This is a genomic window from Streptomyces sp. NPDC000983 (genome assembly GCF_040299205.1).
Lineage (GTDB): Bacteria > Actinomycetota > Actinomycetes > Streptomycetales > Streptomycetaceae > Streptomyces.
In genome coordinates, this window is record NZ_JBEPBM010000007.1 from 1 (window position 1) to 57,671 (window position 57,671).

Genomic DNA, 57,671 nt, shown 5'->3' on the forward strand with positions numbered 1-57,671 from the left:
GGCAGCCGCCGCGCCGCCGTCCGGAACGTCCCGTGCGGCACCTCCGCGGTGCCCTCCGAACGCGGGAAGAACTCGTACCACGCCCCGTAGAGCGCCCGCTCCCGCTCCACCAGCAGCGGCAACGGGTCGGAGGACGTGACGAACTCCCGCAGCGGGTAACGGCCCAGCACCGCCGCCACCTCGGGGGAGAGCGCCGCCGCGAGCCGGGCGGTCGGCGCGGCGCTGTCGTCCCGGAGCCGGTCGACGGCGGTGAGCAGGATCTGGCGCCGGGCGGCGGGGACCTCGGTGGCCGCCCGCTCGTACAGCCGGGCGCCCTCCTCCAGCACCAGCTCCGTGTCGATGCCGGCCGGGATCTTGATCGAGGCGTGGTGGCGCCAGGTGGCGACCGGGTCGCCCCACGCCTCCACGGTGTACGTCCACAGGCCCGGGCCGTCCGGGGTGACCTCGGCGCCCCAGCGGTCGGTGCCGGGTGCCAGTTCGCGCATCGGCGTCCACGGGCCCGGACGCCCGTCGGGATCGCGCAGTACGGCGTTGGCGGCCACGGCGTCGTGCCCCTCGCGGAACACGGTGGCGGAGATCTGGAACGTCTCGCCGGTCACGGCCTTGGCGGGCCGGCGGCCCCCCTGGACGACCGGACGGACGTCGAGCACGGGGATACGTCCGACAACGGGAGCGCCGGGGGCCGGGGGTGGCCCGGCCGCGGGCGGTCCGGCGGCTGCCGGGGGGTGAACGGGGGATGGTCCGGGCTTGCGCGTCGGGGGTGCTGACGAGTGGTGCTTGGCGGGCATGACCGCTCCTGTCCGCGTCAACGTGGGTGGGCGGATGGCTGTGGGGAGGTGGGTCCTGCGGAATGCTGCTGTGGTGTGCCTGTGGGGCGTACCGGAGGAGCCTTCCCACCCTATTCGGGTGAGCAATCCGGCGCTTTGTTAACTACTCACGCGTACATCGGCGCACAAGACCGGCCCCGTCCACGGTGGACGGGGCCGATCGTTCCGCGCCACGGGCGCCCGGCCGACAACACGCCACTAGGAACCCGGCACCTGGAGCAGTCTGTCCGGCGAACCGGGCCCCCGCCCGGAGACCTTGCCGTTCGCCGCCCCCGACCGCAGCGCCCTGGCCACCTGAGCGGGCGTCGCCGTGCGATGGTCGGCCAGATACAGCGCCGCCGCGCCCGCCGCGTGCGGCGCCGCCATCGACGTACCGGAGTAGGTCGCGCGGGCGGTGTCGCTCGCGTACGACGCCGAGGTGATGTCCACCCCGGGGGCGAACAGGTCCAGTGCCGAACCGTAGTTCGAGAAGCCGGCCCGGGCGTCCCGCCGGTCGGTGGCGCCGACCGTGACGGCCCGGCCGACGCTCGCCGGCGAGTAGAGACCGGCGGGCAGTGACCCGTTGCCCGCCGCCACCGTGTAGGTGACCCCGGAGGCGATGGAGTTACGGACGGCCGCGTTGAGCTGGGCGTGGTAGCCGCCGCCCAGGCTGATGTTGGCGACCGCCGGCTTCCTGGCGTTCCTGGTGACCCAGTCGATACCCGCGATGACCTGGGCGGTCGTGCCCGCGCCCGTGTTGTCCAGGACGCGGACCGATACCACCTTGGCCTTCTTCGCGACGCCGTACCCGGACCCGGCGACGGTGCCCGCCACATGGGTGCCGTGGCCGTTGCCGTCGCCCGCGGAACCGTCGCCGCCGACGAAGTCCCAGCCGTGCCGCGCCCGGCCCCCGAAGTCCCGGTGCGAGACCCGGACACCGGTGTCGATCACATAGACGGTCACCCCGGCGCCCGCCGAGTCCGGCGCGGTGTACCGGCCGTTCAGCGGCAGACTCCGCTGGTCGACGCGGTCCAGGCCCCAGGACGGCGGATTTTGCTGGGTGCGGTCCACACGCACCGCGGTGTCCTGGACGACCGAGGCGACCCGCGGGTCCGCCGCGAGCCGCTCGGCCTGTCTCTCGCTCGCCCTGATGGCGTAACCGTTGAGAACAGTTCCGTAGGTATGGCTGATTCTCGCCCCGTACCCCTCGGCGACGGCCGTGCCGGCCGCCGACGGAGCCCTTGTTCCCCCCTCGAGTGTCACCAGGTAGCTGCCGCTGACGGAGCCGGGTTCACCGGCGCCGAGTATCCGCCCCTGTGGCGCGCCGTGCGCGGGCGGGCCGATGGCCGAAAGTGCCGCGGCGCACATCACCGCGGTCAGGCCTCCCGCCCAGCGCAGACGCCGAGTTCGCGTCCGTGCCATGGTCCGAGTCCCCTCCTCGACTCGGCGTCCGGCCGCCTTCGACCGCCGGGTGCACCCGGCGCGGGCCGGAACGCCAGTCAGCAGCCTCTCGTGGGGGCGAAGTCGCCACAAGGACGCCTACAGGGGCGGAATCGGCCATATCGGCGAGGGCGGGTCCCGGAAGGTTGCGGCGCTTTCCGGACGGAGTGCGCCGTTGCTCCGACCGGAGTGCGCCCCCGGCTCGGGCGGAGCCCCCGGGAAAGGCGCCGTGGTTACGGAGCGCTTGCACCGATACGGTGCAGATGATGACAGGACGCACACCGCCGTGCGTCTTCTTCCGCACGCCTGCCGAGGTGGAATGTGAAGGCGATCCGTCGATTCACCGTCCGTCCCGTTCTCCCCGAACCCCTCCGGCCGCTCAGCGACCTAGCGCGCAATCTGCGCTGGTCCTGGCATGCGGAGACCCGCGACCTCTTCCAGTCCGTCGACCCCGAACGCTGGGCCGCCTCCAACGGTGACCCCGTGCGTCTGCTGGGCAGCGTGTCGCCGGAGCGGCTCGCCGAGCTGGCCGAGGACCGCCGCTTCCTGCGCCGGCTCACCGCGGCCGTCGACGACCTGAACGACTACGTCCGCGGTGACCGCTGGTACCAGGCCCAGTCCGCCGAGCTTCCGGCGGCCATCGCCTATTTCTCCCCCGAGTTCGGCATCACCGCCGCCCTGCCGCAGTACTCCGGCGGCCTCGGCATCCTCGCCGGGGACCACCTGAAGTCGGCCAGCGACCTCGGGGTGCCGCTGATCGGGGTGGGGCTCCTCTACCGCCACGGCTACTTCCGGCAGTCCCTGTCCCGGGACGGCTGGCAGCAGGAGACCTACCCGGTCCTCGACCCCAACGAGCTTCCCGTGGGACTGCTCAGGGAGACCGACGGCACCCCCGCCCAGGTCTCCCTCGCCCTGCCGGGCGGCCGCTCCCTGCACGCCCGGGTCTGGCTGGCCCAGGTCGGCAGGGTCCCGCTGCTGCTCCTCGACTCCGACGTGGAGGAGAACGACCTCGGCGAGCGCGGGGTGACCGACCGGCTCTACGGCGGCGGCAGCGAACACCGGCTCCTGCAGGAGATGCTCCTCGGCATAGGAGGGGTGCGGGCGGTCCGGACGTACTGCCGTCTGACCGGCCATTCCGACCCCGAGGTCTTCCACACCAACGAGGGGCACGCGGGCTTCCTCGGCCTGGAGCGGATCGCCGAACTGTGCGACCGGGGGCTGGACTTCGACTCCGGCCTGGAGGCGGTGCGGGCCGGCACCGTCTTCACCACCCACACGCCCGTCCCGGCGGGCATCGACCGCTTCGACCGTGAGCTGGTCGCCCGCCACTTCGGACCCGACGCCGAACTCCCGCGCATCGACGTCGAACGCATCCTCCGGCTCGGCATGGAGACCTACGCCGGCGGCGAGCCGAACCTGTTCAACATGGCCGTGATGGGGCTGCGCCTGGGACAACGGGCCAACGGGGTCTCGCTGCTGCACGGCAACGTCAGCCGCGGGATGTTCTCCGGGCTCTGGCCGGGCTTCGACGCCGACGAGGTGCCGATCACCTCGGTCACCAACGGGGTCCACGCCCCGACCTGGGTCGCCCCCGAGGTCTTCCGCCTCGGCGCCCGGCAGATCGGCGTCCAGCGCACCGAGGACGCCTTCACCGTCGGCGGCTCGGAACGCTGGGACGCGGTGGCCACCATCCCCGACCAGGACATCTGGGAGCTGCGCCGGGTGCTGCGCGAGCAGCTGGTGGTGGAGGTGCGGGAGCGGCTGCGCGCCTCGTGGCGGCAGCGCGGCGCGGGCAGCGCCGAACTGGGCTGGATCGACGGGGTGCTCGATCCCGACGTGCTGACCATCGGCTTCGCCCGCCGGGTGCCGTCGTACAAGCGGCTGACGCTGATGCTGCGGGACCGGGACCGGCTGCTGGATCTGCTGCTCCACCCCGAGCGGCCGGTCCAGATCGTGGTGGCGGGCAAGGCGCACCCGGCGGACGACGGCGGCAAGCGGCTGATCCAGGAGCTGGTGCGGTTCGCCGACGACCCGCGGGTCCGCCACCGGATCGTCTTCCTGCCGGACTACGGCATGGCCATGGCCCAGAAGCTGTACCCGGGCTGCGACATCTGGCTGAACAATCCGCTCCGGCCGCTGGAGGCGTGCGGCACCTCCGGCATGAAGGCGGCCCTGAACGGCTGTCTCAACCTGTCGGTGCTGGACGGCTGGTGGGACGAGTGGTTCCAGCCGGACTTCGGCTGGGCGATCCCCACCGCCGACGGCGCGGCGACCGACCCGGACCGGCGCGACGACATAGAGGCGGCGGCGCTGTACGACCTGATGGAGCAGCGGGTCACCCCGCGCTTCTACGAGCGTGGCCAGAGCGGACTGCCCGACCGCTGGATCGAGATGGTCCGCCAGACCCTCACCCTGCTCGGCCCGAAGGTGCTGGCCGGCCGGATGGTCCGCGAGTACGTGGAGCGCCTCTACGCCCCGGCCGCGCTCGCCCACCGCGCGATGGACGCGGAGTCGGCGCGTGAACTGGCGGCGTGGAAGGCGCGGGTGCGGGGCGCCTGGCACGGGGTGTCCGTCGACCACGTGGAGACCTCGGTCGCCACCACCACGGCGGAACTGGGCACCACGCTGACCCTGCGGGTCCGGGTCGGCCTCGGCGACCTCGGTCCCGACGACGTGGAGGTGCAGGCGGTCTCCGGCCGGGTGGACTCCGAGGACCGCATCACCGACGCGACCACGGTCCCGCTGAAGTCGACCGGCGGTGCCGACCTGGACGGCCGCTGGGTCTACGAGGGTCCGCTCTCCCTGGACCGCACCGGCCCGTACGGCTACACGGTCCGCATCCTGCCGGCGCACCGGCTGCTGGCGTCGGGCGCGGAACTCGGGCTGGTCACCTCGCCCTCCGAGGACGTGGTGGAGGGGGCCGGGCTGCTCATGCGCTGACCCCGGGCGGCGGGGACGTCAGTCGGCGTCGGCGTCCCCGCACATCCGGCGCAGCACCACCCCGCACCGCCGCGCGTAGGCGTTCTGCAGTCCGCGGGTCGCCGGGCCGCCCGCCCGGGCGTACCACTTCGCCGCCCGGCTGAAGGCGTTCACCGTGAGCCACACCGTGCCGTCGCCGGTGCGGTCCACGACGAAGGACTCCTCGCCGCACTCCGGGTGACCGGGCAGCGTGCCGTAGGCCCAGCCCGCGCGGCGGTGCTCCTCCACCGTCCACACCACCCGGCACGGCGCCCTGATGACGCCGGCCAGGGTGACGGTGACATCCACCCCGGGGGCCGCCCGGTCCGCGGAGGTGTCGATGCCGACGCCCAGCGCCCGGTGCAGGTCCCAGGTCAGCACGGACTCGGCCGCGCGGCGGAAGACCTCGTGGCCCTCTCCTATGCGGGTGCGCACCTGAAGGGGATGGAAGCCGGGCGGGCAGAAACCGGGCTCCCGCGTGCCGCCGACGTCGTCGTAACTGAAGGACATGGGGCCCAAGGGTAAGGCGGCACCCGGGGCCGCCTCGGGCCCGGGTGCCGCCAGTCCGGTGCGGGGGTCGGTCAGGTGACGTTGACCGCCGTCCAGGCCGCCGCCACCGCGCTGTACTCGGTGCTGGAGGAGCCGTACAGGGCCGACGCCGCGCTGAGCGTGGCGGTGCGGGCGCCCTTGTAGTTGGTGGTGGACGTCATGTACTCGGTGAGCGCCTTGTACCAGATCTTCACGGCCTTGTCCCGGCCGATGCCGGTGAGCGTGGAGCCGTTGTACGTGGGCGAGTTGTAGCTGACGCCGTTGACCGTCCGCGCGCCGCTGCCCTCCGACAGCAGGAAGAAGAAGTGGTTGGCGGGGCCGGAGGAGTAGTGCACGTCCAGGCCCGCCAGCGACGAGGACCAGTAGTTGGCGGAGGCGCCGTCCTTGCTCGGCTGGTCCATGTAGCGCAGCGGGGTGCCGTCGCCGTTGATGTCGATCTTCTCGCCGATGAGGTAGTCGCCGGCGTCCTTGGAGTTGGCGGCGTAGAACTCCACCGCGGTGCCGAAGATGTCGGAGGTCGCCTCGTTCAGGCCGCCCGACTCGCCGGAGTAGTTGAGCCCGGCGGTGTTGGAGGTGACGCCGTGCGTCATCTCGTGGCCGGCGACGTCCAGCGAGGTCAGCGGCTTGACGTTGCCGGAGCCGTCGCCGTAGGTCATGCAGAAGCAGCTGTCCGACCAGAAGGCGTTGACGTAGGCGTTGCCGTAGTGGACCCGCGAGTAGGCGGCGACGCCGTTGTTCTTGATGCCGTTGCGGCCGAGGACGTTCTTGTAGAAGTCCCAGGTGACCTGGGCGCCGTAGTGGGCGTCCACGGCCGCGGTCTGCGAGGTGGAGGAGCTGGAGGCGGCCCCGGTGCCCCAGACGTCGTCCGCGTCGGTGAAGAGCGTGCCCGCCGAGGATGAGGTGGAGCGCGCCTTGTTGTACGTCTTGTGGGCGCCGCGCGAGGCGTCGTTGAGCTGGTACGTGGAACCGGACAGCGAGGTGCCGATCGTCACCGAGCCGCTGTACTGGCCGTTGCCGCTGCCGGTCCGGATCGCCTCCCACTCGTGGAGCTTCTCGCCCGTGGTGGCGTCGGTGATGACGTGCAGTTCCTGCGGGGTGCCGTCGTGCTGGAAGCCGCCGACGACCGTCTCGTAGGCGAGTCTCGGGGTGCCGCTCGCGGCCCAGACGACCTTGCGCGGGGCCCGGTCGGCCGCGGACTCGGTGGAGCCCTCCGCCTTCGCGGCCTTCAGGGCCTGCTTCTCGGCGGCCGACCTCGTGACGTCCGCGGTGAGGTCGGCGACCTTCACGGCGGCCTTGGTGGCCCTGGTGACGCCCTCGGCCGCGCCAGCCGCGCTCTCGTGGACGATCAGATCGCCGCCGAGGACCGGGAGTCCGGCGTAGGTGCGCTCGTAGCGGGTGTGGGTGGTGCCGTCGGCGTCCTGGACGACGTCCTTGACGACGAGTTCCTCCCGGGCGCCGAGACCTATCTCCTCGGCCGTGGCGGGGGCTTCGGCGGTCGCCCGCTCGATCAGCGCGGTGCGGGCGGCGGCGGTGAGCCGGACCGGGGTGGCGTCGGCGGCCGGGTCGGTCTTCGCGGCGGCACCGGTGCTGGTCAGTCCGGTGGTGAGGAGGGCTCCGGCCGCGATCGCGGTGGCGATGGCCAGGGTGGTGCGCTTGTGACGCGCGTAGCGGGGGGTCACACAAGCTCCTTCTGTGGGGGAGGAACGGGAAGTTGTGCGGCGGGTGGGGGAAGAGTGACACCAGCGACGCGTACATGTCAGGACCCTCCAGCGATGTTGACCGAAATCCGACTGTCCGGTGAACGTTTCACAAAGGTAAAGGGCACCCCAAGGGCGGGTATGCGAACGGGCGCCGTCCCGGGGAGTTGAACCACCGGGACGACGCCCTGTCACAGAGCGGAAGCGGCACGTCCTACGGGAACGTCAGCTTCCAGCTGTTGATGTAGCCGGTGTCGATGGCCGCGTTGTCCTGAACCCGCAGCTGCCAGGTCCCGTTGGCCACCTCGGAGGAGGCGTTCACCGTGTAGGTGGTGCTGATGTTGTCCGAACTGCCGCCGGTGCCGTACGCCTTCAGCGTGTACGCCGTGCCGTCGGGGGCGACGAGCTGGACCTGGAGGTCACCGATGTAGGTGTGCACGATCTCCACGCCGACCTGGAGGTTGGAGGGCGCGTTGCCGGTCCGCCCGGAGACGGTGACGGAGGAGGTGACCGCGGCCCCGCGGTCCGGGATCGCCACGTCGGCGGTGTTCTCGAAGCTGGTGCCGCCACCGCCGCCGTCACCGGGGCGCGAGCCGACCGCCACGCCCGCCCAGGCGTGCTGCACCGCCGCGTACTCGGCGCTGGTGGTGCCGTACAGCTCACCGGCGGCCGCGAGGGTGCCGGTGCGGGCGCCCGCGTAGTTGGTGTTGGAGGTGAACTTGGTGGTCAGCGCCCGGAACCAGATCTTCTCCGCCTTGTCGCGGCCGATGCCGGTGACCGCGAGGCCGTCCGCGGTGGGCGAGTTGTAGGTGACACCGTTGATCGTCTTGGTGCCGCTGCCCTCGCTCAGCAGGTAGAAGAAGTGGTTGGCGGGGCCCGACGAGTAGTGCACGTCGATCGAGCCGATGCCCGAGTACCAGCTGTCCTTGGACGAGCCGTCCTTGCTCGGCTTGTCCATGTAGCGCAACGGGGTGCCGTCGCCGTTGATGTTGATCTCCTCGCCGATGAGGTAGTCACCGACGTCGGAGGAGTTGTTGGCGAAGAACTCGACGGTCGAGCCGAAGATGTCCGAGGTCGCCTCGTTCAGACCGCCGGACTCGCCGCTGTAGACCAGGCCCGCGGTGTTGGAGGTGAGCCCGTGGGTCATCTCGTGCGCGGCCACGTCGATCGACGTCAGCGGGTTGGCGTTGCCGGAGCCGTCGCCGTAGGTCATGCAGAAGCAGCTGTCCGACCAGAACGCGTTGACGTAGTTGTTGCCGTAGTGGACCCGGGAGTAGGCGCCCACGCCGTCACCGCGGATGCCCGAACGGCCGTGCACGTTCTTGTAGTAGTCCCAGGTCAGCGCGGCGCCGTAGTGGGCGTCGGCGGCGGCCGACTCCAGGTTCGACGGGCTGCCGTTGCCCCACACGTCGTCCGAGCCGGAGAAGAGCGTGCCGGTGCCGGAGGTGCCGCGGTTGAGGTTGTACGTCTTGTGCCCGCCGCGCGCGCCGTCGGTGAGGTTGTACGTCGAGCCGGACTGGGTCGTGCCCAGCGTCACCGTGCCGCTGTAGACGGTGTTGCCGGTGCCGGTCTCGATGGCCTCCCACTCGTAGAGCTTCTCGCCCGTGGTGGCGTCCGTGATGACGTGCAGTTCCTGCGGGGTGCCGTCGTGCTGGAAGCCGCCGACGACCGTCTCGAACGCCACCTTGGGGGTGCCGCTCGCCGCCCAGACCACCTTGCGCGGCGCCCGGTCGACGTCCGGGCTCTCGGCGTGCTCCGCCTTCGCCGCGGCCAGCGCCTGCCGCTCCGCCTTCGCGGCCGGTACGGCGGCGGCGGTGGTGGCCGGGGCGATGGCCCGCTTGGTGGCCTTCACCACCGACGCGGTGGCGTCGGTCCTGGTGCTCTTGACGACGAGGTCGCCGCCGAGCACCGGCAGGCCGTCGTAGGTGCGCTCGTAGCGCGTGTGGACCGTGCCGTTGCCGTCCTTGAGCACGTCACGGACGATCAGCTTCTCCTTGGCGCCCAGGCCCAGTTCGCGGGCGGTGTCCGCCCGGTCGGCGGTGGCGGCGCGGATCAGCTCGGCGCGCTGGGCGGGGGTGAGCTTCACCGACTCCGCGCCCGGCAGGACCTTGCCGGCGGCGGCCGCCGGGGCCCGCTCGGGGGCGGCGGTGGCGGCACCCGACTGGACGGCCGCGGCGATGAGGGCGGAGACGCCGACCAGGGCGACCGCGGCGGCCCGTCGGGTGGTGGATCTGTGGGGGGTGCGTCGCTCTGAGGAACTGCTGCTCAAAACTGACTCCTTCTGCGCGGCCGCGGATCGCGCGGCCAGGGGAGACCGTCCGGCGGGTGGGCCGGCCGGCAGAACGGGGTGGTGCGCAGAACCACGTGCGGGAGCTCCGGCCGTGCCACAGCGGAGGCGCAGCTATGGGGTTGCTGTGAAGCGGCCGTGGGAAGAGTGGCAGGAGATCGCCACTCCTGTCAGGGTCGCGTCAGAAACTTGGCCGGAAATCGTTCGTTGTCCGGGAGTTCATGTTCGTTATACGAACCCTTCGGAAAGGCCCGCCATCAGCGGGCCCTACGCCAGGCTGTCCCGCCACGCCCGGTGCAGATCCGCGAACCGGCCCGTCCCCGCGACCAGTTCGGCGGGCGAGCCGTCCTCGACGATCCGCCCGTGCTCCATCACCAGCACCCGGTCCGCGATCTCCACCGTGGACAGCCGGTGCGCGATCACCACCGCCGTCCGCCCCTGAAGCACCGTCGCCATCGCGCGCTGCACCGCCCGCTCGCCCGGGATGTCCAGCGAGCTGGTCGCCTCGTCGAGGATCAGCACCGCCGGATCGGCCAGCAACGCCCTTGCGAACGCGACCAGTTGGCGCTGACCGGCGGAGATGCGGCCGCCCCGCTTGCGGACGTCGGTGTCGTAGCCGTCCGGCAGCGCGCTGATGAACTCGTGCGCGCCGATCGCCTTCGCGGCCCGCTCGATCTCCTCCCGGGAGGCGTCCGGCCGCCCGATGGCGATGTTCTCCGCGACCGTCCCGGAGAACAGGAACGCCTCCTGCGTCACCATCACCACCCCGCGCCGCAGCTCGGGCACCGCCAGCTCCCGCAGATCGACCCCGTCCAGCAGCACCCGGCCCTCGGAGGGGTCGTAGAACCGGGCCAGCAGCTTCGCCAGCGTCGACTTGCCGGCGCCGGTCGAGCCGACCACCGCGACCGTCTGCCCGGCCGGCAGGGTGAGATCGAAGACCGGCAGCACCTCGCCGCCCGTGCGGTACGCGAACCGCACCGAGTCGAAGACGACCTCGCGGCCGGGGTGCGCGGAGGCGGGCGCCGGGAGCTCCCGGGGCGCCGCAGGCTCGGGCACGGACGGCGTCTGCGCCAGCAGCCCCGCGATCTTCTCCAGCGAGGCCGCCGCCGACTGGTAGGAGTTCAGGAACATCGCCAGCCGGTCGATCGGGTCGTACAGCCGCCGCAGGTACAGCACCGCCGCCGCCAGCACACCGAGCGCCAGGGTCTCCCCGGCCACCCGGTGCGCGCCCCACAGCACGATCAGCGCGACGGCCGTGTTCGCGACCACCCGGGACCCCACGACATAGCGCGCCATCTCCAGCAGCGCGTCGCCGTTGGTGCGCTCGTGGTGCCGGTTCAGCACGGCGAAGTCGGCGTCGTTGACGGCCTCCCGGCGGAACGCCCGCACCGGCCGGATGCCGTTCATCGTCTCCACGAACTTCACGATCACCGCGGCGATCGCGGTGGACCGCACCCGGTACACCCGCCCCGCCCGCCGCCGGTAGCCCCGCATCAGCAGGTACAGCGGCACGAAGGAGGCCACCGCGACCGCGCCGAGCCCCAGGTCCAGCCAGAGCAGCAGCACCGAGATGTACACGAACGACAGCACGACCGTGACGAGTTCCTGGAGCCCCTCATTGAGCAGCTCCCGCAGCGACTCCACGTCCGTGGTGGACCGGGAGATGAGCCGCCCGCTCGTGTACCGCTCGTGGAAGTCGACGCTCAGCGCCTGCGCGTGCCGGAAGATCCGCCCGCGCAGATCCAGCAGCACGTCCTGGTTGACCCGGGCGGCGGCGATGACGAACGCGTACTGCAGGGCGCCGGAGACCACCGCGCACAGCAGATAGCCCACGGCCACCGCGATCAGCGGACCGTGGTCCTCGCGCCGGAACGCCGGCACGGCCGTGTCGATGGCGTACGCCACCAGCAGCGGGCCCGCCTGCACGGCCGCCTGCTGGACGAGCAGCAGCAGTGTGGTCAGCGCCACCCGCGCCCGCATCGGGGCGAGCAGGGAGCGCAGCAGCGCGCCGGTGGCGCCCGGGGGAGTGGGCAGGACGTCCCGGTCGAAGGGGTCGCCGGCGGCCCGGTCGCGCGGGTCGTCGTCGCGGGCCGGCGCCTTCGTGGTGGTGGGCGCGGTCATCGGTGGGCCTCCTGGTCGGCTCCCGACATCGGACGGGCCTGCTGGTCCGCTTCGGGCATCGGACGGGTCTCCCGGTCCGCTCCCGACATCAGATGGGCGTACTCGGCGTTGGTGCGCAGCAGTTCGTGATGGGTGCCGACCGCGGTGATCCGCCCGTCGGACAGCAGCGCGACCCGGTCGGCGAGCAGCACGGTGGAGGGGCGGTGCGCCACGATCAGCGCGGTGGTCTCCGCGAGCACCTCCCGCAGCGCCGCCTCCACCGCGGCCTCGGTGTGCACGTCCAGCGCGGACAGCGGATCGTCCAGGACGAGGAACCTCGGCCGTCCCACCACCGCCCGGGCCAGCGCCAGCCGCTGCCGCTGCCCGCCGGAGAGACTGAGCCCCTGCTCGCCGACCTGGGTCCCGGTGCCCTCGGGCAGGGAGTGCGCGAAGTCGGCCTGGGCGACCGACAGCGCCCGGTCCAGTTCGGCGCCCGCGGCGGTGTCGTCGGCGCCCATCAGGACGTTCTCCCCGACGGAGGCCGAGAACAGGGTGGGCTCCTCGAAGGCGACGGCCACCCGGGAGCGCAGCTCCTGACGGGGCATCGCCATGATGTCCTCGCCGTCCAGGGTGATCCTGCCGGACGTCGCCTCGTGCAGCCTGGGGACCAGCGCGGTGAGCGTGGTCTTCCCGCTGCCGGTGGCCCCCACCAGCGCCATCGACTCGCCCGGCCGGATGTGCAGGTCGACCCCGTCGAGGACCGGCGGGGAGTCCTCGGCCGCGTCGGGGTAGCGGAACCGCACGGCGTCGAAGCGGAGCCCGCGGTCACCCGGGTCCGCGGCGCCGGACCCGGCCGAGCCCTCCTCCGGCCGCTCGTCCATCACCTCGAAGTACCGCTCGGTCGCCGTCGCCGCCTCCTGGCTCATCGCCAGCAGGAAGCCGATCGACTCCACCGGCCATCTCAGGGCGAGCGCCGTGGACAGGAACGCCACCAGCGTGCCCGCCGACAGCGCGCCGTCGGCGACCTGCACCGCCCCCACCACCAGCGCCGCCCCGACGGCCACCTCGGGCAGGGTCACGATGACCGCCCAGATGACCGCCAGCAGCCGCGCCTTGTGCAGTTCGGTCCCGCGCAGCGTCCCGGACAGGTCCCGGAAGGCGCGGGCCTGGCTGCGGTGCCGGCCGAAACCCTTGATGATCCGGATGCCGAGCACACTCTCCTCGACCACCGTCGTCAGATCGCCGACCTGGTCCTGCGCCCGCCGCGCCACCAGCGCGTACCGCTTCTCGAAGAGCACGCACATCACGACGACCGGCACCGCCGGCCCCAGCACCACCAGCCCCAGTGTCCAGTCCTGAAGCAGCATGATGACCACGCCGACGAGAATGGTGACACCGTTGACCAGCAGGAACGTCAGCGGGAACGCCAGGAACATCCGCACCAGCATCAGATCGGTGGTCGCCCGGGACAGCAGCTGCCCCGAGGCCCACCGGTCGTGGAAGGCCACCGGCAGCCGCTGGAGATGCCGGTAGAGCCCCGCCCGCATCTCCGCCTCGACATGGGACAGCGGCCGGGCCACCAGCCACCGCCGCAGCCCGAACAGCCCCGCCTCCGCGAGCCCGAGCAGCAGCAGGAGCAGCGCCCCGATCCACACCCCGGCCCGGTCCCGCTCCGCGACCGGCCCGTCCACCATCCACTTCAGGACGAGCGGGATCACCAGCCCCACGCAGGAGGCGAGGATCGCCACCCCGGCGGCGGTGAACAGCCGCGCCCGGACCGGTCTGACGTAGGGCCACAGGCGCAGCAGGGTGCGGACGGCGGAGCGTTCCTCGGTGGTTGCACGTGTCGAAGGCATCAGCAGCGAGCCTACGGATCGCCACTGACAACGCCAGCGAGTTTTCCTGTCGTTCCGGATCAGCCCGCGGGGTACGGCAGCAGCCCCGCGGCGATCCCCTCCCACGCCCGCCTCAGCTCGCCCAGCAGCTCCGCCTCGTCGCCGGCCCGGTCGGCCTGTTCCCGCTGGTCGGCGCCGAGGTCGTACAGGTGGTCGGCGCCGGAGGCGTCCCGGTGGTACTTCCAGTCCCCGCGGCGCAGCGCCCGCTGGGACCGCACCCGCCAGAACAGGTCCCGCTCCGGCAGTTCCCGCCCGCGCAGCAGATAGCCGGCCAGGCTCGTGCCGTCCAGCGGGTACGCCGGGTCCGGCCGGGCGCCGCCGAACTCCAGCAGGGTCGCCGTCCAGTCCGGGGAGAAGTTCGGCTCGTGGCTGACCTGGCGGCCGTCGATCCGGGCCGGCCAGCGCAGGATCGTCGGCACCCGGATGCCGCCCTCCAGCAGCCCGGACTTGGCGCCGCTGAGCGGCCAGTTGTAGGAGAAGCGCTCGCCGCCGTTGTCGCTGGCGAACAGCACCACCGTGTTCTCCTCCTGCCCGGAGCGGCGCAGGGCGTCGAGGACCTCGCCGACGGCGGCGTCCAGGTCCTGGACCATCTCGACGTACTTGGCGACCGAGCCGCCGTCGTAGTGGAACAGCGCCTTGCTGACCTCGGCCTGTGAGGTGGCGGCCCGGATCTTCGCCGCGATCGCGGCGCCGGCCTCCTCGTCGCCCTTCGCCAGCCAGGGCCAGTGCGGGGTGGTGAAGTTGAGGTTCAGCAGCCAGGGGGAGCGGTGGTCGCGGCCGACGTACTCCACCGCGCGCTCGGTCAGGACGGTCGTGTAGTAGCGCAGGTCCCGGTACTCGGCGTCGCCCTCGTAGAGGTCGTGGGTGCCGAGCTGGCCGAGCTTGGAGAAGTACTCCAGCACGCCGCCGAAGTTGCCGAAGAACTCGTCCCAGCCCGACTTGGTGGGGCTGTGGTCCGGCAGCCAGCCGCAGTGCCACTTGCCGATCAGGGCGGTGGAGTAGCCCGCCTTCTTCAGCAGGGAGGCCAGCGTGGGGTGGGTGGGGTCCAGCCCCTGCGACCGGTTGGCGATCGGCTCGGCGAGCCCGCCCGGCGTACGGCCCGGATAGCGGCCGGTGTAGAGGCTGAACCGGGTCGGGGAGCAGGTCGCCGAGCCGGAGTAGGCGTCGGTGAAGCGCACGCCCTGCCGGGCCAGCCGGTCCAGGTGGGGGGTGCGGATGTGCGGGGCGCCGTACGACGACAGATCGGCCCAGCCCAGGTCGTCGCCGAGGACGACCAGGATGTTGGGGCGCCGGCCGGAGGCGGCCGGGCGGGCCTCGAAGGGGCGTTCGGCGGCGGTTGCTTCGGCTGCTTCGGCCGTGGCGGTCGTCGCGGCGACGGCGGACACGGCGCCGCCGCCGACGAGACCACCGAAGGCGCGGCGGGATATCTCGGGCATGCGCCTCAGTCGATCAGCAGGCCGGACACCGGGGCCAGGAATCCGGCGGGGAGTTCACGGGCTTGCAACGTTGCCGCGGTCAACCACTTCGGCCGGACCTCGGCCCGCGAACCTCACCCCGCCCCCTTCACCTCGCCCCCCTCACCCCACCACCCGCAGCAGCAGCACCGACCGCGCCGGCACCGTGATCGCCGTGCCCGCCCGGTGCACCACCCCCGGCGCCCCCAGCTGCTCCTCCCGCGAGGTGTCGACGACCACCTCGTACTCCTCCGCCCACGGCGGGGCCGGCAGCGTGAAGTTCTCCGGGCGGTGCCCGGCGTGCAGCACCGCGAGGAAGCTGTCGTCCACGATCGTCGCGCCCCGCTCGTCGCGCCCGGGGATGTCCCGCCCGGAGAGGTACATGCCCAGCGTCGCGGCGGGCGCGTACCAGTCCCCCTCCGTCATCTCGGTGCCCCGCGCGGTGAACCAGGCCAGGTCCCGCAGCCCGTCCGCCGAGTGCGCGCGCCCCGAGAAGAACGCCCGGCGGCGCAGCACCGGATGCCGGTGGCGCAGCGCGATCAGCCGCGAGGTCAGCTCGAACAGGGCCTTCCACTCCGGGTCGTCCAGCAGCCCCCAGTCCAGCCAGCCGATCTCGTTGTCCTGGCAGTAGGCGTTGTTGTTGCCGTGCTGGGTCCGCCCCATCTCGTCGCCCGCGACCAGCATCGGCACCCCCGTCGACAGCAGCAGGGTGGTGAGCATGTTCCGCAGCTGCCGCCGCCGCAGCGCCCGTACCCGCTCGTCGTCCGTCTCGCCCTCGGCGCCGCAGTTCCACGCCCGGTTGTCGTCCGTGCCGTCCCGGTTGCCCTCGCCGTTCGCCTCGTTGTGCTTGCGCTCGTAGGACACCAGGTCGCGCAGGGTGAAACCGTCGTGCGCCGTCACGAAGTTCACCGAGGCGTACGGCCTGCGCCCGCCCCACGCGTACAGGTCGCTCGACCCCGACAGCCGGTAGCCGAGGTCCCGCACGTCCGGCAGCGCGCCCCGCCAGAAGTCCCGCACGGCGTTGCGGTAGCGGTCGTTCCACTCGGTCCACAGCGGCGGGAACGCGCCGACCTGGTAGCCGCCGGACCCCACGTCCCACGGCTCGGCGATCAGCTTCACCCGGCTCAGCAGCGGGTCCTGGGCGATCACGGCGAGGAACGGCGAGAGCATGTCGACGTCGTGCATGGACCGGGCCAGCGCCGCGGCGAGGTCGAAACGGAACCCGTCGACCCCCATCTCCGTCACCCAGTAGCGCAGCGAGTCGGTGATCAGCCGCAGCACATGGGGCTGCACCACATGGAGCGTGTTGCCGCAGCCCGTGTAGTCCGCGTACCGGCGCGCGTCCGACTGGAGCCGGTAGTAGCCGCGGTTGTCGATGCCCTTCATCGACAGCGTCGGGCCCAGCTCGCCCGCCTCCGCGGTGTGGTTGTAGACCACGTCGAGGATGACCTCGATCCCCGCCTCGTGCAGCGCGCGCACCATCCGCTTGAACTCGCCGACCTGCCGCCCCCCGGTCCCGGAGGCCGCGTACCCGGCGTGCGGGGCGAAGTAGCCGATGGAGTTGTAGCCCCAGTAGTTCCGCAGGCCCCGGCGCAGCAGATGGTCCTCGTGCGCGAACTGATGGACCGGCAGCAGCTCCACCGCCGTCACCCCCAGCCCGACCAGGTGCTCGATCGCCGCCGGGTGGGCGAGCCCCGCGTAGGTCCCGCGCAGCTCCTCGGGGATGCCCGGGTGCAGCTTGGTGAACCCCCGTACGTGCAGCTCGTAGATGACCGAGTCCGCCCACGGCGTCTTCGGCCGCCGGTCGTCCGTCCAGTCGTCGTCGTCATGGACCACGACACCCTTGGGCACGTACGGCGCCGAGTCCCGGTCGTCCCGGACGGTGTCCGCGACCTGCTGCTGCGGCCAGTCCCGGACATGGCCGTACACCTCGGGCGGCAGGACGAAGTCGCCGTCCACCGCGCGGGCGTAGGGGTCCAGCAGCAGCTTCGCCGGGTTCCAGCGGGCGCCGGTCCACGGGTCCCAGCGGCCGTGCACCCGGTAGCCGTACCGCTGGCCCGGCATCACCCCCGGTACGAAGCCGTGCCAGATCTCGTGCGTCAGCTCGGTCAGCCGGGCCCGGGTCTCCTTGCCCGACCCGTCGAACAGGCACAGCTCCACCGCCTCCGCCCCGCCCGCCCACAGCGCGAAGTTGGTACCGGCCGCCCCGTCGGGGCCGACCCGGAAGCGGGCGCCCAGCGGGGTCGGCGCACCGGGCCACACGGCCATGCCCGGTGTCCGGCGCGGAGTTCCGTTCCGTACCGCTCCCGGACGCTCGGTGGCCCGGTCCGGGGCCACCGCCTCCCGCTCGGCTGCGCTGCTCGACACCTTCGGCCTCCCACGGCTCGCGGACCGACGTGGACGGGCATACCGGATCCCGGCAGCGGCTCCCCGTCGTGTCGTCCTCCCCACTGTTCTGCCCAGCGCTTGGCTCGCACTCACGTTTCCCCGGAGCGTGCCCGCTCGTTGGGCTCCCCGTGAGGCATGCACAAGGGCGCGCGCGGCGCGCGAGGGCCACGCTGGCCGCCGTACTGCTAGGGGTGGGACTGCTGGCGGGAGCCGCCGGCTGCACCGCGGACGGCACCGGCGCAACCGGACTGGGCGGACTGGGCAGACCGGCCGCCGAGGACGTCATCCGCATCTCCCCGGACGACGGCAGCCGCGGGGTGGGACCCGAGGAGAGACTGCGGATCGGGGTGCCCGGCGGGAGGCTGGAGTCCGTGAAGGTGGTCAGGTCCCAGGACGCGCAGGACACGCCCGTCCCCGGGCAGATCTCCGCCGACGGACTGCGCTGGGAACCCGACGACCGGCGGCTGGCGCTGGCCGCCCGGTACACCGTCGACGTGGTCGCCCTCGACGGACACGGCCGCCGCTCCGCGCGCCACACCACCTTCACCACCCACGTCCCCGAGGAGCGGTTCATCGGCTACGTCTCCCCGGAGAACCGCTCCACGGTCGGCACCGGGATGATCGTCTCCCTGGAGTTCAACCGGGAGATCGCCGACCGCGCCGCCGTGGAGCGCGCCGTCCAGGTCACCGCCCGCCCGCCGGTGGAGATCCGCCCGCACTGGTTCGGCGACGGCCGCCTGGACTTCCGCCCCGAGACGTACTGGAAACCCGGCACCCAGGTCACGGTCTCCCTCAAGTTCCGCGACGTCGAGGGCGCGCCCGGCGTCTACGGACTCCAGCACAAGACGTTCTCCTTCACCGTCGGCCGCCACCAGGTCTCCACCGTCGACGCGGCGGCGCACACCATGGACGTCCGGCGCGACGGCGAACTGCTCGCCACCGTGCCGATCACGGCCGGCGCCCCGAAGACCACCACCTACAACGGGAAGATGGTGGTCACCGAGATGCTGGAGGTGACCCGGATGAACGGCGCGACCGTCGGCTTCAAGGACGCCGACGGCAAGGGCGAGTACGACATCCCCGACGTCCCGCACGCCATGCGGCTCACCGACTCCGGCACCTTCCTGCACGGCAACTACTGGGCCGAGGGCGTCTTCGGCAACGCCAACGTCAGCCACGGCTGCGTCGGTCTGCGGGACGTCAAGGGCGGTGGCTCGGACACTCCGGCGGGCTGGTTCTTCGACCGCACCCTGGTCGGGGACGTCGTCGAGGTGGTGCGCAGCAAGGACAAGCGGGTCGCCCCGGACAACGGCCTCGGCGGCTGGAACATGGGCTGGAAGGCGTGGAAGGCCGGGAGCGCGCTGAAGTAGCCCGGACGGGCGGACCGCTCGGCGCGCTCCCTTGCCGCGGTCCGCCCGTAAACCCCTCGGTGAACTCGGTACGGAACGGTGACAAACGCAGGGCGCCGTGCCGGATGACCTTGTGGTTAATATGCGCCGAGTGCGCGCATCTGACGCGCGGGGGCGGGGCCCGGCCAGGCCCGGCGAGGGGAGAAGAAGGACTTGAACGTGCGACCGATATCGGGGGCGTCGGTTGACGCACGCGCGGGGGTGCGCGGGCGGCGCAGGCTGATGGCGGTACTGGCCGGCGGAGTACTGCTGGCCACCGCTGCGTGCGGTGGCGGCTCGGACTCGGGCTCCGGCTCCGAGGACCCCAAGGGCGGGGCCGCAAAGGGCTCCGCCAAGCCCGGGAGCACGCGGTCCGAGGCCGTGGTCTCCATAGCCCCGAAGGACGGCGCGAAGTCCGTCAGCACCAGTGGCGCCCTGAAGATCGGCGCCGAGAAGGGCAAGCTGTCCGAGGTCGTCGTCAAGGACGGCAAGGGCCGCGAGATACCCGGGAAGATCACCGACGGGGGCGCGTCCTGGACGCCGTCCACCCATCTGTCCGCCTCCACCGAGTACACGGTGCGCGCGGTCGCCAAGGACTCCGAGGGGCGCGCGGCCACCGAGGACTCCAGCTTCACCACCCTGACGCCGCAGAACTTCTTCACCGGGCACTTCACCCCCGAGGACGGTTCGAAGGTCGGCGTCGGAATGCCCTTCTCGCTCCGCTTCGACCGCGGCATCACCAACCCGGACGACGTCGAGAAGGCCGTCACGATCAAGACCGAGCCCGCCGTCGACGTCGAGGGCCACTGGTTCGGCAACGACCGCCTGGACTTCCGCCCCGAGGAGTACTGGAAGGAGGGCACCGAGGTCACCGTCGAGCTCAACCTCGACGGCGTCGAGGGCCGCGACGGCGTCTACGGCGAGCAGAAGAAGACCGTCTCCTTCACCATCGGCCGCGACCAGGTCTCCGTCGTCGACGTGAAGACCAAGAAGATGAAGATCATGCAGGACGGCAAGGTCGTCAAGACCCTCCCGGTCACCACCGGCAAGCCCGGGTACGACACCTGGAACGGCCAGATGGTCATCACCGAGAAGTTCGTCCAGACCCGGATGAACGGCGACACGGTCGGCTACGACGGCGAGTACGACATCGACGACGTCCCGCACGCCATGCGCCTGACCCAGTCCGGCACCTTCATCCACGGCAACTACTGGGGCGGCGACGCCTTCGGCAACTACAACGCCAGCCACGGCTGCGTGGGCCTGCGCGACGTCAAGGGCGCCTGGGACGGCTCCACCCCGGCCGCCTGGTTCTTCAAGAACTCCATGATCGGCGACGTGGTGGTCGTGAAGAACTCCGCCGACAAGCAGGTCGCCCCGGACAACGGCCTGAACGGCTGGAACATGTCCTGGGCGGAGTGGACCAAGTAGCGGGGGCCGCCCTTCTGCGAGGGCGTTAGCCGGCGTTAACCTGCGGGGCATGACCGTGAATCTCGAAGTCGCCGAGGGCGTGGGCACGCTCCGCCTGGACCGCCCCCCGATGAACGCGCTGGACATCGCCACCCAGGACCGCCTCAAGGAACTCGCCGAGGAGGCCACCCGCCGCGACGACGTGCGCGCCGTGGTGATCTACGGCGGCGAGAAGGTGTTCGCGGCCGGCGCGGACATCAAGGAGATGCAGGCCATGGACCACGCGGCCATGGTCGTGCGCTCCCGCGCCCTGCAGGACTCCTTCACCGCCGTGGCCCGGATTCCCAAGCCCGTGGTCGCGGCGGTGACCGGCTACGCCCTCGGCGGCGGCTGCGAGCTGGCGCTGTGCGCGGACTTCCGGATCGCCGCGGAGAACGCCAAGCTGGGCCAGCCGGAGATCCTGCTCGGTCTGATCCCGGGCGCAGGCGGCACCCAGCGGCTGTCCCGGCTGGTCGGGCCGTCCCGGGCCAAGGACCTGATCTTCACCGGCCGGATGGTCAGGGCGGACGAGGCGCTGACGCTGGGCCTGGTGGACCGGGTGGTCCCGGCCGACGAGGTGTACACCGCCGCGCACGCCTGGGCCGCGAAGCTCGCGCAGGGTCCGGCCCTCGCGCTGCGCGCCGCGAAGGAGTCGGTCGACGCCGGTCTGGAGACGGACATCGACACCGGCCTCGCCATCGAACGGAACTGGTTCGCCGGTCTGTTCGCCACGGCGGACCGCGAGACCGGGATGCGCAGCTTCGTCGAGGAGGGTCCGGGCAAGGCGAAGTTCCTCTGATTCGCCGCCCCGAATCGCCCCGAGCCTCTTGCAATTGACGCGATGTCTGATCCGGGTCCCTCGATGGGACGGTTTATGGCAGCCTTAACGCAGCCTTAAGCCTGTCTTGTCGAGGAGGCCCGTCGCTTGCCCTCAATAGAGCCTCCATCGCAGGTAGGACGGGCTGCGCCGAGCTCCGAACTGCCTGCGGCATATGCCGATCGACGCTCGCGGAATGATGGATTCCGGGGGGCGTATTCCACCGGAACGGCCCCGGAGCGCGCGGTGGACGGCCATGATGGGGGCATGGCGGGGCTGGAAGGCATCGAACAGCCGCGGGGACACAGCCGTGCGGCCGCGGCGCGCTGGTCGCCGGCGGTCGAGGACGAACACGCGCTGAGAGCACTGGAGTTGTTCGGCAATCCCACGGAGAACGAGGTCCCGCTCCCGTCCCGCCCCGAGTCCGCCGCCACGGCCCGACGACTGGCCCAGGTGGTGATCCTGCGCCAGTGGGGACTGAGCCCGAAACTGACCGAGGACGCGGTCTTACTCGTCTCCGAACTCGTCGGCAACGCCGTGCGCCACACCGGCGCCAGGGTCTTCGGTCTGCGGATGCGCCGCCGCCGGGGCTGGATCCGCGTCGAGGTCCGCGACCCGTCCAGGGGCCTGCCGTGTCTGATGCCGGTCCAGGAGACGGACGTCAGCGGCCGGGGCCTGTTCCTGGTGGACAAACTGGCCGACCGCTGGGGCGTCGACCTGCTGCCCCGGGGCAAGACCACCTGGTTCGAGATGAGGGTCGCGGACCGCTGAGCGCCGTGACACCCCGCCGACCGCTCAGCGTCTGAGCAGCAACTCCGAGCCCACCGCCCGGTATCCGGCCGCCTCGAACGCCCGCAGACTGCGCGCGTTGCCCGGAGAGACCTGCGCCCATACCGGCTCGCCCCCCGACAACCGCCGCGCCGCGCGCAGCAGTTCCCGGCCCAGCCCCCGCTGCCGTACCTCCTCGGGCACCTCGACCGCGACCTCCAGCCGCCCGGCGACCCCGCGTCCCAGCACCAGCACGGCGCCGTCCACGGTCCACACCCGCACCTCGTCGCGCCGGGCCCGCGAACTCACCACCCGCGGATGCGCCGGGTCGTGGATCTCCCGCAGGTCCGGCCCCGGACCACCGGGGAGCGGGGCGCCGGTCAGCATCACGTCGACGGTGTCGCAGCGTCGGCCCGTGCGGTCCATCAGCGCCGTCAGGAAGCGGGGGTTCATGGGGGCGGCGAGGGCGTCGCACCCGGTCGCGGCCAGAGCGGCGCGCACCCACTCGGGATCCTCGTCGAGGGCGATCACGGAGTGCGCGGTGAACGCGAAGACCCCGGCGTCCCGGGCGGCGGGCTGTCCCACAACCGTGGTGCCGCCGTCGGGGCGCGGGAAGGCGCCCCGCCCGGCCGCGTCCAGAATGTCCCGCAAGGTCTCCACCGCGTCACTCCTCGGGATTTCGTCATTTCGTCCACCCGGCACCGGCGAGGGTGGTCGCCGCACCGGCTGCTCGGACGGCCGGTTAATCTGACCTGCGACAGTACGACCAGTGGTGTGAGAAAAGGGGCGGATCGGTGGCCGACATCGACGAGGCACGCAAGCAGTTCGAGCGGATCGACACGGACGGCGACGGGTACATCACCGCCGCCGAGTTCAAGACGGCGCTCGCCCAGGGCGGCGACTGGAACGTCACCGAGACGGTCGCCGAGGCCATCATCAAGTCCCGTGACCTCAACGGCGACAAGGTGCTGTCCTTCGACGAGTTCTGGGCCCACCTGGGCAAGTGACGCCCGCGCGAGAGGGGCGCCCGTCCACCGCGGACGGGCGCCCCTCTCGCTGTTGCCGGGGCCGGTCAGTCCTTGCGCGCCCAGGCGCGCAGGGCGGCCCTGCTCCCGAAGTCGGCGACGTTGCGGTCCAGCGGGTCGTCGGTGTACTGGTGGAAGCGCCACTTCGCCCGGATACGGGGCTCGCCCGCCGGGACGTAGTCGGCGATCCACAGGCCGTCGCCGGCGTAGGACGTGGTGTCGACGTTGAGCCAGTAGTCGCGGTTGCAGTAGAGGACGACCCGGTGGTTCGGCCGCAGCTCCTTCACCTTGCGGATGAAGCGGTCCTTCTCGGCGTTGCTCGCGTGGGTGCCCTCGCTCGTCGACTCCCAGTCGACCGCGAGGATGTCGCCCGCCTTCTCGGGCGCGTGCCGGACGAAATACTCCGCCTGGGCGGTGAGATTGCCCGGCCACAGGAAGTGGTAGAAGCCGACGACCAGGTGGGCCTCGCGGGCCCGTGCGGTCTGTGCGGAGAGCTTGGGGTTGACGTACGAACGGCCCTCCGTCGCCTTGACGAAGACGAAGGAGAGACCGTCGGTCTCGTACGCCGAGGGCTGGTAGGCGCTCACGTCAATGCCGCGCAGCATCGTGGGGGACTCCCTGATCCGTGTGTGGGGGGACGGGAGTTGTTCATTACCCGGTGCCGCGCGGCCGATACGTCAGCACTCGATGATGTTGACCGCCAGCCCGCCCCGCGCGGTCTCCTTGTACTTGACGCTCATGTCGGCGCCGGTCTCCTTCATCGTCTTGATGACCTTGTCCAGGGAGACCATGTGCGAGCCGTCGCCGCGCATCGACATCTTCGCCGCGGTGACCGCCTTCACCGCGGCCATGCCGTTGCGCTCGATGCACGGGATCTGGACGAGGCCGCCGACCGGGTCGCAGGTCAGGCCGAGGTTGTGCTCCATGCCGATCTCGGCCGCGTTCTCCACCTGTTCCGGCGAGCCGCCGAGCACCTCCGCCAGTGCGCCCGCCGCCATCGAGCACGCCGAGCCCACCTCGCCCTGGCAGCCGACCTCGGCGCCGGAGATGGAGGCGTTCTCCTTGAAGAGCATGCCGATCGCGCCCGCGGCGAGGAGGAAGCGGACCACACCGTCCTCGTCGGCGCCCGGCACGAAGTCGATGTAGTAGTGCAGCACCGCCGGGATGATGCCCGCCGCGCCGTTCGTCGGCGCGGTCACCACGCGGCCGCCCGCCGCGTTCTCCTCGTTGACCGCCATCGCGTAGAGCGTGATCCACTCCATGGCGTGCGCGAGCGGATCGCCCTCGGCCCGCAGCTGGCGCGCCGACATCGCGGCCCTGCGCCGCACCCGCAGCCCGCCCGGCAGGATGCCCTCGCGGGACATGCCGCGCGAGACGCAGGCCCGCATGACCTGCCAGATCTCCAGCAGACCGGCCCGGATCTCCTCCTCGGTCCGCCAGGCCCGCTCGTTCTCCAGCATCAGGGACGAGATCGAAAGACCCGTCTCCTTCGTCAGCCGAAGCAGCTCGTCACCGGTGCGGAAGGGGTACTTCAGCACCGTGTCGTCGAGCTTGATGCGGTCCGCGCCGACCGCGTCCTCGTCCACGACGAACCCGCCGCCGACGGAGTAGTACGTCTTCGACAGGAGCTCGGCCCCCGAGGCGTCGAACGCCCATATCGTCATGCCGTTGGCGTGGTACGGCAGCGTCTCGCGCCGGTGCAGGACCAGATCGTCGTCGAAGGAGAACGGGATCTCGTGCTCGCCCAGCAGCACGAGCCTGCCGGACGACCTGATCGACTCGACCCGCTCGTCCGCCGTCTCCACGTCCACCGTGCGCGGTGAGGAGCCCTCCAGGCCCAGCAGCACCGCCTTCGGTGTGCCGTGGCCGTGTCCGGTCGCGCCCAGCGAGCCGTACAGCTCGGAGCGGACCGAGGCGACGGAGGGCAGCAGACCCTCGTTGCGCAGTCGGCGGGCGAACATACGGGCCGCACGCATCGGGCCGACCGTGTGGGAGCTCGACGGGCCGATGCCGATCGAGAACAGGTCGAAGACCGAGATGGCCACGGGAACTCCTCAAAAAAGGGTGGGGGCACACATCCTTGGGCGCCCCCACCAGGGAACTACTACTTGCCCAGACCGGGGTACAGCGGGTGCTTGTCGGCCAGGGCCTTGACCCGGGCCTTCAGGGACGCCACGTCGTACGACGGCTTCAGCGCCTCGGCGATCACGTCCGCGACCTCGGCGAAGTCCTCGGCCTGGAAGCCTCGGGTGGCCAGGGCGGGCGTGCCGATCCGCAGACCGGACGTCACCATCGGCGGACGCGGGTCGTTCGGGACGGCGTTGCGGTTGACCGTGATACCGACCTCGTGGAGGCGGTCCTCGGCCTGCTGGCCGTCCAGCTCCGACTCGCGCAGGTCGACGAGGAGCAGGTGGACGTCCGTGCCGCCGGACAGGACGTTCACCCCGGCCTCGCGGGCGTCGTCCGCCGTCAGCCGCTCGGCGAGGATGCGCGCACCGTCCACGGTACGCCGCTGGCGCTCCTTGAACTCCTCCGAGGCGGCGACCTTGAAGGAGACCGCCTTGGCCGCGATCACGTGCTCCAGGGGACCGCCCTGGAAGCCCGGGAAGACCGAGGAGTTCAGCTTCTTCGCGAACTCCTGCTTGGCGAGGATGATGCCGCCGCGCGGGCCGCCGAGGGTCTTGTGGGTGGTGGAGGTGACCACGTCGGCGTAGGGCACCGGGTTCGGGTGCAGCCCCGCCGCGACCAGACCGGCGAAGTGGGCCATGTCGACCCACAGGTACGCCTCGACCTCGTCGGCGATCCGGCGGAACTCCGCGAAGTCCAGCTGCCGCGGGTACGCCGACCAGCCGGCGATGATCACCTTCGGGCGGTGCTCCTTGGCGAGGCGCTCGACCTCGGCCATGTCGACCAGACCGGCCTCGTCGACGTGGTAGGCGACCACGTCGAACTGCTTGCCGGAGAAGTTCAGGCGCATCCCGTGGGTCAGGTGACCGCCGTGCGCCAGGTCCAGGCCGAGGATCGTGTCGCCCGGCTTGGCCAGCGCGAAGAGCGCGGCCTGGTTGGCGGAGGCACCCGAGTGCGGCTGGACGTTGGCGTACTCGGCGCCGAACAGCTCCTTGACCCGGTCGATGGCGATCTGCTCGGCGACGTCGACGTGCTCGCAGCCGCCGTAGTAGCGGCGGCCGGGGTAGCCCTCGGCGTACTTGTTGGTGAGGACCGAGCCCTGCGCCTCCATGACCGCGACCGGGGCGAAGTTCTCGGAGGCGATCATCTCCAGCGTGGACTGCTGGCGGTGCAGCTCGGCGTCGACCGCGGCGGCGACGTCCGGGTCGAGCTCGTGCAGGGACGTGTTCAGGACGGACATGCGTCTACGACTCCTCAGCCGGCGGAAAAAGCGGTGTACTCGTCGGCGGAGAGCAGGTCGGCCGGCTCCTCCGCGACGCGGACCTTGAACAGCCAGCCGCCCTCGAAGGGCTCCGAGTTCACCAGCGACGGGTCGTTCACCACGTCCTCGTTGATCTCGGTGACCTCGCCCGAGACCGGGGAGTACAGGTCGCTGACCGACTTGGTGGACTCCAGTTCGCCGCAGGACTCGCCCGCGATCACCGTGGAGCCGGCCTCGGGGAGCTGGGCGTAGACGACGTCACCGAGCGCGTTGGCCGCGAACTCCGTGATGCCGATCGTCGAGACGCCGTCCTCGGCGACCGACAGCCACTCGTGCTCCTTGCTGTACCGCAGCTGCTGGGGGTTGCTCATGGCCTGAATTCTCCTGTACGCGGGGAGGTGCTGATGAAGGGGGGACCGCCGTGGGCGTGCGTGAGCAGCGGTGATGTGCTCAGCATCACCTACGGCTACTACTTCTTGCGCTTGTAGAACGGCAGCGCCACGACTTCGTACGGCTCGTGGCTGCCCCGGATGTCCACGCCGACCCCGGCGGTGCCCGGCGCGGCGTGCGCGGCGTCGACGTAGGCCATGGCGATCGGCCTGCCCAGGGTGGGGGAGGGGGCGCCGGAGGTGATCTCGCCGACGACCCGGCCGTCGGCGACGACCTGGTACCCGGCGCGCGGGACCCGGCGGCCCTCGGCGATCAGCCCGACCAGGACCCGCGGCGGGTTCTGCTCGGCCTTCGCGGCGGCCTCGGTGAGCGCCTCGCGCCCGACGAAGTCGCCCTCCTTCTCGAACTTGACCACCCGGCCGAGCCCGGCGTCGAACGGCGTCAGCGAGGTCGTCAGCTCGTGCCCGTACAGCGGCATGCCCGCCTCCAGGCGCAGCGTGTCCCGGCAGGACAGGCCGCAGGGGACCAGGCCGGCGCCCGCGCCCGCCTCGGTCAGCGCCTGCCACAGCTCGACGGCGTGCTCGGGCTTCACGAACAGCTCGAAGCCGTCCTCGCCGGTGTAGCCGGTGCGGGCGATCAGCGCCGGGACGCCCGCGACCTCGCCGGGGAGCCCGGCGTAGTACTTCAGGCCGTCGAGGTCGGCGTCGGTGAGCGACTTCAGGATGCCGGGGGACTCGGGGCCCTGGACGGCGAGCAGCGCGTAGGCGTCCCGGTCGTCGCGGACCTCGGCGTCGAAACCGGCGGCACGGTCCACCAGCGCGTCCAGGACGACCTGGGCGTTGGAGGCGTTGGCGACGACCATGTAGGTGGGGGAACCGGCCTCGGTCCCGGCCAGCCGGTAGACGATCAGGTCGTCCAGGATGCCGCCGTCGGCCTGGCAGATCATGGTGTAGCGGGCGCGGCCGGTGCCGATGGTGGCGATGTTGCCGACCAGCGCGAAGTTCAGCAGTTCGGCGGCCTGCGGGCCGGTCACGGTGATCTCACCCATGTGGGAGAGGTCGAACAGGCCGGCCCGCGTGCGCACGGCGTTGTGCTCGTCGCGCTCGGAGCCGTAGCGCAGCGGCATGTCCCAGCCGGCGAAGTCGGTCATCGTCGCGCCGAGCGAGCGGTGCAGGGCGTCGAGGGCGGTACGGCGGGGTTCGGTACTGCTCATCGGTCGGTCGTCTCCCAGGGCATGACAGGCGAGGGCGAGGTCTTTCCTCCCCATCTGTCATCGGAACCTGAGAGGTTCGCCATGACCGTCTGGACATGGCTTGCACCTTGGGTGGGGCCACCGCTTGAGGGGCCCGCTTTTCAGATGTGCCTCGCCCGCGCGGTAAGGGGGCCTGAGAGATTCAAGGGAGGGACTTGCTCCTTCGGCGTCCCAGCAGAAGGCTGGGAACTCTCCCGCGCGGATTCGAACGGCCGGTATGCAGTTGGCGCGGACATCATTGCATGGCCGAGGGGTATCGGGGCAGGCCGCATCTGTAACCGGCTTGTGGCGGTACGCACACGAAATCGCTGAAGATCGCCCATTACCTTCTCTTTACGTTCGATGGGAAGGGGGCTCCCGACCCCGGAGGAGGACGATGACGGTGAACAGGACCACGGCCTGTGCGACGACCTCGGGCATCGCACTGCCCGAGCAGACCGCGGCCCCGTCCGCCGAGGCCCGCGGCGCGGTCCCCGCCCGCGTCGTCCGCGACCTGCGGGAGCGGGCGGGCCGCAGCCCGCACGCCCTGCTCTTCGGCCCCAAGGACCTCGTGGTGATCACCGGCCTGCCCGGCAGCGGCAAGTCCACCCTGATGCGGCGCACCGTGAAGGGCCCGCGGATCGACTCCCAGGACACCCGCGACCGCTGGGACGCCCGGATGCCCGCCCGCCTGCCCTACGCCGTCTACCGCCCCCTCGTCCGCCTCGCCCACTACGCCGGCCTCTGGCGCGCCCTGCGCTCCGGCGAGGGCGTCGTCGTGCACGACTGCGGCACCCAGGCCTGGGTGCGCGGCTGGCTCGCCCGCGAGGCCCGGCGCCGCGGCGGCACCCTGCACCTGCTGCTCCTCGACGTCACCCCCGACCAGGCGCTCCAGGGCCAGCGCGAGCGCGGACGCGGCGTCTCGCGGTACGCCTTCCTGCGGCACCGCTCGGCGGCGGGGCGGATGCTGCGCGCGGTGGAGGAGGGCGAACTGCCCCCGGGGTGCGGGTCGGCGGTGCTGGTCGACCGGGAGGCGGCGAGCGCGCTGCGGCGGATCGCGTTCACGGGCTGATCCGGGGGCGCCCGGCAGGCGCTAGCCTTTTGAGCCACAACAGCGGTTCACGGCAGGCGGTCGAAGAGATGGACTTCCCGGCGGATCTCCCCGCGGACTTCCCGGCACAGGCGCACCCCCATCCGCACGGCGGATGGCCCGGCAACGAGCTGGAGGAGGTGCTCTCCGCCTCCCTCGGCGTGCCCTCGGCGGGCGGCCGGATCATCGAGGTCCTCGGGCGCAGCTACCTCTGGGTCCCGCTGCCCTCGGGGGGCGGGCCGGACAGCGGCCCGCTGGACCTGCCCACACTGGAGATCCAGGGCCAGGCGTTCGTGCCGGTCTTCAGCTCCGAGCAGCAGTTCCGCCAGGTCGTCGGCTCCCACATGTCGTTCACGATCGCCCCGGCGGTGGAGTTCGCGCGGGGCCTGCCCCCGCAGGTGGGCATCGCCCTCAATCCGGACGGCGTGGTCGGCATCCCCCTGCCGCCCCCGGCGGTGGCGGAGCTGTGCCGGGTGGGCCGTACGCCCCTGGACGGTCCCGCGAGCGGCGGGCGGGTCAAGCTCTACGAACCGGACTGGCAGGACGATCCCGTCGACTTCCTCGCCGCGGCCTCGGCGGAGTTCTCGGCGACCGGTGTGGTCACCACCGCCCGCCGCTGCCTCGCCGCCGTCGAGACGGCGGATCCGGTGATGTTCGTGGGCGTGGAACTCTCCGACTGGGAGGGCGACCTGCGCACGGCCCCCATGGACGCCCTCGGTCGAGCCCTGGGCAGGGTCCCCACGAACTGGCAGGTCAACCTCATCCTGCTGGACATGGCGGCCCAGGACCCGGTGTCGATCTGGATGCGCGAGAACGTCCGCCCCTTCTACACACGGGGCTAGCGGAGCCGCCCTGGAAGGGGCGCGGGGCCGCGTCGATGTGCGGCTGTGCCGCGCGGGCGCGAAGCCGCGGACGCGGCACCGGAGCAACTCCCACCCCCGTAGGCGGGCTTAAGCTAGGCCAACGGCTCGGTCGGAGAAAAATGAAGGGGCGGTACAGGTGAGCGCCAGCGGCATCGCGGCCGGGCAGGTCGAGCACATGCTGCGCCAGGTCACGCCCGGGCGGTACGACGCCTACGAGGCGCTCCTGCGCGCGCTCGCGACCCCTCACTCCGGTCAGATCTGGATGCTGCTCTGGCACGGCCAGTCCGGCTCCCCCGACGCCCAGTACGGGAACATGGAGGTCGACGGCCACGGCTACGCCCCCTGTGTCACCTCCGCGCAGGAGCTGTCGGCCAGTGGCTGGAACCGCAGTTACGAGGTCGTCGACGGACTCGACGTCGCCCGCACCCTCTACCCCGACCACTTCGGCCTCTGGCTGAACCCGCACGCCCAAGGCGGCGGCGTCGGCATCCCGTGGCTGGATCTGCGCCGGATCGCCACCGGCCTCGACCGCCAGCCCGCCGGCCCGCTCCGCCTCTCGGAGCCCGGCATCGAGATCCCGCACTTCTACGCCCTGCTCGCGCAGAACGCCCACCGCACCCCCGCCGTGCGCGCCCTGCGCCGCGCCTGGGTGCAGCCGGCGCTCGGGGCGCCGTATCTCGCCATCGGCCTGGAGGTGTACGACACCAGCCCGCAGGCCGTGGACTCGGTACGCGCGATGATGCAGCAGTCCATCGGCGCCGTCCCGGACGGGCTGCCGGTGTCGACCGTGGCCATGTCCGACGAGTTCGACCCGGTCGCCCTGTGGATGCGGGCGAGCGCCCGGCCGTTCTACGACCGTGAGGCACACGCGGCCCAGGCGCCCGCCGCTGGCTACGGCTACCCACCCGTGCACGGCGGTTACTGACGGTGTGAAACCAGCCGTCGGCGGTGAAGCGAACACCTTGAGGTCTCCACGCACCCCGCACATTTCTGCGCGCGTAGATGACGGTGAAAATCGGCAAATGTCCGAAATCTCATAACTCCCCCACGTCCGCCCATCGTTGTCTGCCGTTCGGATAACGGAATCCCACTTTAAGCATCACGGTTGCGCATACTTTCGCCGTCAGATCTGGCGGGTGATCGCAATGACGCTGAAGACTCCCGATTCGTACATAGGATTAGTGATCCTGTGATCGACGCGAGTCGAACTGCAGCCGGGCCAGCGGGGCGCATCATCTGCGACCGCCGCCCGGCCCACTGAATGAAACAAAGCCGCTGACAGCGGCAGGCGTAGGCCGGTCACCACCGGCGAGAGGGGTCGGGTCACTGTGACCGCACCGATCGAGACCACCGGGACAGCCGAGGCGCAGCCGGAGGCTGTGCTCGTCGGCGCCGACAAGGCGAAGATCGAGGGCCGTTCCCTTGGACAGATCGCCTGGACCCGGTTCAAGAAGGACAAGGCCGCCGTGGTCGGCGGCGTCATCGTGGTCCTCCTGGTGCTCCTCGCGGTGCTGTCCCGACCCATCCAGGCGATGTTCGGTCTGGACCCCAACGCCTTCAACCAGGACCTGATCGACCCCAACACCTCCCTGCCGACGGGTGACTTCGGCGGGATGAGCATGGACCACCCGCTGGGCGTCGAGCCCAAGTTCGGGCGCGACATCGCCACCCGCATCCTGGAAGGCTCCTGGGTCTCCCTGGTCGTGGCGTTCGGGGCGACCATCCTGTCGAACACCATCGGCACCGTCCTCGGTGTGATCGCCGGCTACTACGGCGGACGCGTGGACGCGATCATCAGCCGGCTGATGGACACCTTCCTCGCCTTCCCGCTGCTGCTGTTCGCCATCTCCATCTCGGCGACGCTGCAGGGCGGTGCGTTCGGCCTGGAGGGCCTGCCGCTCCACATCACCGTGCTGATCTTCATCATCGGCTTCTTCAACTGGCCGTACCTGGGCCGCATCGTCCGCGGCCAGACCATGGCACTCAGGGAGCGCGAGTTCGTCGACGCCTCCCGCGGCATGGGCGCCAAGGGGCCGTACATCCTCTTCCGGGAACTGCTGCCGAACCTGGTCGGCCCGATCATCGTCTACTCGACGCTGCTCATCCCGACGAACATTCTCTTCGAGGCCAGCCTGAGCTTCCTCGGCGTCGGCATCCAGCCCCCGCAGGCGTCGTGGGGCGGCATGCTCAACGAGGCGGTCGACTTCTACGAGGTCGACCCGCAGTTCATGATCGTGCCCGGCCTCGCCATCTTCGTCACCGTCCTGGCCTTCAACCTGCTCGGCGACGGACTCCGTGACGCTCTCGACCCGCGCAGCCGCTGACGTGCGGCCGCGTCAAGAGCCCATCAAGTTTCCAACTATGGAGGGGAAGCAGACCATCATGCGAAGGTCAGCGCTGGCCGCCATCGCGGCCATCGGCACCGTGAGCCTGGTTCTTTCAGGCTGCAGCAAGGCCGATGACAACAAGGACAACGGCGACGGCAGCAACAAGTCGGCCGGCGCCGACGCGGCTACCAAGGGTGTCGTCAACGCCTCCACCGCGAAGGGGGGCACCGTCACGTACGAGTACTCGGACGTGCCGGACTCCTTCGACCCGGGCAACACCTACTACGGCTACATGTTCAACCTCAGCCGTCTGTACGCCCGTCCGCTGATGACGTTCAAGCCCGCCGCCGGCGACGCCGGCAACGAGCTCGTCCCCGACCTGGCCGCCAGCCCCGGCGAGCCCAGCGACGGCGGCAAGACCTGGACGTACAAGCTGCGCGAGGGCCTCAAGTACGAGGACGGCTCGCCGATCACGTCCAAGGACGTCAAGTACGCGGTGGAGCGCTCGAACTTCGCGCGTGACGTGCTCTCCCTCGGCCCCAGCTACTTCCAGCAGTTCCTCGAGGGCGGCGAGAAGTACAAGGGCCCCTACAAGGACAAGAGCGACAAGGGCATCTCGTCCATCGAGACGCCGGACGACACCACCATCGTCTTCAAGCTCAACCAGGCCTTCCAGGAGTTCGACTACCTGGTCGCCAGCCCGCAGACGGCTCCGGTCCCGAAGGCCAAGGACACCGGCGTCGACTACGTCAAGAACATCGTCTCCTCCGGCTCCTACAAGTTCGAGAGCTACGAAGAGGGCAAGCAGGTCACCCTCGTCCGTAACGAGAACTGGGACGCCGCGTCCGACCCGCTGCGCAAGCAGTACCCGGACAAGATCGTCGTCAAGCTGAAGGTCAACTCCGAGACCATCGACCAGGACGTCATGGCCGGCACGGCCATCGACCTCGGTGGCGGTGGCGTCCAGGCCGCGACGCAGGCGAAGGTCGTCAACTCCGCCGACCTGAAGGCCAACACGGACAACACCTACGGTGGCCGTCTGGTCTACATGGCGATCAACACCGAGCTCGCCCCGTTCGACAAGGTCGAGTGCCGCAAGGCCGTGCAGTACGCGGTCGACAAGGTCTCGGTCCAGACCGCCCTCGGCGGCCCGATCCGCGGTGACATCGCCACGACCGTCCTGCCGCCGGACATCCCGGGCTACGAGAAGTCCGACGCCTACGCCACCAAGGACAGCAAGGGCGACGCCGCCAAGGCCAAGGAAGAGCTGAAGGCCTGCGGCGAGGACACCATCAAGACCAACATCTCCGCGCGCAGCGACCGCCCGCAGGAGATCGCCGCCGCCACCGCGATCATCAACTCGCTGAAGTCGGCCGGCATCGAGGCCACGCTGAAGCAGTACCCGTCGGGCAAGTACTTCACCGACAGCGCGGGCGTGCCGAAGTTCAACAAGAAGGAGAACATCGGCCTGCACATGATGCAGTGGGGTGCCGACTGGCCGTCCGGCTACGGCTTCCTGCAGCAGATCCTGCACGGTGACGCGATCGGTGAGTCCGGCAACACCAACCTGTCGCAGCTGAACAACGCGGACGTCAACTCCATGCTGGAGGAGGCGATCGGTACCGAGGACGCCGCCAAGCGCAACGCCCTCTACGCCGAGATCGACAAGAAGACCATGGAGGAGGCGGCCCTCGTTCCGCTGACCTACTTCAAGGTCCTGCTGTACCGCCCGGCCGGCTTCACCAACCTGGTCTCCACGGCGGCCTTCAGCGGTCAGTACGACTACCTCAACATCGGCACGACCAAGAAGTAGCCCCGGAAGGCAGGTGAAGGCATTGGTGCCCGTGGGCCTCGCGGCCCACGGGCGCCAGCGCCGATCCCCGTGATCTCGTATATCCTCCGCCGGACGGTCGCAGCGGTGATCCTGCTGCTGGTCGTCACCGCGGTCACCTTCGCGATCTTCTTCCTGCTGCCCCGGCTCGCCGGCCAGACGGCCGACCAGCTGGCTCAGCAGTACATCGGGAAGAGCCCCACGAAGGCCGACATCGCAGCGGTCAAGCAGAACCTCGGTCTCGACCAGCCCGTGTACGTCCAGTACTGGGACTTCATCAAGGGGATCGTCTCCGGCACCACCTATGACCTGGGCCCCACCACGGCGCAGTGCAACGCGCCGTGCTTCGGCTATTCCTTCAAGACGCACGTCGAGGTGTGGCCGCAGCTCACCGACCGTCTGCCGGTGACGCTGTCGCTGGCCGCCGGTGCCGCCGTGATGTGGCTGCTGGGCGGTGTCACGGCCGGTGTCATCTCCGCGCTGAAGCCCCGCTCGCTCGCCGACCGCACGTTCATGGGCATCGCCCTCGCGGGTGTCTCCCTGCCCATGTTCTTCACCGGGCAGCTCGCGCTGTTCCTCTTCACGTTCCAGTGGCCGATCTTCGGCCGCGAGTACGTCCCGTTCATGGAGAACCCCTCGCAGTGGGCCAACACGCTGTTCCCTGCGTGGTGTTCGCTGGCGCTGCTGTACTCCGCCATCTACGCCCGGCTCACCCGCTCGGGCATGCTGGAGACGATGAACGAGGACTTCATCCGCACCGCGCGCGCCAAGGGCCTGCGTGAGCGGAACGTCGTGGTCAAGCACGGGCTGCGAGCCGCGCTGACTCCGATCATCACCGTCTTCGGCATGGACCTCGGTCTGCTGCTGGGCGGCGCGGTGATCACGGAGACCGTGTTCTCGCTGCACGGCATCGGCGAGTACGCCGTGCAGTCCATCCGGGACAACGACCTGCCGCCGATCCTCGGCGTGACCCTGCTGGCCGCCTTCTTCGTCGTGCTCGCAAACTTCCTGGTGGACCTGTTGTACGCCGCCGCCGACCCGCGGGTGAGGCTCTCGTGACCGAACTGTCCAAGACCGCTGCCGCCGTGGGGGAGCCCGTCAAGGGCCCCTCCGACGCGCCCACGGCCTTCCTCGAAGTCCGCGACCTCAAGGTGCACTTCCCGACCGACGACGGCCTGGTCAAGTCCGTCGACGGGCTCAGCTTCAAGCTGGAGAAGGGCAAGACGCTCTCCGTCGTCGGCGAGTCCGGCTCCGGCAAGTCGGTCAGCTCGCTGGCGATCATGGGTCTGCACCGGCTCGGCGCGCGCGGCAAGAACGTGCAGATGTCCGGCGAGATCTGGCTCGACGGCAAGGAACTGATCTCCGCCGACCCGGACGAGGTGCGCCGGCTGCGCGGCCGCGAGATGGCGATGATCTTCCAGGACCCGCTGTCCGCGATGCACCCGTACTACACGATCGGCAACCAGATCGTGGAGGCGTACCGCGTCCACAACGACGTCAGCAAGAAGGTGGCGCGCACCCGGGCCATCGAGATGCTCGACCGCGTCGGCATCCCGGAGCCCGCCAAGCGCATCGACGGCTACCCGCACGAGTTCTCCGGCGGTATGCGCCAGCGCGCCATGATCGCCATGGCGCTGGTGAACAACCCCGAACTGCTCATCGCGGACGAGCCGACGACCGCCCTGGACGTCACCGTCCAGGCGCAGATCCTCGACCTGATCCGGGACCTGCAGAAGGAGTTCGGCTCCGCGGTCGTCATCATCACCCACGACCTCGGCGTCGTCGCCGAGATCGCCGACGACGTGCTCGTGATGTACGGCGGCCGGTGCGTGGAGCGCGGCCCGGTCGAGGACATCTTCGAGCGGCCGCAGCACCCCTACACCTGGGGTCTGCTCGGCTCGATGCCCCGCATCGACCGCGAGACCTCCGACCGGCTCATCCCGGTCAAGGGCCAGCCGCCGAGCCTCATCAACGTCCCCTCGGGCTGCGCGTTCCACCCCCGCTGCCCGTACGCGGACGTCCCCAAGGGCGATGTCACCCGTACCGTGCGCCCCGAGCTCGCGCAGGTCGCCACCGGACACTTCTCCGCCTGCCACCTCTCGCCGGAGGACCGCACGCGGATCTGGACCGAAGAGATTGCGCCGAAGCTGTGAGTGAGACGAAGAAATCGGACGTGACCGTCCCGGCACAGGCGTCGGCCCCCCTCGCCGAGCGTGACGTGCTCCTCAAGGTCCAGGGCCTGGAGAAGCACTTCCCGATCCGCAAGGGCGTGCTCCAGCGCCAGGTCGGCGCGGTCAAGGCGGTCGACGGCATCGACTTCGAGGTGCGCAAGGGCGAGACCCTGGGCGTCGTCGGCGAGTCGGGCTGCGGCAAGTCGACGATGGGCCGTGTCATCACCCGGCTCCAGGACCCGACGGGCGGCTCGATCCACTTCGAGGGCAAGGACATCACACGGCTGAGCCCGGCCGGGATGCGTCCGCTGCGGCGGGACATCCAGATGATCTTCCAGGACCCGTACGGCTCCCTGAACCCCCGGCACACCATCGGCTCGATCGTCTCGGCGCCCTTCCGGCTCCAGGGCGTGGAGCCCGAGGGCGGGGTGAAGCGGGAGGTCCAGCGTCTGCTGGAGCTGGTGGGCCTGAGCCCCGAGCACTACAACCGCTACCCGCACGAGTTCTCCGGCGGTCAGCGCCAGCGCATCGGCATCGCCCGGGCGCTCGCCCTGAAGCCGAAGCTGGTCGTCGCGGACGAGCCGGTCTCGGCGCTGGACGTGTCGATCCAGGCGCAGGTCGTGAACCTGATGGACGACCTCCAGCAGGAGCTCGGCCTGACGTACGTGATCATCGCGCACGACCTGTCCGTCGTCCGCCATGTCTCGGACCGGATCGCGGTGATGTACCTCGGCAAGATCGTCGAGCTCGCCGACCGCACCTCGCTGTACGAGTCCCCCATGCACCCGTACACCAAGGCGCTGATGTCCGCGGTGCCGGTGCCGGACCCCAAGCGCCGGGGCGCCAAGAGCGAGCGCATCCTGCTCCGCGGTGACGTGCCCTCGCCGATCGCGCCGCCCTCCGGCTGCCGTTTCCACACCCGGTGCTGGAAGGCCACGGAGATCTGCAAGACGACCGAGCCGCCGCTCCTGGAGCTGCGCCCCGGCCAGCAGGTCGCCTGCCACCACCCGGAGAGCTTCGAGGACCAGGCCCCGCAGGACACCGTCCTGCTGAGCGCCGCGAAGAAGGCCGCGGAGCTGGTGGCCGACGAGGTGCTCGCGGAGTCCGCGGAGACCTCGGCGGCGGTGGCCGCGGCGGTCGCGGAGGAGTCCGGGACGGATTCCGCCACTGACTCCGCCACCGAGGAGCCGGTGGGCGCGTCCGCCGAGACGTCGTCCGAGACGTCCTCCGAGGAGCCGGAAGCCACGGGCAAGACCGACAAGTAAGACCAGTAATACAAGTGAGACCCGGCCCCCGCCTTGCATTGCAAGGCGGGGGTTTGGTCTCGGGTGAGAATGGCGGGGTGCTCCAGCAACTCTTCACCCCGTCCGTCCAGCACACGCTCGACCTGATCGGCATCTTCGTCTTCGCCATCTCGGGCGCCCTGCTGGCGGTCCGGAAGAACTTCGACGTCTTCGGCATCGCCGTCCTCGCCGAGGTCACCGCCCTGGGCGGCGGCCTCTTCCGGGACCTGGTCATCGGCGCCGTGCCGCCCGCCGCCTTCACCGACCTGGGCTACTTCGTGACCCCGATGTTCGCGGCCCTCCTCGTCTTCTTCCTGCACCCGCATGTGGAGCGCATCCAGACCGGCGTGAACGTCTTCGACGCGGCCGGCCTCGGCCTCTTCTGCGTCACCGGCACGACCAAGGCGTACGACTACGGCCTCGGCCTCACCGCCTCCGCCGCCCTGGGGCTGGCCACCGCGGTCGGCGGCGGTGTGCTGCGCGACGTGCTCGCCAACGAGGTGCCCTCGCTGCTCCGCTGGGACCGCGACCTCTACGCCGTGCCGGCCATCGTCGGTGCCTCGATGACCGCCCTGTGCATCCGCTACGACGCGCTCACGCCGGTCACCAGCGGGATCGCGGTGGTCACGGCGTTCGTGCTGCGGCTGCTCGCGATGCGCTACCACTGGCGGGCGCCGCGGGCCTGGAACCGGCGCTCCACGGTCCGCGAGGAGTAGCCGTCCCTCGTCCGCGGGTGGCGGGGGAGTGCCGGGCTAAAAAAGCTACCGCTTAGTAGGTGGTTGTTGTACGGTTCATCCATGCCAGAAGCAGCGCCCACGCAGGCCACGATCGGTGACAGCGAGTTCGACCGCGACACCGCCCTCACCCGGCGCGAGCCCGGGGTCTACGACATCGACCTGTCCGACGGCTGGACCATCATCAACGCCGTCAACGGCGGCTATCTGCTCGCCGTCCTCGGTCGCGCGCTCGCGGACGCCCTGCCGCACGCCGACCCCTTCACCGTCTCGGCGCACTACCTGACCGCCTCCCAGCCCGGCCCGGCGGTCGTGCGCACCTCCGTGCTCCGCTCCGGCCGCACCCTGTCGACCGGCCAGGCCTCGCTCCTCCAGTACGACGAGCAGGGCCGGGAGGTCGAACGCATCCGCGTCCTCGCCTCCTACGGCGACCTCGACGCCCTGCCCGACGACGTCCGTACGACGGCCCTGCCGCCCGCGATCCCGCCGATGGGCCAGTGCTTCGGCCCGCAGGACAGCCCCGCCCCCATCCCCGGCAGCTCGGCCATCACCGACCGCCTGATGATCAAACTGGACCCCGCGACTCTGGGCTGGGCCCTCGGCGCCCCCTCCGGCAAGGGCGAGATGCGCGCCTGGTTCGGGCTCGCCGACGGCCGGGACGCCGACCCCCTCTCGCTGCTCCTGGCGGTGGACGCGCTGCCGCCGACCGCCTTCGAACTCGGCATCAAGGGCTGGGTCCCGACCGTGGAGCTGACGGTCCACGTCCGCTCCCGCCCGGCCCCGGGCCCGCTGCGGATCTCGGTCACGACCCGCAACCTGGCCGGCGGCTTCCTGGAGGAGGACGCCGAGGTCTGGGACAGCGCGGACCGTCTGGTCGCCCAGTCCCGGCAGTTGGCCCGGGTCCGCCTCGGCTGACTTGGAACTCCCTTTGCCCTGCTGACAGGTTGAGGACAGCCGAGCCCCAAGCGGGCCCTAAGTGCGATTGGTTGAGTGCCGCATCTCAGCACTCCCTCATCGTTCCTGGAGCTGTCCTTCATGATGCGTGCGCGTCTCGTCCCCGCGGTGGCCCTGTTCGTGCTGGCCCTGCCGGTGCTGGCGGCCTGCGGTTCCGGTGACTCCTCGTCGTCCTCCGGCACGGGCGACTCCGCCGAGAACTGCCAACGGCCGTCCGGGATGCCGAGCGGCGGGCCTTCGGGGATGCCGAGCGGGGCGCCATCGGGGATGCCGAGCGGTGGTCCTTCGGGGATGCCCAGCGGGATGCCGTCGGGCATGCCGTCCGGGGCGCCCTCCGGGATGCCGGGCGGCGGCCCCGGCGGGGGCGGCCAGGGCGGCTGCGGCGGGCCCGGCGGCGGCCAGGGCGGGCAGGCTCAGCAGGGCTGACGCGCGCGGCGTAGGTGACACAGGGGCGGCGCATCCGGAACCGGGGCGCCGCCCAAGTGCGTGCGTACGGCGAGGAGTCGGCGCTCCCGCGGTTCAGCCGAGCCAGTGCCGGCGGCCGATGCTGATGAGCCGCATCCGCCGTACCGCGATCCTCGTGACCCGCTCCCGCTCGCTCTCGGCGCCCTCCTCCAGCGTGTCCAGGAAGAGCGAGGCGGTCATGAGCATCTGGTCGACGTAGAGGTTGGCCAGCATCAGCAGGTCGTCGTCGCTCCAGCCCCCGGACAGCGGGTCCTTGGCGAGCTCCTGCCTCAACTCCTCGCCGAACCGGGCGAGCTGGTCCTGGATCGCCTCCCGTACCGGCTGGACCCCGCCGTGCCGCTCGCGGGCGATGAAGCGGACGTGCGCGGGGTGCGCGGCCACATGACCGGCGATCAACTCGACGGCCCGGGCGATCCGTTCGTCGGGATCGCCGTCGGAGGTCACGATGACGCGGATCATGGCGTGCAGGCTGCCGAGCGCCTCCTCGACCAGGGCGATCCCGAGGTCCGCGGTCGAACGGAAGTGCCGGTAGAAGGCGGTGGGGGCGACACCGACGGCGCGGGTGACCTCACGCAGGCCCAGACTGCTCAGGCTCTGCTCCTCCAGCAGCGCCAACGCGGCGTCCAGGAGCGCCTGTCGGGTCTTCTGCTTCTGCGCCTGCCGGATACCGAGGGTGTGACTCATGCCATGCAGTTAACAACTGTTCTCCGGAATTGAAAAGCCGTCGGACAGGTTAGACTCACAAGTCAGTGGACAACTGTAACTACAACCGTTCACCGAAACGTCGCGAAACGCATTCCGGAGGGGGATCCCGTCCCATGCTGTTCCTCGTCGCCGCGCTCCTGCTGCTGGGTGTCGTCATGGGCACCGTGGCCCACGCGCCGCTCGGCTTCACCGTCGTCGCCGCCCTCGTCATCGCCGTCTGGCTGGCCGTCTTCGCGCTCCGCGAGCGCCACGCCCGCCGCCGGCCGACCCCGCACTGACCGCCCCGCCGCCCCGCTCAGGGAGTTGACCCACATGCAGCTCACCGCCCCGACAACCCGCCGCCCGGCCGTCCGGGACGCCGACGGCATGGCCGTTGCCTCCTTCATCCTCGGACTGGTCGGCCTGCTCGTCCTCAACCTCCTCCTCGGGCCGATCGCCATCACGCTGGCCGCCGTCGCCCTCTGGCGCGGCACCGCCCGCCGGGGCCGCGCCTTCCTGGGGCTCGGACTCGGCGTGGCCGACCTGGTGGTCCTCCTGGCCTTCATGCAGGCGGACGGCACGGTGTCCTGGAGCTTCTGACGGCTCCCGGTCCGGCACCGGCGTCAGCCCCCGCCCGGGCCCCGGCCGCGGTGGGCGGTCCGGGGCGGCCGGGGCCGACAGCCCCGCCCGCAGCCCGGGCCTGCCACGAGGCCCCGTAGAATCGCCTCACCATGGCTTACCTCGACCACGCCGCGACCACGCCGATGCTTCCCGAGGCGGTGGAGGCGCTCGCCGCGCACCTGAGTGTCACGGGCAACGCCTCCTCCCTGCACGCGGCGGGCCGCCGCGCCCGCCGCACCGTCGAGGAGTCCCGCGAGACCCTCGCGGAGGCGCTGGGCGCCCGCCCCAGCGAGGTGGTCCTCACCTCCGGCGGCACCGAGGCCGACAACCTCGCCGTCAAGGGCCTGTACTGGGCCCGCCGCGACGCGGACCCGGCCCGCACCCGCGTCCTCGCCTCACCCGTCGAACACCACGCCGTCCTCGACGCCGTGCACTGGCTCGGCGAACACGAGGGCGCCACCGTCGAGTACCTCCCCGTCGACCACCACGGCCGGGTCCACGCCGAGGCCCTGCGCGAAGCCATCGCCCGCAACCCCGACGACGTGGCCCTGGCCACCGTCATGTGGGCCAACAACGAGATCGGCACCGTCCAGCCGGTCCGTGAACTCGCCGACACCGCGGCCGAGTTCGGCGTCCCGCTGCACGCGGACGCCGTCCAGGCGTTCGGCCAGCTCCCCGTCGACTTCGCCGCCTCCGGGCTCGCCGCCATGACCGTCTCCGGCCACAAGGTCGGCGGACCCTACGGCATCGGCGCGCTGCTCCTGGGCCGGGACCAGGCCCCCGTACCCGTGCTGCACGGCGGCGGCCAGGAACGCCAGGTCCGCTCCGGCACCCTCGACGTCCCCGCCGTGGCCTCCTTCGCGGTCGCCGGCCGGCTGGCCGCCGAACGGCGCGAGTGGTTCGCCCGCGAGATCGGCGCCCTGCGCGACGAACTGATCGCCGCGGTCCGCTCCGCCGTCCCCGACGCGATCCTCGGCGGCGACCCCGTCGACCGGCTGCCGGCCAACGCCCACTTCATGTTCCCCGGCTGCGAGGGCGACTCCCTGCTGCTCCTGCTCGACGCCCAGGGCATCGAGTGCTCCACCGGCTCCGCCTGCACCGCCGGCGTCGCCCAGCCCAGCCACGTCCTGCTGGCCACCGGCACCGACCCGGACCTGGCCCGCGGCACCCTCCGCTTCTCCCTCGGCCACACCTCCACACCGGCCGACGTCGAAGCGGTCGCCAAGGCGATCGGCCCCGCGGTGGAACGCGCCAGGGCGGCCGGGCTGACCTGAGTCAGGCGATCGCCGTACGGGCCCTGCGGACCAGCTTCATGTAGCGCTCCCAGTCCCAGTGTTCGCCGGGATCGGTGTGGTCCGTGCCCGGCACCTCGACATGGCCGATGATGTGCTCGCGGTCGACGGGTATCCCGTAGCGCGCGCATATCCGGGCCGTCAGCCGCGCCGAGGCGGCGTACATCTCGTCCGTGAAGCCCTCCGGACGGTCCACGAACCCCTCGTGCTCGATGCCGACACTGCGCTCGTTGTAGTCGCGGTTGCCCGCGTGGTACGCCACGTCCAGCTCACGGATCATCTGCGTGACATGGCCGTCCTTGCGGACGATGTAGTGCGAGGCCGCGCCGTGCCCCGGATCCTGGAACACCTGCACGGCGCTGTCGAAACTGCCCTGGGTGACATGGATGACCACCATGTCCACGCCGTAGTCGTCCGGGCGGTCCGCCCGCCGCCAGTTCGCGTCCGACGCGGCGACCCACCGCGCGCCGGCGAAGTCCACCTCGCCCTCCTTGCGCGGCTTCTCCACGCCCGGCAGCCGCCACCACAGCCGCCCCAGCTCGTCCCGCGCCAGCACACCGGTGCCCACCGCGGCCGCGGCGCCACCGATCAGCAGCGCCCGCCGCCCGATGCGCCGGTCCGTGTCCTTGGATGCCTTCCTCGCCCCCATGTGATCGTCAACGGATACCCGGCGGCCCCGGTTCCCGCGGCCCCGTACTCTTGAGGAGTTATGACTGACACCCCGCAGCGCCCCCTCCGCGTCCTCGCCGCCATGTCCGGAGGCGTGGACTCCGCCGTCGCGGCCGCCCGCGCCGCCGAGGCCGGCCACGACGTGACCGGCGTCCACCTCGCGCTCTCCGCGAACCCCCAGTCGTTCCGCACCGGCGCGCGGGGCTGCTGCACCATCGAGGACTCCCACGACGCCCGCCGCGCCGCGGACGTCATCGGCATCCCCTTCTACGTCTGGGACCTCGCCGACCGCTTCCGCGAGGACGTCGTCGAGGACTTCGTCGCCGAGTACGAGGCGGGCCGCACCCCGAACCCCTGCCTGCGCTGCAACGAGAAGATCAAGTTCGCCGCGCTGCTGGACAAGGCGCTCGCGCTCGGCTTCGACGCGGTCTGCACCGGCCACTACGCGCAGGTCGTCACCCTCCCCGACGGCAGCCGCGAACTGCACCGCGCCTCCGACATGGCCAAGGACCAGTCGTACGTCCTGGGCGTCCTCGACGACCGGCAGCTCGCGCACGCCCTCTTCCCGCTCGGCGACACGGTGACCACCAAGGACGAGATCCGCGCCGAGGCCCAGCGCCGCGGGCTCGCGGTCGCCAAGAAGCCCGACTCCCACGACATCTGCTTCATCGCCGACGGCGACACCCAGGGCTTCCTCGCCAAGCGGCTCGGCCGCTCCGAGGGCGACATCGTCGACGAGTCCGGCGCCAAGCTGGGCACCCACGAGGGCGCGTACGGCTTCACCATCGGCCAGCGCAAGGGGCTGCGCATCGGCAACCCGGCCGCCGACGGCAAGCCGCGCTACGTCCTCGACATCTCCCCGGTCGACAACACCGTCACGGTCGGCCCCGCCGCCGCCCTAGACGTCACCGCCCTGCGCGCGATCCGGCCCCGCTGGTGCGGCACAGCCCCCACCGGACCCGGCACGTACACCGCGCAGCTGCGCGCCCACGGCGGCGAGACCGAGGTCCGCGCGGAACTCGTCGACGGCACGCTGGAGGTCTCCTTCACCGAGCCGGTCCGCGGGGTCGCCCCCGGCCAGGCGATCGTCCTGTACGACGGCACGCGCGTGGTGGGCTCCGCGACGATCTCGACGACCACGCGCGCGACAGCGGGCGCGGTCTGACCGGTCCGGCACACCGGCGGCGGCGCGGCGCTCAGCCGCCGAAGAACTCGGCCAGCACCGGCCCGAGGACCTGTGGGTCCACCATGTGCGTCTGGCCCGCGAGCGACCGGTAGGTGCCGTGCGCGGCGGCCCGCGCGACCGACTGCGCCGCCTCCCGCATCCACAGCGGGCTCGCACCGCCCGCGACCGCCAGCACCGGCACCTCGACCGACGCGATCCGGGCCTGCGGCACCCGCCCGTCGCCCAGCACGGACGCGTCGTGCGCGAGGCTCGGCGCGACGACCTCCATACCGGCCCACATGGGGGACTGGCGGGCCCCCTCGATCATCGGCTCGGCGAGCCCGGTGAGCCTCAGGAACAGCTCCACCGCCTCCCCCCGCCGGCCCGCGCCCAGCGCCTCGGCCAGCCGCTCGGTGTACTCCGCCCACTGCGCCCGGCCGCCCTCGTCCATCACGAACGGCGTCTCGTACACGGCCACCTGACGCACCGGCAGCCCGGCGGCCGCCGCCTCCAGGGCCAGCGCCCCGCCCGAGGAGACCCCGCACAGCGCCGCCTCCCCGCCCACCGCCTCGATCAGCGCCGCGAGATCCTCGACCTCCCGCGCCACCTCGTACGGCTCGGAACCGCCGCTCGCGCCACGGCCCCGGCGGTCGTAGACGGCGACGGTGAACCGGTGCCCCGCGAGGGACTCGGCCAGGGGCGCGAGGGTCGCGCCCGTGGACATCGCGCCGCTGACGAGGACGACCGCCGGCCCGTCACCGGTGACGTCGTACGCGAGGGAGGTGCCGTCCTGCGAATTGGTCTTGTGTCCCATGCCCGACAGCCTGCCATCGCATACGGAACTAATCGGTCACAACACCTCTACTTCGTAGAAGCACAGGTGGCCCTTGATCTCCGCGACGTCCGGCTTGGGGTCCGGGTACGCCCACACCAGATCCGCGGCGTCCGGCAGCGACCAGTAGGAGGCCGTGCCCTTGAACGGGCAGTAGGTGTGCGTGTCGGAGGGGGTCAGCAGGTCGAGCCGCACGTCCTCGGCCGGGATGTAGTAGCGCGCCGGACAGCCCGTCTCCCGCAGGACGAGCGGCCGGTCGCTCTCCGCGAGGACCTGCTCGCCGTGGACGGCCCGGACCCGCCGGGTGCCCCGCTCGATCGTGATCGTGTGTCCTTCAGCCATGGTGGTTGCAGCGCCCGCGGGCCGTCCGTTCTTCCCGCGTACGGTGGCCGCATGCGAATCTGTGTCTTCCTCTCCGCCGCCGATCTCGACCAGCGCTACACCCGCCCCGCGCGGGAGTTCGCGACCCTGCTGGGCAAGGGCGGCCACACGCTGGTGTGGGGCGGCTCCGACACGGGGCTGATGAAGGTCGTCGCGGACGGCGTCCAGCAGGCCGGCGGGCGACTGCTCGGCGTGTCGGTGGACTTCCTCGCCGCCAAGGCCCGGCCGGACGCCGACGAGATGGTCTTCGCCAAGGACCTCGCCGAGCGCAAGCGGCTGCTGCTGGAGAAGGCCGACGCGGTGGTGGTCATGGTCGGCGGCACCGGCACCCTCGACGAGGCCACCGAGATCCTCGAACTGAAGAAGCACGGACACACCGACAAGCCCGTCGTGCTGCTCAACACCGAGGGCTTCTACGACGGGCTCAAGGAGCAGTTCCGCCGGATGGAGGACGAGGGCTTCCTGCCCCGGCCGCTGACCGACCTGGTGTTCTTCGCCGAGGAGCCGGTGGGGGCGCTGGCGTACCTGGAGGAGAGCCAGGGCGTGGAGTGACCGCCGGCGGGTGCGACGATGGCGGGCATGGCTATTCATGTGATCACCGGGGCCGGCTCCGGAATCGGCGCGGCCGTGGCGCGGCGGCTGCACGCGCGCGGGGACGAACTCGTGCTCCACGCGCGCGACGCCGGGCGGGCCAAGGAGCTGGCGGCGCGGTTCCCGGGCGCGCGGACCCTGGTCGGTGACCTGGCGGACCCCGACAAGCTGTCCTGGGCCTTCTCCCACCAGTCGCTCCCGGACCGGGTGGACTCCCTGCTGCACATCGCCGGCGTCGTCGACCTCGGCCGCGTCGGCGACCTGACGCCCAAGTCCTGGCGCCACCAGCTGAACGTCAACCTGATCTCACCGGCCGAGCTGACCCGGCACCTCCTGCCGCAACTGCGGGCCGCCCGCGGCCACGTGGTCTTCGTCAACTCGGGCGCGGGCCTCAACGCGCACGCCGACTGGTCCGCCTACGCGGCCTCCAAGCACGGCCTGAAGGCCCTCGCGGACTCCCTGCGCCACGAGGAGCACGCGGCCGGCGTCCGCGTCACCTCGGTCTACCCCGGCCGCACCGCCAGCCCGATGCAGGCGAAGGTCCACCAGCAGGAGGGCAAGGAGTACGACGAGTCGAGGTGGATCGACCCCGAATCGGTCGCCACCACGATCCTGACGGCCCTGGACCTCCCGAGAGACGCCGAAATCAACGACCTGACAGTCCGACCGGGTTGCTAGTCCTTCCAGGCCGTCCGGCGTACCCCCAGCCCGTCCGGCGATTGAGGACAAGGCCCCTTCAGGGCCGAAGCGGGGGTCCGGGGGCGCAGCCCCCGGGGTCGGGACGGGAAGGGGCGGCGGGGGCGAGAAACCCCCCGCCCCCCACCTACGTAGGCTTCACCAGGTGAACGCACACTTCAGCCTCGCCCCCGCCACCGGCATCGGCTCCATGCCCGGCACAGACGCCCGCGAGGCCGCCAAAACGGTCACCGGCTCCTTCGAGGACTTCCCCCACCTCCCCGAACTCCCCGCGAGGGGCCCCGGCGCCGACATGATCGGCCGAACCGCGGGCCTCCTCGTGGAGCTGTACGCCCGGGTGGAACCCAGCGGCTGGCGCATCGGCGACCATCCGGGCCGCGACACCAAGCGGGCCCGCTCCTGGCTCGGCGAGGACCTCGACGCACTGGAGGAGTTCACCCAGGGCTACGAGGGGCAGCTCAAGGTGCAGGCCGTCGGCCCGTGGACGCTCGCCGCGGCCCTGGAGCTGAGGAACGGCCAGGCGGCCCTCTCCGACCCCGGCGCCTGCCGCGACCTCGCCGCCTCCCTGCAGGAGGGCCTGCGCCAGCACCTCGCGGAGGTGAGCCGCCGCATCCCCGGCGCCCAGCTCGTCCTCCAGCTCGACGAACCCTCCCTCACCGCCGTCCTGCGCGGCCGGGTCAGGACCGCCAGCGGCTACCGCACGCACCGCGCCGTCGACCGCCAGATCGTCGAGGCCACCCTGCGCGACGTCGTCGGGGTGCACGCCGAGGGCCCCGTCGTGGTCCACTCGTGCGCACCGGACGTCCCCTTCGCCCTGCTGCGCCGCGCGGGCGCCGCAGCCGTCTCCTTCGACTTCTCCCTTCTCACCGAGCGTGACGACGACGTGATCGGCGAGGCGGTCGAGTCCGGCACCCGCCTCCTCGCAGGTGTCGTCCCGGGCACGGACGGCCCGTTGTCGGACCCTGCCGGTAGCGTCATGGGTGTCAGAACGCTGTGGCGCAGGCTGGGGCTGCGACCCGGGCTCCTCGCGGAGTCCGTCACGCTCACCCCGGCGTGCGGTCTCGCGGGCGCTTCACCCGACTACGCCCGCAAGGCCCTCGCCCACTGCGTCCGGGCGGCGAGATCCCTCGCGGACAACCCTGAGTAACGGGAGGACCACACGGTGGCCGGCGACAAGCAAGCGGAGACGACGGTGCCCGCCGAGGCGCGGGACAAGCACGCCAAGCTCGCTGAGCAGATCGAGGAGCACCGCTTCCGGTACTACGTGAAGGACGCCCCCGTCGTCAGCGACGCCGAGTTCGACCGGCTGCTGCGCTCCCTGGAGGCGCTGGAGGAGGAGTACGCGGAACTGCGCACCCCCGACTCGCCGACCCAGAAGGTCGCGGGCGCCTACGAGACGGAGTTCACCTCCGTCACGCACCGGCAGCGCATGCTCTCCCTGGACAACGCCTTCGACGACCTGGAACTCGCCGCCTGGGCCGAGCGCGTCCACCGCGACGTCGGCGCCTCCGCCCACCACTTCCTGTGCGAGCTGAAGGTCGACGGCCTCGCCGTGAACCTGACGTACGAGCGGGGGCGGCTCACCCGCGCCGCGACCCGCGGCGACGGCCGCACCGGCGAGGACATCACCCCCAACGTCCGCACCATCGCGGAGATCCCCGACCGGCTGGCCGGCGACGGCGTCCCCGACCTCGTCGAGATCCGCGGCGAGGTCTACTTCCCGATGGAGGCGTTCGAGGAGCTCAACGCCCGCCTGGTCGCGGCCGGCGACAAGCCCTTCGCCAACCCCCGCAACGCTGCCGCCGGTTCACTGCGCCAGAAGGACCCGCGGATCACCGCCACCCGCCCGCTGCACATGGTCGTCCACGGCATCGGCGCCCTGGAGGGCTTCGAGGGCCTGGGCCGGCTCTCCCAGGCGTACGACCTGCTCAGGACCTGGGGCCTGCCCACCTCACGGCACAACGAGGTCGTCGGCGACCTCGACGGCGTCCGCGCGTTCATCGCCCACTACGGCGAGAACCGCCACTCCGTGGAGCACGAGATCGACGGCGTCGTCGTCAAGCTCGACGAGATCCCCCTCCAGGGCCGCCTCGGCTCCACCTCCCGCGCCCCGCGCTGGGCCATCGCGTACAAGTACGCGCCGGAGGAGGTCAACACCAAGCTCGTCAACATCCGCGTGGGCGTGGGCCGTACGGGCCGGGTCACGCCGTACGCCCAGGTCGAACCGGTGACCGTGGCCGGCTCCGAGGTCGAGTTCGCCACCCTGCACAACCAGGACGTGGTCAAGGCCAAGGGCGTCCTGATCGGCGACACGGTCGTGCTGCGCAAGGCCGGGGACGTCATCCCGGAGATCCTCGGCCCCGTGGTCGACCTGCGGGACGGCACCGAGCGCGAGTTCGTGATGCCGGCCGAGTGCCCCGAGTGCGGCACGGCGCTCAGGCCGATGAAGGAGGGCGACGTCGACCTGCGCTGCCCCAACGCCCGTAGCTGCCCGGCCCAGTTGCGCGAGCGCCTGTCCTACCTGGGGGGCCGCAAGTCGCTGGACATCGAGCACTTCGGCGACGTCGCCGCGGCCGCCCTCACCAAGCCGCTGGAGCCCGCCGAGCCCGCGCTCGTCGACGAGGGCGACCTGTTCGACCTCACCATCGAGCAACTGCTGCCCATCAAGGCGTACGTCCTGGACAAGGACAGCGGCCTGCCCAAGCGGGACCCGAAGACCGGCGAGGAGAAGATCGCCCTGATCTTCGCCAACCAGCAGGGCGAACCCAGGAAGAACGCGCTCGCCATGCTGGAGAACATCCGGGCGGCCAAGGAGCGCCCGCTCGCCCGCATCCTGACGGGCCTGTCGATCCGGCACGTCGGCCCGGTCGCCGCCGAGGCGCTGGCCCGTGAGTTCCGCTCCATCGAGCGGATCGAGCAGGCCAGTGAGGCGGAGCTGGCCGCCACCGACGGGGTCGGCGGGATCATCGCCGCCTCCCTCAAGGAGTGGTTCGCCGAGGAGTGGCACCAGGAGATCCTCCGCAAGTGGCGGGCGGCCGGGGTCCGCATGGAGGACGAGGGCGCCGGCGAGGACGAGGGCCCCCGCCCGCTGGAAGGGCTCACCGTCGTCGTCACCGGCACCCTGGAGCACTTCACCCGGGACGGCGCGAAGGAGGCGCTCCAACTCCGTGGGGCCAAGGTGACGGGTTCGGTCTCCAAGAAGACGTCGTTCGTGGTCGTGGGTGACAATCCCGGCTCGAAGTACGACAAGGCGATGCAGCTGAAGGTGCCGGTTCTGAACGAGGACGGCTTCGTCGTCCTGCTGGAACAGGGTCCGGAAGCGGCCGCCGAAGCCGCGCTCCCCGCCGAGGAGTAGCGGACAACGGCGGTTGAAGGCCACCCGATCGGCGCATATCAGATGCATACGGGTGGCCAGGGCGTAAACGGGCAACCGTCGACGACCGCTGCCCGTGGAAGCCTTCCGCCGCCTACTGTTGAGATGTGCGCCTGCCGTGCCCAGCTGCGGTCGGGGCATTCCCTTGCTCCTGACGAGCCGGGGCAAGGGTTTTCGACGCGGCGGTGACCGGGACTGCCGGGCACCGGACCGCGTGGCGTGGGCACCGCCGGCTGTGAGAGGGACGGGAATGGAACCGACCGAGAGCGCCGCTCCGGACTCACGGCTGCGCCTGCGCCGGGTCACCGGCGCCTGGTGGGCGAGCCGTCGGCCCGGACCGGCCGGAGGGCGTCCCGGTGGTCCCGGGTGCGCCCTGGGGCCGCTCGCCGCCGTGAACGGCCGAGGAGGCCCCGCCCAGCTCACCGCCGACCACGTGCCCGGCCTGACGGACCACGAGTCCGAACGGCACCTGTCCTGGCCCGCCCTGCCCGCGGCCGTCGTCGCGGCGGCGGGCTTCGTGCTCGGCGCCGGCTTCTACCGCGCCTTCACCGGCAGCCACGCCCTCTTCCCGTCCGGCACCGTCGGCTGGGCGCTGGCCGTGCTCACCGGCATCATCGTCGGCCACCTCGTCGCCCTCGGCCGGGCCCGCTGGTGGGGCGGCACCGGATCGGGCGCCGCCCTCACCCTCGCCGTCCTGCTGCTCTTCGGCTGGGTGCCCGCCGGAATGGTCAGCCTCACCGTCGTCGTCCTCGTCGGCGTGGCCAGACGCCACCGCTGGCGACAGGGCGCCCTCCAGGGCTCGGTGGACATCCTCGGCATCGCCGCCGGGGCGCTCGTGCTCGCCGCGTTCGGCCGGGTGCCGTCCGTCGAGGACCCCTGGTCCCCCGCCACCTGGACCTTCTACACCGTCCCCGGCGTGGTGCTGGCCGCGGCCGCCTACCTCCTGGTCAGCCGCACCCTGCTCTGGTACCTGCACGCCCCGCGCGGCAAGGGCCTGCCCACCGTGGCCCGCACCGCCCTGGTCCGGCAGGGCCTGGTCGCCGTCGCCCTGCTCGGCATCGCCCCGCTGGTCTGCGTCGTCGCCATGGCCGAGCCGATACTGCTCCCGCTGTTCGCCGTCCCGCTGATCGCCCTCGACTCCACGCTGTGGATGGCCCGGGCCCGCGCCGAGGAGCAACTGCGCGACCCGCTGACCGGCCTGCCCAACCGGCAGTGGCTGCTGGAACGCATCTGGACCGCCCTCGACGACGCCGAACGCATCGAGGCCCGCTCCGCCCTGATGCTCATCGACCTGGACCGCTTCCGCTCGGTCAACGACACCCTCGGGCATCTCGCCGGCGACCGGCTGCTGCTCCAGATCGCCGACCGGCTCCGGCTCGCCCTGCCGCGCGGCGCCGAGGCCGCCCGCCTGGGCGGTGACGAGTTCGCCGTGTTACTGCCGGTCGCCGACTCCACGACGTCCGCCACCCGGGTCGCCCGCAGCCTGGTCGCCGACCTCAGCTCCCCGCTCGACCTCGACGGCCTCACCCTGGTCCTGGAGGCCAGCGCCGGCGTCGCCGTCTTCCCCGACCACGCGCTGGACGCGGAGGGCCTGCTGCGCCGCGCGGACGTGGCGATGTACCAGGCGAAGCGGGACCGCACCGGCGTGGAGGTCTACGAGTCCAAGCGGGACTCCAACACCCCCGACCGGCTCGGGCTCCTCGGCGATCTGCGCCGGGCCCTGGACGCCCACGAGGTGCAGCTGCACTACCAGCCCAAGGTCCGCTTCGACGGCCAGGTCGCGGGCCTCGAGGCGCTGGTGCGCTGGGTGCACCCGGAGCGTGGCAAGGTCCCGCCGGACGAGTTCATAGCGATCGCCGAGTCCTCGGGGCTGATGCCCTACCTCACCGAGTACGTCCTGGACACCGCGCTGGCCCAGGTGGCCAGGTGGCGGGCGCAGGGCCTCCATGTCCCGGTCGCCGTCAACGTCTCGCCGCGCGACGTGCACACCCCGGGCTTCGCCGGCTCCGTCGCCGCGCGGCTCGCCCGGCACGGCGTCCCGGCCGGGTCGCTCCAGCTGGAGATCACCGAGCATGTCCTCCTGGAGGACCCGCAGCGCGCCGCCGACACCCTTGCGGGGCTGACCGGGCACGGCGTGAAGATGTCCCTGGACGACTTCGGCACCGGGTACTCCTCCCTCGTCCATCTGCGCCGGCTGCCCGTCAGCGAGCTGAAGATCGACCGCTCGTTCGTGGCGCGGCTCGCCGTCGACACCGAGGACGCGGAGATCGTCCGCTGCACGGTCGACCTCGCGCACTCCCTCGGGCTGCTGGTCGTCGCCGAGGGTGTCGAGGACGACGAGACCTGGGAGCGGCTGCGGGACCTGGGCTGTGACGCCGTACAGGGCTGGCTGGTCGCGGCGGCGATGCCGCCGGAGGAGACCACGGCGTGGCTGCTGGCGCGGGGGTCGCGGGGGTGGCAGCGGCCCGCCGCGGCGTTGCCGGCCGCCTCGGCGGACGATCCCGGGCTGATCGGCTGACGGTACGCGTTCGGCTGCGGCGCCGTGGCGGCTGGTCGCGCAGTTCCCCGTGCCCCTGGGTGGGCCTGGCCGGTGTCGGGATCGTGCCGTCCGCTTGGGCCCCGCGGGGTGCGCCCCTGCGGCGGAGCCGCAAATCGATACGGTCCCGCGCCCCTGGGTGGGTGGGCCTGGCCGGTGTCGGGGCCTTGCCGCCCGCGTCGGCTTCTCCGCGTGTGGGGGAAACCGTTTCACGGGCATGGGTCGGCGCCCCATAGGATTGGGCTCACACCACACTCACTCACCCCAGAGGATCGCTGCATGCCTGGCATCACGCGCGAGGAGGTCGCCCACCTCGCCCGGCTGGCGCGTCTGGAGCTGAAGCCCGAAGAGCTCGAACACTTCGCGGGACAGCTGGACGACATCATCGGCGCGGTCGCCCGCGTCAGCGAGGTCGCCGACCAAGACGTACCGCCGACCTCGCACCCGCTCCCGCTGACGAACGTCATGCGGGCGGACGAGGTCCGTCCGTCGCTCACCCCCGAGCAGGCGCTCTCCGGCGCCCCGGCCCAGGAGCAGCAGCGTTTCAAGGTGCCGCAGATCCTGGGGGAGGACTAAGAAGTCATGACGGACATCATCAAGCTCACCGCCGCCGAGACCGCCGCGAGGATCGCCTCCGGCGAGCTGACGGCCGTCCAGGTCACCGAGGCCCACCTGGCCCGGATCGAGGCCGTCGACGAGAAGGTGCACGCCTTCCTGCACGTCGACCGCGAGGGCGCCCTGGCCCAGGCGCGTGCCGTGGACGCCAAGCGGGAGGCCGGCGAGAAGCTCGGCCCGCTCGCCGGTGTGCCGCTCGCGCTGAAGGACATCTTCACCACCGAGGGCATCCCGACGACCGTCGGCTCCAAGATCCTCGAAGGCTGGATCCCGCCGTACGACGCCACCGTCACCAAGCGGCTGAAGGCCGCCGACGTGGTCATCCTCGGCAAGACCAACATGGACGAGTTCGCCATGGGGTCCTCGACGGAGAACAGCGCCTACGGCCCCACCGGCAACCCCTGGGACCTCACCAAGATCCCCGGCGGCTCCGGCGGCGGTTCCTCCGCGGCCCTCGCCTCCTTCCAGGCACCGCTCGCCATCGGCACCGACACCGGCGGCTCCATCCGCCAGCCGGCCGCCGTCACCGGCACCGTCGGTGTGAAGCCGACGTACGGCGCGGTCTCCCGCTACGGCATGGTCGCCTTCTCCTCCTCCCTCGACCAGGGCGGCCCCTGCGCCCGCACGGTCCTGGACGCGGCCCTGCTGCACGAGGTCATCGCCGGCCACGACCCGCTCGACTCCACCTCCATCGACGCCCCGGTCCCGCCGGTCGTCGAGGCCGCCCGCAACGGCAGCGTCGCGGGCATGCGCGTCGGCGTGGTCAAGCAGTTCCGCGGCGAGGGCTACCAGGCCGGTGTCATCCAGCGCTTCGACGAGTCGGTCGAGTTGCTCAAGGAACTCGGCGCCGAGATCGTCGAGCTGGACTGCCCGTCCTTCGACCTGGCCCTGTCGGCGTACTACCTGATCGCGCCGTCCGAGTGCTCCTCCAACCTCGCCCGCTTCGACGGCCTGCGCTACGGCCTGCGGACCGGCGACGACGGCTCGCGCTCGGCCGAGGAGGTCACCTCCCTCACCCGTGAGGCGGGCTTCGGCCCCGAGGTCAAGCGCCGCATCATGCTCGGCACCTACGCCCTGTCGAGCGGCTACTACGACGCGTACTACGGCAGCGCCCAGAAGGTCCGCACGCTCATCACGCGCGACTTCGAGAAGGCCTTCGAGCAGGTCGACGTGATCGTCTCCCCGACGACCCCGACCACCGCCTTCGCGATCGGCGAGCGCGCCGACGACCCGATGGCGATGTACCTCGCGGACCTGTGCACCATCCCGACCAACCTCGCGGGCAACGCGGCCATGTCGCTGCCGTGCGGTCTTGCGCCGGAGGACAACCTTCCGGTCGGCCTGCAGATCATCGCGCCGGCGACCAAGGACGAGCGCCTTTACAAGGTCGGCGCCGCGGTCGAGGCGGCCTTCGTGGAAAGGTGGGGGCACCCGCTTCTCGAGGAGGCTCCGTCGCTGTGAGCAAGCTGTCCAAGGCCAAGGACTTCAAGAGGTCCAAGTCCGGTACCTATCTGTCGATCGCCACCACCGCGTTCGGCGCGATCGGTGTCGCCAAGCAGATCAAGAAGGCCCGTGCCGAGCAGGACACGCTCCGGCTGATCGACGCCACCGTCTCCGCGGTCGCCGTCGTCACCGGTCTGGCCATCCTGTACCGCGAGCTGAAGCGGCTGGGCGACGACGACGTCCTGCTGGGCTGAGAGGGAAGTTTCACCGTGACCACCACGACCGACCTGGTGTCGTACGAGGACGCGCTGGCGTCGTACGACCCCGTCATGGGCCTTGAGGTCCATGTCGAACTCGGCACCAAGACCAAGATGTTCTGCGGTTGTTCGACCGCGCTCGGTCAGGACGCCAACACCCAGACCTGCCCGGTCTGCCTCGGCCTGCCCGGCGCGCTCCCGGTCGTCAACGCGACCGGCGTCGAGTCCGCCATCAAGATCGGCCTCGCGCTCAACTGCGAGATCGCCGAATGGTGCCGTTTCGCCCGGAAGAACTACTTCTATCCGGACATGCCGAAGAACTTCCAGACCTCCCAGTACGACGAGCCGATCGCCTTCAACGGCTACCTCGACGTGCAGCTGGAGGACGGGGAGACCTTCCGCGTGGAGATCGAGCGCGCCCACATGGAGGAGGACACCGGCAAGTCGACGCACGTCGGCGGCGCCACCGGCCGTATCCACGGCGCGTCCCACTCCCTGCTCGACTACAACCGCGCCGGCATCCCGCTGATCGAGATCGTCACCAAGCCGATCGAGGGCGCGGGCGAGCGTGCTCCGGAGGTCGCGAAGGCGTACGTCCGCGAGCTGCGCGAGCTCATCAAGGCGCTCGGCGTCTCCGAGGCCCGGATGGAGATGGGCCAGATGCGCTGCGACGTGAACCTGTCGCTGCGCCCGAACGGCACCGCCAAGTTCGGCACCCGCTCGGAGACGAAGAACGTCAACTCGCTGCGGTCCGTGGAGCGCGCGGCCCGCTTCGAGATCCAGCGGCACGCGGCCGTACTGTCCTCCGGCGGCACGATCATCCAGGAGACCCGCCACTTCCACGAGGACACGGGGTCCACGACCTCGGGCCGCGTGAAGGAGGAGGCCGAGGACTACCGGTACTTCCCGGAGCCCGACCTCGTCCCGGTGGCGCCCTCGCGCGAGTGGGTCGAGGAGATCCGCGCGGCCCTCCCCGAGCTGCCGCTGGCCCGCCGCACCCGGCTGCTGGCCGAGTGGGGCATCTCCACCACCGAGATGCAGGCGATCCTCAACGCCGGTGCCCTGGACTCGATCGTCGCCACGATCGACGCCGGTGCCGACGCGGCCTCCGCCCGCAAGTGGTGGATGGGTGAACTGGCGCGCAGCGCCAACGAGTCGGGCACCTCGCTCGACGAGCTGGCGATCACCCCGGCGCAGGTCGCCCGGGTCACCGAGCTGGTCACCAAGGGCGACCTGAACGACAAGCTGGCCCGTCAGGTCATCGAGGGCGTCCTCGCGGGCGAGGGCACCCCGGACGAGGTCGTCGACAAGCGCGGGCTGAAGGTCGTCTCCGACGACTCCGCGCTCGGCACGGCCGTCGACGAGGCCATCGCCGGCAACCCGGGCATCGCGGACAAGATCCGCGGTGGCAAGGTGGCCGCGGCCGGCGCCCTGGTCGGCGCGGTCATGAAGGCGACCCGCGGTCAGGCCGACGCGGCCCGCGTCAAGGAGCTGATCCTGGAGAAGCTGGGCGTCAGCGAGGGCTGAGCCCCGAACGCGCGTACGGCCCCGGAGGACCTGTCCTCCGGGGCCGTGGTGCTGTCCGGGAGCCTGCGAGCTCGGGCGCAGGCCGGAGGCGGCCCGCGAGCCGCGCAGGGCTACGTGCGGCGCCCCACGAGCCGTACGAACCCGAGGGTGCGTCCCCCGTCGGCCCGGAGCGCCTCGGCGACCTTGGCGGCCGACTCGCGGTGCCACTGCTCGGGGCTCTCCTCGGCGATCACCTCGCACCACAGCAGCCAGTCCCGCCAGCCGTCCGGCTGCCAGTCCGCCGCCTCGACCTCGACGGCCCCGCCGCGGGACCAGTGGCGGCGCCACCAGCCGGCGGAGTGGAAGCACCACCAGTCGGGCTCCCACCACCGCTCGAGATGCTCCGGCGGCTCGTCGCCCGCCAACTCCTCCCGCAGGGCGGGCACCACCACCCCGATCCGTCCGCCCGGCTTCAGCAGCCGGGTCAGCGTGGGCAGGTAGAGGTCGTCGGTGCCGAAGTACTGGTAGGCGTCGATGCTCACGATCGCGTCGAAGCCGGCTTCGGCGAACGGCAGGTCATGGGCCTCGGCGCGCACCGGCAGCACCCGGTCGGCGAAGCCCGCCTCGGCGATCCGGCGGGCGTTGTCGTCGGGTGCGATCCACAGGTCGGCGGCGGTGACCTGGGCGTCGTACTCCCGGGCCAGGAAGACGGAGGTCATGGCCCGGCCGCAGCCCAGGTCCAGGACGCGGGCGCCGGGGCGCAGGGCGTCCAGGCCCAGCGCGGGTGCGAGCCACTCCAGCAGCCACAGGGCGTTCGGGCCCATCTGGTTCGCCACGACCCAGCGGGCGTCGTAGTGGTTGCTGCGGGGGTGGCGGGCGTGGGCCAGCCGTGCGGCGAGGTCCTCGTCCGAGGGTCCCGACGCGGGCGGCGGGGTGATGTCTGGCATCGGTGAACGGGCTCCTTGATCCGGGGAAGCGGAAGGGGATACGCAGCAGCCGGGCCGGACACTCAGAAGCGCTTTCCGCCGGACCCGGTACGCTCGCCCGCCATGAGTGGACGCCCCGATTCCGAGCACCCCGCGGACATAGCCGAGGCGGCCGACGTGCCCGGGACGGAGCCGGACGGATCGGAGCCGGGCGGATCGGAGCCGGGCGGGCCGGAGCCGGAGGGATCGGAGCCGGACGAGCCCGAGGACCCCGAGGGCCTTGAGGAGTACGACGCCCGCCGCGCCCGCTGGGCGGCGGTGGCCGCCGGCGCGCTG

At 71.5% G+C, this 57,671-nt stretch carries 51 protein-coding genes and 2 riboswitches (1 of these 53 running past the window's edge); of the genes, 31 read left to right on the forward strand and 20 right to left on the reverse strand.

Annotated features, from left to right (window positions below):
- A partial coding sequence (locus ABT296_RS09925) for a maltotransferase domain-containing protein (protein WP_351925213.1) occupies positions 1 to 788 on the reverse strand: 788 nt, incomplete at its 3' end.
- Positions 789 to 1,025: 237 nt separating this feature from the next.
- Positions 1,026 to 2,228: a S8 family peptidase gene (locus ABT296_RS09930; RefSeq protein WP_351925215.1), complete on the reverse strand. Its 1,203-nt coding sequence runs from the start codon at positions 2,226 to 2,228 to the stop codon at positions 1,026 to 1,028.
- Between the two features lie 339 nt (positions 2,229 to 2,567).
- Here ABT296_RS09930 and ABT296_RS09935 point away from each other — a divergent pair, with 339 nt between their 5' ends.
- Positions 2,568 to 5,186 (forward strand): glycosyltransferase family 1 protein, encoded by a 2,619-nt coding sequence (locus tag ABT296_RS09935; protein WP_351925217.1) that lies wholly within the window; start codon positions 2,568 to 2,570, stop codon positions 5,184 to 5,186.
- An 18-nt stretch (positions 5,187 to 5,204) separates the two neighbouring features.
- Here the strand turns inward: ABT296_RS09935 and ABT296_RS09940 are convergent, their stop codons facing one another.
- The 7 genes from ABT296_RS09940 to glgX all read right to left on the reverse strand — a co-directional run bounded on the left by ABT296_RS09940 (position 5,205) and on the right by glgX (position 17,553).
- A complete protein-coding gene (locus ABT296_RS09940; protein ID WP_351925219.1) occupies positions 5,205 to 5,714 on the reverse strand; it encodes a DUF1990 domain-containing protein in 510 nt (169 codons plus the stop codon).
- Positions 5,715 to 5,785: 71 nt separating this feature from the next.
- Positions 5,786 to 7,432, reverse strand: a complete 1,647-nt coding sequence (locus ABT296_RS09945; RefSeq protein ID WP_351925221.1) for a M4 family metallopeptidase — start codon at positions 7,430 to 7,432, stop codon at positions 5,786 to 5,788.
- A gap of 232 nt (positions 7,433 to 7,664) precedes the next feature.
- Entirely contained in the window at positions 7,665 to 9,719 is a 2,055-nt protein-coding gene (locus tag ABT296_RS09950) for a M4 family metallopeptidase (RefSeq protein WP_351925223.1), read from the reverse strand.
- Between the two features lie 285 nt (positions 9,720 to 10,004).
- Entirely contained in the window at positions 10,005 to 11,858 is a 1,854-nt protein-coding gene (locus tag ABT296_RS09955) for an ABC transporter ATP-binding protein (RefSeq protein WP_351925225.1), read from the reverse strand.
- A complete protein-coding gene (locus tag ABT296_RS09960; RefSeq protein WP_351925227.1) occupies positions 11,855 to 13,693 on the reverse strand; it encodes an ABC transporter ATP-binding protein in 1,839 nt (612 codons plus the stop codon). Before ABT296_RS09960 ends, ABT296_RS09955 begins: the two co-directional genes overlap by 4 nt.
- 59 nt (positions 13,694 to 13,752) lie before the next feature.
- Positions 13,753 to 15,168 carry a sulfatase family protein gene (locus ABT296_RS09965; RefSeq protein WP_351925229.1) on the reverse strand — a complete coding sequence of 472 codons (1,416 nt, stop codon included), beginning with the start codon at positions 15,166 to 15,168 and terminating at the stop codon, positions 13,753 to 13,755.
- Between the two features lie 141 nt (positions 15,169 to 15,309).
- Positions 15,310 to 17,553 carry a glycogen debranching protein GlgX gene (gene glgX / locus ABT296_RS09970; protein WP_351925231.1) on the reverse strand — a complete coding sequence of 748 codons (2,244 nt, stop codon included), beginning with the start codon at positions 17,551 to 17,553 and terminating at the stop codon, positions 15,310 to 15,312.
- Between the two features lie 149 nt (positions 17,554 to 17,702).
- Here glgX and ABT296_RS09975 point away from each other — a divergent pair, with 149 nt between their 5' ends.
- The 4 genes from ABT296_RS09975 to ABT296_RS09990 all read left to right on the forward strand — a co-directional run bounded on the left by ABT296_RS09975 (position 17,703) and on the right by ABT296_RS09990 (position 21,999).
- A complete protein-coding gene (locus ABT296_RS09975; protein ID WP_351925233.1) occupies positions 17,703 to 18,944 on the forward strand; it encodes a L,D-transpeptidase in 1,242 nt (413 codons plus the stop codon).
- A 192-nt stretch (positions 18,945 to 19,136) separates the two neighbouring features.
- Positions 19,137 to 20,393, forward strand: a complete 1,257-nt coding sequence (locus ABT296_RS09980) for a L,D-transpeptidase (RefSeq protein WP_351925235.1) — start codon at positions 19,137 to 19,139, stop codon at positions 20,391 to 20,393.
- A gap of 49 nt (positions 20,394 to 20,442) precedes the next feature.
- Positions 20,443 to 21,210: an enoyl-CoA hydratase/isomerase family protein gene (locus ABT296_RS09985; protein WP_351925237.1), complete on the forward strand. Its 768-nt coding sequence runs from the start codon at positions 20,443 to 20,445 to the stop codon at positions 21,208 to 21,210.
- A 285-nt stretch (positions 21,211 to 21,495) separates the two neighbouring features.
- Positions 21,496 to 21,999, forward strand: coding sequence for an ATP-binding protein (locus ABT296_RS09990; protein WP_351925239.1), 504 nt, complete (start codon positions 21,496 to 21,498; stop codon positions 21,997 to 21,999).
- Positions 22,000 to 22,023: 24 nt separating this feature from the next.
- On the opposite strand, the gene ABT296_RS09995 is transcribed toward ABT296_RS09990, so the two are convergent.
- On the reverse strand, positions 22,024 to 22,656 hold the full coding sequence (locus ABT296_RS09995) for an N-acetyltransferase (protein WP_351925241.1): 633 nt from the start codon (positions 22,654 to 22,656) through the stop codon (positions 22,024 to 22,026).
- Positions 22,657 to 22,790: 134 nt separating this feature from the next.
- Here ABT296_RS09995 and ABT296_RS10000 point away from each other — a divergent pair, with 134 nt between their 5' ends.
- Positions 22,791 to 23,003, forward strand: a complete 213-nt coding sequence (locus tag ABT296_RS10000; RefSeq protein WP_351925243.1) for an EF-hand domain-containing protein — start codon at positions 22,791 to 22,793, stop codon at positions 23,001 to 23,003.
- 65 nt (positions 23,004 to 23,068) lie between these two features.
- Here the strand turns inward: ABT296_RS10000 and ABT296_RS10005 are convergent, their stop codons facing one another.
- The 5 genes from ABT296_RS10005 to gcvT form a co-directional block, all read right to left on the reverse strand.
- Complete coding sequence (locus ABT296_RS10005) at positions 23,069 to 23,626, reverse strand: glycoside hydrolase family 25 protein (RefSeq protein ID WP_351925245.1); 558 nt, start codon at positions 23,624 to 23,626, stop codon at positions 23,069 to 23,071.
- Positions 23,627 to 23,698: 72 nt separating this feature from the next.
- Complete coding sequence (locus tag ABT296_RS10010; protein ID WP_351925247.1) at positions 23,699 to 25,066, reverse strand: L-serine ammonia-lyase; 1,368 nt, start codon at positions 25,064 to 25,066, stop codon at positions 23,699 to 23,701.
- Positions 25,067 to 25,125: 59 nt separating this feature from the next.
- The gene (gene glyA, locus ABT296_RS10015) at positions 25,126 to 26,388 is read right to left on the reverse strand and encodes a serine hydroxymethyltransferase (protein WP_351925249.1); all 1,263 of its coding nucleotides are present in this window, start codon (positions 26,386 to 26,388) and stop codon (positions 25,126 to 25,128) included.
- Between the two features lie 14 nt (positions 26,389 to 26,402).
- Positions 26,403 to 26,780 carry a glycine cleavage system protein GcvH gene (gcvH, locus tag ABT296_RS10020; RefSeq protein WP_351925251.1) on the reverse strand — a complete coding sequence of 126 codons (378 nt, stop codon included), beginning with the start codon at positions 26,778 to 26,780 and terminating at the stop codon, positions 26,403 to 26,405.
- 98 nt (positions 26,781 to 26,878) lie between these two features.
- Positions 26,879 to 28,012, reverse strand: a complete 1,134-nt coding sequence (gcvT, locus tag ABT296_RS10025) for a glycine cleavage system aminomethyltransferase GcvT (protein WP_351925253.1) — start codon at positions 28,010 to 28,012, stop codon at positions 26,879 to 26,881.
- 44 nt (positions 28,013 to 28,056) lie between these two features.
- Positions 28,057 to 28,162: riboswitch (glycine riboswitch) on the reverse strand.
- Positions 28,163 to 28,258, reverse strand: a riboswitch (glycine riboswitch).
- A gap of 169 nt (positions 28,259 to 28,427) precedes the next feature.
- On the opposite strand from gcvT, the gene ABT296_RS10030 reads away from it, so the two are divergent.
- The 11 genes from ABT296_RS10030 (at position 28,428) to ABT296_RS10080 (ending at position 39,709) form a co-directional block, all read left to right on the forward strand.
- Positions 28,428 to 29,102 (forward strand): AAA family ATPase, encoded by a 675-nt coding sequence (locus ABT296_RS10030; RefSeq protein ID WP_351925255.1) that lies wholly within the window; start codon positions 28,428 to 28,430, stop codon positions 29,100 to 29,102.
- A 68-nt stretch (positions 29,103 to 29,170) separates the two neighbouring features.
- A complete protein-coding gene (locus ABT296_RS10035) occupies positions 29,171 to 29,962 on the forward strand; it encodes an enhanced serine sensitivity protein SseB (RefSeq protein WP_351925650.1) in 792 nt (263 codons plus the stop codon).
- Positions 29,963 to 30,119: 157 nt separating this feature from the next.
- A complete protein-coding gene (locus ABT296_RS10040) occupies positions 30,120 to 30,908 on the forward strand; it encodes an enhanced serine sensitivity protein SseB C-terminal domain-containing protein (protein ID WP_351925257.1) in 789 nt (262 codons plus the stop codon).
- 403 nt (positions 30,909 to 31,311) lie between these two features.
- Positions 31,312 to 32,307, forward strand: coding sequence for an ABC transporter permease (locus tag ABT296_RS10045; RefSeq protein ID WP_351925259.1), 996 nt, complete (start codon positions 31,312 to 31,314; stop codon positions 32,305 to 32,307).
- A 58-nt stretch (positions 32,308 to 32,365) separates the two neighbouring features.
- The gene (locus tag ABT296_RS10050; protein WP_502977218.1) at positions 32,366 to 34,123 is read left to right on the forward strand and encodes an ABC transporter substrate-binding protein; all 1,758 of its coding nucleotides are present in this window, start codon (positions 32,366 to 32,368) and stop codon (positions 34,121 to 34,123) included.
- A 69-nt stretch (positions 34,124 to 34,192) separates the two neighbouring features.
- Positions 34,193 to 35,200 carry an ABC transporter permease gene (locus ABT296_RS10055; protein ID WP_351925263.1) on the forward strand — a complete coding sequence of 336 codons (1,008 nt, stop codon included), beginning with the start codon at positions 34,193 to 34,195 and terminating at the stop codon, positions 35,198 to 35,200.
- Positions 35,197 to 36,294, forward strand: coding sequence for an ABC transporter ATP-binding protein (locus tag ABT296_RS10060; protein WP_351925265.1), 1,098 nt, complete (start codon positions 35,197 to 35,199; stop codon positions 36,292 to 36,294). The genes ABT296_RS10055 and ABT296_RS10060 overlap by 4 nt, the downstream gene beginning before the upstream one ends.
- On the forward strand, positions 36,291 to 37,577 hold the full coding sequence (locus ABT296_RS10065; protein WP_351925267.1) for an ABC transporter ATP-binding protein: 1,287 nt from the start codon (positions 36,291 to 36,293) through the stop codon (positions 37,575 to 37,577). The genes ABT296_RS10060 and ABT296_RS10065 overlap by 4 nt, the downstream gene beginning before the upstream one ends.
- Positions 37,578 to 37,654: 77 nt before the next feature.
- Positions 37,655 to 38,311, forward strand: coding sequence for a trimeric intracellular cation channel family protein (locus tag ABT296_RS10070; protein ID WP_351925268.1), 657 nt, complete (start codon positions 37,655 to 37,657; stop codon positions 38,309 to 38,311).
- An 81-nt stretch (positions 38,312 to 38,392) separates the two neighbouring features.
- On the forward strand, positions 38,393 to 39,244 hold the full coding sequence (locus ABT296_RS10075; protein ID WP_351925270.1) for a thioesterase family protein: 852 nt from the start codon (positions 38,393 to 38,395) through the stop codon (positions 39,242 to 39,244).
- Between the two features lie 75 nt (positions 39,245 to 39,319).
- Positions 39,320 to 39,709 (forward strand): hypothetical protein, encoded by a 390-nt coding sequence (locus ABT296_RS10080; RefSeq protein WP_351925272.1) that lies wholly within the window; start codon positions 39,320 to 39,322, stop codon positions 39,707 to 39,709.
- A gap of 93 nt (positions 39,710 to 39,802) precedes the next feature.
- Here ABT296_RS10080 and ABT296_RS10085 read toward each other — a convergent pair whose 3' ends face one another.
- On the reverse strand, positions 39,803 to 40,432 hold the full coding sequence (locus ABT296_RS10085; RefSeq protein ID WP_351925274.1) for a TetR family transcriptional regulator: 630 nt from the start codon (positions 40,430 to 40,432) through the stop codon (positions 39,803 to 39,805).
- Between the two features lie 134 nt (positions 40,433 to 40,566).
- Here ABT296_RS10085 and ABT296_RS10090 point away from each other — a divergent pair, with 134 nt between their 5' ends.
- The 3 genes from ABT296_RS10090 to ABT296_RS10100 all read left to right on the forward strand — a co-directional run bounded on the left by ABT296_RS10090 (position 40,567) and on the right by ABT296_RS10100 (position 42,327).
- Positions 40,567 to 40,731, forward strand: a complete 165-nt coding sequence (locus ABT296_RS10090; protein ID WP_351925276.1) for a hypothetical protein — start codon at positions 40,567 to 40,569, stop codon at positions 40,729 to 40,731.
- A gap of 34 nt (positions 40,732 to 40,765) precedes the next feature.
- Positions 40,766 to 41,032, forward strand: a complete 267-nt coding sequence (locus ABT296_RS10095) for a DUF4190 domain-containing protein (RefSeq protein WP_351925278.1) — start codon at positions 40,766 to 40,768, stop codon at positions 41,030 to 41,032.
- 131 nt (positions 41,033 to 41,163) lie between these two features.
- A complete protein-coding gene (locus ABT296_RS10100; protein ID WP_351925280.1) occupies positions 41,164 to 42,327 on the forward strand; it encodes a cysteine desulfurase family protein in 1,164 nt (387 codons plus the stop codon).
- Position 42,328: 1 nt separating this feature from the next.
- Here ABT296_RS10100 and ABT296_RS10105 read toward each other — a convergent pair whose 3' ends face one another.
- Complete coding sequence (locus ABT296_RS10105; protein ID WP_351925282.1) at positions 42,329 to 42,994, reverse strand: N-acetylmuramoyl-L-alanine amidase; 666 nt, start codon at positions 42,992 to 42,994, stop codon at positions 42,329 to 42,331.
- A 60-nt stretch (positions 42,995 to 43,054) separates the two neighbouring features.
- Here ABT296_RS10105 and mnmA point away from each other — a divergent pair, with 60 nt between their 5' ends.
- A complete protein-coding gene (mnmA, locus tag ABT296_RS10110) occupies positions 43,055 to 44,179 on the forward strand; it encodes a tRNA 2-thiouridine(34) synthase MnmA (protein ID WP_351925284.1) in 1,125 nt (374 codons plus the stop codon).
- Between the two features lie 31 nt (positions 44,180 to 44,210).
- On the opposite strand, the gene ABT296_RS10115 is transcribed toward mnmA, so the two are convergent.
- Positions 44,211 to 44,993, reverse strand: a complete 783-nt coding sequence (locus tag ABT296_RS10115; RefSeq protein WP_351925286.1) for an alpha/beta fold hydrolase — start codon at positions 44,991 to 44,993, stop codon at positions 44,211 to 44,213.
- 36 nt (positions 44,994 to 45,029) lie between these two features.
- Positions 45,030 to 45,353: a DUF427 domain-containing protein gene (locus ABT296_RS10120; RefSeq protein WP_351925288.1), complete on the reverse strand. Its 324-nt coding sequence runs from the start codon at positions 45,351 to 45,353 to the stop codon at positions 45,030 to 45,032.
- A gap of 51 nt (positions 45,354 to 45,404) precedes the next feature.
- Between ABT296_RS10120 and ABT296_RS10125 the strand changes: the two genes are divergently transcribed.
- From ABT296_RS10125 to gatB, 9 genes are all read left to right on the forward strand, one after another.
- Complete coding sequence (locus ABT296_RS10125; protein WP_351925290.1) at positions 45,405 to 45,944, forward strand: LOG family protein; 540 nt, start codon at positions 45,405 to 45,407, stop codon at positions 45,942 to 45,944.
- A gap of 18 nt (positions 45,945 to 45,962) precedes the next feature.
- Entirely contained in the window at positions 45,963 to 46,661 is a 699-nt protein-coding gene (locus tag ABT296_RS10130) for an SDR family oxidoreductase (RefSeq protein WP_351925292.1), read from the forward strand.
- A gap of 163 nt (positions 46,662 to 46,824) precedes the next feature.
- Positions 46,825 to 47,826: a methionine synthase gene (locus tag ABT296_RS10135; RefSeq protein ID WP_351925294.1), complete on the forward strand. Its 1,002-nt coding sequence runs from the start codon at positions 46,825 to 46,827 to the stop codon at positions 47,824 to 47,826.
- A 15-nt stretch (positions 47,827 to 47,841) separates the two neighbouring features.
- Positions 47,842 to 50,034 carry an NAD-dependent DNA ligase LigA gene (gene ligA / locus ABT296_RS10140; RefSeq protein ID WP_351925296.1) on the forward strand — a complete coding sequence of 731 codons (2,193 nt, stop codon included), beginning with the start codon at positions 47,842 to 47,844 and terminating at the stop codon, positions 50,032 to 50,034.
- A gap of 268 nt (positions 50,035 to 50,302) precedes the next feature.
- A complete protein-coding gene (locus ABT296_RS10145) occupies positions 50,303 to 52,570 on the forward strand; it encodes a putative bifunctional diguanylate cyclase/phosphodiesterase (protein WP_351925298.1) in 2,268 nt (755 codons plus the stop codon).
- Positions 52,571 to 52,867: 297 nt separating this feature from the next.
- Positions 52,868 to 53,164 (forward strand): Asp-tRNA(Asn)/Glu-tRNA(Gln) amidotransferase subunit GatC, encoded by a 297-nt coding sequence (gatC, locus tag ABT296_RS10150; RefSeq protein ID WP_007384860.1) that lies wholly within the window; start codon positions 52,868 to 52,870, stop codon positions 53,162 to 53,164.
- Positions 53,165 to 53,170: 6 nt separating this feature from the next.
- Positions 53,171 to 54,664: an Asp-tRNA(Asn)/Glu-tRNA(Gln) amidotransferase subunit GatA gene (gene gatA, locus ABT296_RS10155; protein ID WP_351925301.1), complete on the forward strand. Its 1,494-nt coding sequence runs from the start codon at positions 53,171 to 53,173 to the stop codon at positions 54,662 to 54,664.
- Positions 54,661 to 54,900 carry a hypothetical protein gene (locus ABT296_RS10160; protein ID WP_351925303.1) on the forward strand — a complete coding sequence of 80 codons (240 nt, stop codon included), beginning with the start codon at positions 54,661 to 54,663 and terminating at the stop codon, positions 54,898 to 54,900. Before gatA ends, ABT296_RS10160 begins: the two co-directional genes overlap by 4 nt.
- Positions 54,901 to 54,915: 15 nt before the next feature.
- A complete protein-coding gene (gene gatB / locus ABT296_RS10165; RefSeq protein ID WP_351925305.1) occupies positions 54,916 to 56,430 on the forward strand; it encodes an Asp-tRNA(Asn)/Glu-tRNA(Gln) amidotransferase subunit GatB in 1,515 nt (504 codons plus the stop codon).
- A gap of 110 nt (positions 56,431 to 56,540) precedes the next feature.
- Here the strand turns inward: gatB and ABT296_RS10170 are convergent, their stop codons facing one another.
- Complete coding sequence (locus tag ABT296_RS10170; RefSeq protein ID WP_351925307.1) at positions 56,541 to 57,356, reverse strand: SAM-dependent methyltransferase; 816 nt, start codon at positions 57,354 to 57,356, stop codon at positions 56,541 to 56,543.
- Positions 57,357 to 57,458: 102 nt separating this feature from the next.
- On the opposite strand from ABT296_RS10170, the gene ABT296_RS10175 reads away from it, so the two are divergent.
- Positions 57,459 to 57,671: the 5' portion of a hypothetical protein gene (locus tag ABT296_RS10175; protein ID WP_351925309.1), read on the forward strand. The gene runs 198 nt beyond the window's last position; the window shows 213 of its 411 coding nt (coding positions 1-213); its start codon is at positions 57,459 to 57,461; the stop codon falls past the right edge of the window.

Coding starts and splice junctions, on each gene's coding strand:
- gcvH (WP_351925251.1), bottom strand. CDS start 26,780: ATGAGCAACCCCCAGCAGCTGCGGTACAGCAAGGAGCACGAGTGGCTG.
- ABT296_RS09965 (WP_351925229.1), bottom strand. CDS start 15,168: ATGCCCGAGATATCCCGCCGCGCCTTCGGTGGTCTCGTCGGCGGCGGC.
- ABT296_RS10075 (WP_351925270.1), top strand. CDS start 38,393: ATGCCAGAAGCAGCGCCCACGCAGGCCACGATCGGTGACAGCGAGTTC.
- ABT296_RS10095 (WP_351925278.1), top strand. CDS start 40,766: ATGCAGCTCACCGCCCCGACAACCCGCCGCCCGGCCGTCCGGGACGCC.
- ABT296_RS10115 (WP_351925286.1), bottom strand. CDS start 44,993: ATGGGACACAAGACCAATTCGCAGGACGGCACCTCCCTCGCGTACGAC.
- mnmA (WP_351925284.1), top strand. CDS start 43,055: ATGACTGACACCCCGCAGCGCCCCCTCCGCGTCCTCGCCGCCATGTCC.
- gatC (WP_007384860.1), top strand. CDS start 52,868: ATGCCTGGCATCACGCGCGAGGAGGTCGCCCACCTCGCCCGGCTGGCG.
- ABT296_RS10005 (WP_351925245.1), bottom strand. CDS start 23,626: ATGCTGCGCGGCATTGACGTGAGCGCCTACCAGCCCTCGGCGTACGAG.
- ABT296_RS09930 (WP_351925215.1), bottom strand. CDS start 2,228: ATGGCACGGACGCGAACTCGGCGTCTGCGCTGGGCGGGAGGCCTGACC.
- ABT296_RS09990 (WP_351925239.1), top strand. CDS start 21,496: ATGGCGGGGCTGGAAGGCATCGAACAGCCGCGGGGACACAGCCGTGCG.
- ABT296_RS10105 (WP_351925282.1), bottom strand. CDS start 42,994: ATGGGGGCGAGGAAGGCATCCAAGGACACGGACCGGCGCATCGGGCGG.
- ABT296_RS09960 (WP_351925227.1), bottom strand. CDS start 13,693: ATGCCTTCGACACGTGCAACCACCGAGGAACGCTCCGCCGTCCGCACC.
- ABT296_RS10050 (WP_502977218.1), top strand. CDS start 32,366: ATGCGAAGGTCAGCGCTGGCCGCCATCGCGGCCATCGGCACCGTGAGC.
- gcvT (WP_351925253.1), bottom strand. CDS start 28,012: ATGAGCAGTACCGAACCCCGCCGTACCGCCCTCGACGCCCTGCACCGC.
- ABT296_RS10085 (WP_351925274.1), bottom strand. CDS start 40,432: ATGAGTCACACCCTCGGTATCCGGCAGGCGCAGAAGCAGAAGACCCGA.
- ABT296_RS10125 (WP_351925290.1), top strand. CDS start 45,405: ATGCGAATCTGTGTCTTCCTCTCCGCCGCCGATCTCGACCAGCGCTAC.
- ABT296_RS10120 (WP_351925288.1), bottom strand. CDS start 45,353: ATGGCTGAAGGACACACGATCACGATCGAGCGGGGCACCCGGCGGGTC.
- ABT296_RS09940 (WP_351925219.1), bottom strand. CDS start 5,714: ATGTCCTTCAGTTACGACGACGTCGGCGGCACGCGGGAGCCCGGTTTC.
- ABT296_RS10035 (WP_351925650.1), top strand. CDS start 29,171: ATGGACTTCCCGGCGGATCTCCCCGCGGACTTCCCGGCACAGGCGCAC.
- ABT296_RS09985 (WP_351925237.1), top strand. CDS start 20,443: ATGACCGTGAATCTCGAAGTCGCCGAGGGCGTGGGCACGCTCCGCCTG.
- ABT296_RS09955 (WP_351925225.1), bottom strand. CDS start 11,858: ATGACCGCGCCCACCACCACGAAGGCGCCGGCCCGCGACGACGACCCG.
- ABT296_RS10145 (WP_351925298.1), top strand. CDS start 50,303: ATGGAACCGACCGAGAGCGCCGCTCCGGACTCACGGCTGCGCCTGCGC.
- ABT296_RS10170 (WP_351925307.1), bottom strand. CDS start 57,356: ATGCCAGACATCACCCCGCCGCCCGCGTCGGGACCCTCGGACGAGGAC.
- ABT296_RS10130 (WP_351925292.1), top strand. CDS start 45,963: ATGGCGGGCATGGCTATTCATGTGATCACCGGGGCCGGCTCCGGAATC.
- ABT296_RS10090 (WP_351925276.1), top strand. CDS start 40,567: ATGCTGTTCCTCGTCGCCGCGCTCCTGCTGCTGGGTGTCGTCATGGGC.
- ABT296_RS10030 (WP_351925255.1), top strand. CDS start 28,428: ATGACGGTGAACAGGACCACGGCCTGTGCGACGACCTCGGGCATCGCA.
- glyA (WP_351925249.1), bottom strand. CDS start 26,388: ATGTCCGTCCTGAACACGTCCCTGCACGAGCTCGACCCGGACGTCGCC.
- gatA (WP_351925301.1), top strand. CDS start 53,171: ATGACGGACATCATCAAGCTCACCGCCGCCGAGACCGCCGCGAGGATC.
- ABT296_RS10100 (WP_351925280.1), top strand. CDS start 41,164: ATGGCTTACCTCGACCACGCCGCGACCACGCCGATGCTTCCCGAGGCG.